Raw genomic sequence first — 57,671 nt, forward strand, 5'->3', positions numbered from 1 at the left:
ATCTGAACGATGAGGTGCGCGATAATATTGCCCCGACCGCTTGAGTTGTGTGCAATTAACGAGTAGTTTACCTTCATTCCCCCTCTCCGGAGGGGATGTCATCTTGTCGGAGTGCTTATTTTCCATGTGAAGGCTAACGTGGAAAAGGCTGAGACCGTTAATTCGGGATCCGCGGAACCTGATCAGGCTAATACCTGCGAAGGGAACAAGAGTAAACTGCTGTTCGCGTCAGTCCGTCAGGGCCGATCGCATCTGTTACTCCATCCGTCGTCTGACAAGCCATGTCCTTTTCATCTGGAATGCGCTATGTCTACTACCAAACTGACCCGTCGTGAGCTACGCGAGCACGCGCAGCGATTTATCGATACGCTGGAAGGCGCTGCTTTCCCTAATTCGCGCCGTATCTACATTCAAGGTTCACAAGCGGATATCCGCGTCCCAATGCGTGAAATCCAGCTCAGCCCAACCCTCGTCGGCGGCGATAACGATAACCCACAGTACGAAGCCAACGAACCGATCCCGGTGTATGACACCTCCGGACCTTATGGCGACCCGGATATTGGCATTAATGTCCGCCAGGGGCTTGCCAGGCTGCGCCAGCCGTGGATCGACGCGCGCAATGACTGCGCCCCGCTCAGCGAACGCAGCTCGGCCTATACCAAAGCGCGGCTGGCCGATGACGGCCTTGATGAGCTGCGCTTCAATAGCCAGCTGAAGCCAAAACGCGCCGTTGCCGGCAAATGTGTTACCCAACTGCACTACGCCCGCCAGGGGATCGTCACCCCGGAGATGGAGTTCATCGCCATTCGCGAAAACATGGGCCGCGAACGTATTCGCAGCGAAGTTCTGCGCCAGCAGCATGCCGGCGAAGGCTTCGGCGCCCGCCTGCCGGAAAACATTACCCCTGAGTTCGTCCGTGATGAAGTGGCCGCCGGGCGCGCCATCATCCCGGCCAATATCAACCACCCGGAGTCTGAGCCGATGATTATCGGCCGCAACTTCCTGGTAAAAGTGAATGCTAATATCGGCAACTCGGCGGTGACCTCCTCCATCGAAGAAGAGGTCGAGAAGCTGGTCTGGTCCACCCGCTGGGGCGCCGATACGGTGATGGATCTCTCCACCGGCCGCTATATCCACGAAACCCGCGAGTGGATCCTGCGTAACAGCCCGGTACCGATCGGCACCGTACCGATTTACCAGGCGCTGGAGAAAGTCAACGGCATCGCCGAGAACCTCACCTGGGAAGCCTTCCGCGATACCCTGCTGGAACAGGCCGAACAGGGGGTCGACTACTTCACCATTCACGCCGGCGTACTGCTGCGCTACGTCCCGATGACCGCGAAGCGTCTGACCGGCATCGTTTCGCGCGGCGGCTCAATCATGGCCAAATGGTGCCTGTCGCACCATCAGGAAAACTTTCTCTACCAGCATTTCCGCGAAATCTGCGAAATCTGCGCCGCCTATGACGTGTCGCTGTCGCTGGGCGATGGCCTGCGCCCCGGCTCCATCCAGGATGCTAACGACGAAGCGCAGTTCTCCGAGCTGCGCACCCTCGGCGAGCTGACGAAAATCGCCTGGGAGTATGACGTGCAGGTGATGATCGAGGGCCCCGGCCACGTGCCGATGCAGATGATCCGCCGCAATATGACCGAGGAGCTGGAGCACTGCCACGAAGCGCCGTTCTACACCCTCGGGCCGCTCACCACCGACATTGCGCCGGGCTACGACCATTTCACCTCCGGCATCGGCGCGGCGATGATCGGCTGGTTCGGCTGCGCCATGCTGTGCTATGTCACGCCAAAAGAGCATCTCGGCCTGCCCAACAAAGAGGATGTGAAGCAGGGGTTGATTACCTACAAAATCGCCGCCCACGCCGCCGACCTGGCGAAAGGTCACCCCGGGGCGCAGATCCGCGATAACGCCATGTCGAAGGCGCGCTTTGAATTCCGCTGGGAAGACCAGTTTAACCTCGCGCTGGATCCGTTCACCGCCCGGGCCTATCACGATGAAACCCTGCCGCAGGAATCCGGCAAAGTTGCCCACTTCTGCTCCATGTGCGGTCCGAAATTCTGCTCAATGAAGATCACTCAGGAAGTCCGCGACTACGCCGCCAGACAGGCCATCGACGCCGGCATGGCCGATATGTCGCATCACTTCCGCGCCCGCGGCGGCGAAATCTACCTGAAACAGGAGGAAGTCTGATGTATCAGCCTGATTTTCCACCCGTCCCGTTTCGTCTCGGACTCTACCCGGTAGTGGACAGCGTGGCGTGGATTGAGCGCCTGCTCGAAGCCGGCGTGCGTACTCTTCAGTTACGCATCAAAGACCGACACGACAGCGAGGTGGAGGATGACGTCATCGCCGCCATCGCCCTTGGCCGCCGCTATCACGCCCGGCTGTTCATTAACGATTACTGGCGACTGGCGATCAAGCACCAGGCCTACGGCGTACATCTCGGACAAGAAGATCTGGAAACCACCGATCTGAGCGCCATCCGCCAAGCCGGGCTACGTCTGGGCGTCTCCACCCATGACGATATGGAGATTGATGTCGCCCTGGCGGCGCGCCCCTCATACATCGCCCTGGGTCACGTCTTCCCGACGCAAACCAAACAGATGCCCTCCGCGCCGCAGGGGCTCGAGCAGCTTGCCAGACATATCCAACGCCTGGCGGATTACCCCACCGTGGCGATCGGCGGAATTAGCCTTGAAAAGGCCCCGGCGGTGCTGGCGACCGGCGTCGGCAGCATCGCAGTGGTCAGCGCCATCACCCAGGCGGCGGACTGGCGGGCAGCGACCGACCAGCTGCTGGCGCTGGCGGGAGCGGGCGATGAATGATCACGACTTTATGCGCTATAGCCGTCAGCTGCTGCTGGAGGATATCGCCATCGAGGGGCAGCAGAAGCTGTTAGCCAGCCGGGTGCTGATTATCGGCCTTGGCGGGCTGGGCTCCCCGGCGGCGCTCTATCTGGCCGGGGCTGGCGTCGGGACGCTGACCCTGGCCGATGACGACGCCGTGCATCTCAGCAATCTGCAGCGGCAGATCCTGTTCACCAGCGCGGATATCGATCGGCCAAAAGCCGCGGCGGCAAAGACGCGGCTCAGCCAGCTAAATCCGCAGATCAAACTGGTTGCGCTCCAGCAGCGATTAAGCGGCGAGGCGCTGCGCGCCGAGGTGGCGAAAGCGGACGTGGTGCTGGACTGTACCGATAACATGGTCACCCGCCAGGCGATCAATGCCGCCTGCGTGGCCCTCGACATCCCGTTAGTGACCGCCAGCGCCGTCGGCTTCGGCGGTCAGCTGATGGTGCTCACCCCCCCCTGGACGCAGGGTTGCTATCGCTGCCTGTGGCCGGATAGCGACGAACCGCAGCGCAACTGCCGCACCGCGGGGATCGTCGGTCCGGTGGTCGGCATGATGGGCACGCTGCAGGCGCTGGAGGCCATTAAACTGCTCAGCGGCATGACGACGCCGCGCAACACTCTGCGGCTGTTCGACGCCCGCACCAGCAACTGGCGTAACCTGGCGCTACAGCGTTCCCGGGGCTGCCCGATTTGCGGAGGGCGGCATGCAGATCTGGTTTAACGACGAGCCGCTGGCGTGCGCCGACCATCTCAGCGTCAGCGCCCTGCTGACCCAGCTCGAACAGCTGCAGCCGGGCGTCGCGCTGGCGCTCAATCAACACATTCTGCCGCGCGACCGGTGGGAAGATCATCTCTTGCAGGAAGGCGATCGAGTCCTGCTTTTTCAGGTTATCGCTGGAGGCTGACATGTTACGTATTGCAGACAAAACATTTGAATCCCATCTTTTCACCGGTACCGGCAAATTCGCCGCCCCGGAGGTGATGGTTGAGGCGATTCGCGCCTCGGGCAGCCAGCTGGTCACCCTGGCGATGAAGCGCGTCGATTTACGTCAGCACAATGACGCCATCCTCGCCCCGCTGTTGACGGCGGGAGTCAGCCTGCTGCCGAATACCTCGGGCGCCAAGACAGCGGAAGAGGCGGTGTTTGCCGCCCGCCTGGCGCGGGAAGCCTTGGGCACCCACTGGCTGAAACTGGAGATCCACCCGGACGCCCGCTGGCTGCTGCCCGACCCGATTGAAACCCTGAAAGCGGCGGAGCTGCTGGTTCGCGAAGGGTTCGTGGTGCTGCCCTACTGCGGCGCCGACCCGGTGCTGTGTAAACGGCTGGAAGAGGCTGGCTGCGCGGCGGTGATGCCCCTGGGCGCGCCGATCGGCTCCAATCAGGGGCTGGAAACCAAAGCCATGCTGGAGATTATTATCGAGCAGGCGACGGTGCCGGTGGTGGTCGACGCCGGCATCGGCGTCCCAAGCCATGCGGCGCAGGCGCTGGAAATGGGCGCGGACGCGGTGCTGGTCAATACCGCTATTGCCGTCGCCGACGATCCCGTGGCCATGGCCCACGCTTTCCGTATGGCGGTCGAGGCCGGCTTGCTGGCCCGTCAGGCCGGACCGGGGGCGCGCAGCGCGCAGGCGCAGGCCACCAGCCCGCTCACCGGATTCCTGGAGGCGCTGGCATGAAAACCTTCAGCGATCGCTGGCGGCAGCTGGAGTGGGACGACATCCGCCTGCGCATCAACGGTAAAACCGCCGCCGATGTCGAACGGGCGCTGGCGGCCAAACAGCTGACCCGCGACGACATGATGGCCCTGCTTTCGCCGGCGGCGGCCGGGTATCTTGAACCTCTGGCCCAGCGCGCGCAGCGGCTTACCCGTCAGCGCTTCGGCAATACCGTCAGCTTCTACGTGCCGCTGTATCTTTCCAACCTGTGCGCCAACGACTGCACCTACTGCGGCTTCTCGATGAGCAACCGCATTAAGCGCAAGACGCTGGATGCTGCCGAGATTGCCCGCGAGTGCGCCGCGATCCGCGACCTGGGCTTTGAGCATCTGCTGCTGGTGACCGGTGAGCATCAGGGCAAGGTGGGAATGGATTATTTCCGCCAGCACCTGCCGGCAATCCGCAGCCAGTTTGCCTCGCTGCATATGGAGGTGCAGCCGCTGGCGACCGACGAGTATGCCGAGCTGAAAACCCTGGGGCTCGACGGGGTGATGGTCTATCAGGAGACCTATCACGAAAGCATGTACGCTCAGCACCACCTGAAAGGGAAAAAGCAGGATTTCTTCTGGCGGCTGGATACGCCGGATCGCCTGGGCGAGGCGGGGATCGATAAGATCGGCCTTGGCGCGCTGATCGGCCTTTCCGACAGCTGGCGGGTGGACTGCTTTATGGTCGCTGAGCACCTGCTGTGGCTGCAGCAACGCTACTGGCGCAGCCGCTATTCGGTCTCCTTCCCGCGTCTGCGTCCCTGCGCCGGCGGCATTGAACCGGCCTCGCTAATGGATGAGCGTCAGCTGGTGCAGACCATCTGCGCCTTCCGCCTGCTGGCGCCGGAGGTTGAGCTGTCGCTATCCACCCGCGAATCCCCCTGGTTCCGCGACCGGGTGATCCCGCTGGCGATCAATAACGTCAGCGCCTTCTCCAAAACCCAGCCCGGGGGTTACGCCGACGACCATCCGGAGCTTGAGCAGTTCGCGCCGCACGATGACCGTCGGCCTGAAGAAGTCGCCAGCGCGCTGGCTGCCCGCGGCCTGCAGCCGGTGTGGAAAGACTGGGACAGCTGGCTGGGACGCGCCTCGCAAACCTCATGATGTACAGTGTAAGCGCCTGATATTTTTGCGCGCCTGCACGAGAGATGAAAAACGGAGGCTGGCCCGCCAGGCGCCCTTTTTCTATTCTGCCCTGGTCAGCAGCGGACGCTGACCAGGGCGAACCTTTTCTTCCTCATTTTCGCCCTGCCTCTCCGCGCTGATCGAGGGCCTGTACATTGTCGCCGAATATAAATCACGATACATGAAGGCCTCAGAGTTATAATTGAGCAATAGTTAACTGATTCGATCGGCAGGCGTCGCAGTCGCAACCTGCGTTCGGACCCATGGTTTATACATCCGGGACGATTAACGATTCATGGCTCTACACAACAGAAAGCTCTCTTTCACGACGCCGATCGTCGTGGGGTTTGCCGGCATCTTGCTCAGTTTTATGCTGATCGCTATTTTTGTCACCCTGGCGCAGCGAAAAGATTTTCTTGAAGATTATCACGACATTAACCGCAACTTTACCCACAACCTGGCGATCAACTACACGGAAACCCTGCTGCGGGAAAATGATTTTATTCTTGGGCGCGCGGTCGCCTTCTTTGCCCGCAATGACGAACTGAATCGCGCAGTCAATGTGGAACCGGAGAAAGGGTTAACGACGCTGATGCAGTTACAGAACATGATGCCGAGCGTCTCATCCATCTCGCTGGCGGATACCGAGGGCCACTATCTGCGCGCCCCGGAGGTGCTGGAAAATGAAGACAGTCAGGCTTTCGATCCCAGAACGCGGCCCTGGTTTATCAAACAGGCGGAAGCCAGCACCTTCAGCCACTACACCAGCCCATATATGGATTTTTTTACCCACCATCCGACGATTACCATTTTCAAACCCATCATCACCCCGGAGGGGAAACTCAAGGGCAGCCTGGCCTTTCATCTCGATCTCACCTCCATGGGGTTCGCGCTGCGCCAGATGGTGGCCCCCGTACAGGGCGAGTTTTTTGTGGTGCAGCGTGATGGCAAAGTGGTCCTGCACTCCGACCCTGGCGCACTGTTTAAACCCTTCGTCAGTAATGAGCTGATGGATAAAATGACCAGCGGCGAGGGGCAGCTTTACGATCCCGGGAACGACACCTGGTATTACTATTACTCCTTTACCAATCCCGACTGGTTTGTGATTTTCCGTGTCGATAACACCACCCTGGTTAATCTGACGCGCCATGAAACCAATTTAGTGATCGGCGGTTTCGCCCTCGCGGCGATCATCATCATCCTGTTCGGCCTTTATCTGCGTCATGCCTCCCGCACCGTGCTGATGAATATCATCAATGCGATTAAAACCGGCGACGTCAAACGCGCCCCACGCCTCGAGGCGATGCTGAGTAAAGCCATTGAAACTAACAAGCAGCGCGAACTGACCTACGTCCGCCAGGCGACCATTGACGCGCTCACCGGCTGCAAGAACCGCCGCGCCTTCGACAGCGATATTGCCGCGCTGATGAACGATCATCAGCCGTTCGCCCTCGCGCTGGTCGATATCGATAACTTTAAATCGATCAACGACACCTGGGGTCACCTCAACGGCGATATCGTTCTGCGTAACGTCGCCCGCGAAGGGCTGCAGGTCCTCCAGCCGCTGGAGATATCCCTCTATCGCTATGGTGGTGAAGAGTTCGCGGTGGTCTTTCCTGCCGAACATATTGATAACGCCCGCACGCTGCTGGAAACATGGCGGGTAAACGTCGAACGGCGCACCTGGCGCGAAGATGGCCTGACGGTCACCTTCAGCGCCGGGCTGGGGGAATGGAACATGGAGCCGCTGGATAAACTGGTGGTGAGCGTCGATGAAGCGCTGTACAAAGCCAAACAGCAGGGTAAAAACCGCATCCTGCGCGCCTAGGGCTTTAGCGCCGCAACCGCCCACTTCGGTGGGCTTTTTTATTTTTTCCGGCAAAAATGAAACCGGTTTCAATTTTTGTGTGATGACTTACACACAATCACGGTAAAGCGGTTGTCGCATCGCCAGGGCCGCGATAAACATAAGACATCACGGAACACAAGGGCCACTGACTATGAAGAATATCGTTTTGTGCTGTGCCGCCGGTATGTCTACCAGCATGCTGGTTCAGCGTATGCAAGATGCCGCGCAGAAGAAAGGTGTTGAGGTCTCAATCAAGGCCGTACCGGTCGCCGAGTTTAAAGATAATCTGGCCGCCGCCGACATTATTCTGCTCGGCCCGCAGGTGAAATATGAGCAGGCGAAGCTGCAGGCGCTGGCCGACCCGTTCGGCAAAAAGGTCGCCGTGATCGATATGATGGACTACGGCATGATGAAAGGTGATGCCGTTCTGGATAAAGCCCTTAAGATGCTGGAGTAATCGATGGAAGATTTAGAAACGATCATCATGGAGCTGCTGGTTAACGCGGGTTCTGCGCGCAGCGCGGCGCTGACGGCGCTACAGCTGGCGCGGAAAGGCGATTTTGCCGCAGCGGAGCAGGCCATGGCCGAGTCCCATGAGTTCGTCAAACATGCGCATAAAATTCAGACCCAGCTTATCGGCCTGGATGAAGGCAGCGGTAAGTTACCGGTCAACCTGATCACCGTGCATTCTCAGGACCATCTGATGAACGCCATGGTCATTCAGGATCTGGCGACCGATATGATTGAACTATACCGTCGCCTGCCCCTCGCGCAATAATCTCTCGAATTGAACGGGCGTCGCTGCCGGCGCCCGTCCCCGCTTACAGAAAGCCGTACATCGCAGCGAATACCCAGCCAAAAACGCAGGAGACGCCAACGCCGATGAGCCCGGGCAGGATAAAGCTGTGGTTAATCACAAAGCGGCCAATATGGGTGGTCCCTGAGCGGTCAAACTGGATCGCCGCCAGATCGCTGGGGTAGGTCGGCAGAATATAGTAGCCATAGCAGGCCGGCGCAGAAGCCACGATATAGGCCGGGTCGACGCCGATGGCCAGGGCCACCGGAACAATCGCCGCCAGCGCTGCCGCCTGCGAGTTTACAAACTTCGAAACCAGCAGCAGCACGATGGCATAGGCCCATGGATACTCTTTGACCATCTCCCCGAGCACGCCTTTAATTTCGGTCATGTGAGCGCCAAACATGGTCTCCGCCATCCAGGCGATGCCGTACACCGCGACGATAGCGATCATTCCCGAACGAAAGACCTCATTTTTGGAAATCGATGCCGGGTTGGTTTTAGTAATGATGATGATCAGCGCCCCGGAGAGCAGCATAAACATCTGGATCACCAGCACCATCGACAGCGGTTTACCGTCAAAGGTCGGACGCAGTTCAGAGAAGGCGCCGAGCAGCGCCACCACAGCGATGGAGGCCAGAAAAATCCACATCGCTATCCAGTTGCTGGTGGGCAACTTTCTATCCAGCAGCGTCGCCGTATCGCCATAGACGTAATGGCGGTTCTCCGGTACCGCAATAAACGCCTGGAAGGCTTCGTCTTTATCCAGATCTTTGCCACGGAACCAGCTGAAGATGCCAATGGCTAAAATGCCCAGCAGCGTGGAAGGAATGGTTATCGCCAGCAGATCGAGAAACTCGAGATGTTTACCGTTAAAGGTAAAATTCCCCAGCATCGCCACCAGCGAGACCACCGCCACCGAGACCGGGCTGGCGATGATCCCCATCTGGGCGCCAATGGAGCTGGCGGCCATCGGACGCTCCGGGCGAATGTTATTCTTAATCGCCACATCGTAGATAATCGGCAGGATGGTATACACCACGTGACCGGTACCGCAGAGGATAGTCAGCGTGCAGGTGACGAAAGGCGCCACAATAGAGACATATTTTGGGTTTCGCCGCAGCAGCTTCTCGGCAATCTGCAGCATGATATCCAGGCCGCCGGACGCCTGCAGCGTCGCCGAGGCGGCCACCACCGCAATGATCACCAGCATCACATCAACCGGCGGTTTACCCGGCTGGAGATGAAAAACAAAGACGAGGATCACTAAACCGATGCCGCCCAGCAGCCCCAGCGCAATACCGCCTTTTCGGGCACCATAAAACAGACAAATTAAGATAATAATGAGTTGTATCGCGAATTCCATGCAGCCCCCAGAGCCTGTCCGCTCAGACCTAAAGTAATGATCCCTACCTGCCTGCCGGGATTATTTCTGCGCCTTGTTGGGGGAAGCATGAGATGCAGCGATCCCTCTCCAGGCCGTCGCGCCGAAGATAAAGCAGCAGCAGTAATCCCATGATTCATCAGGTATTTTGAATATATCCTCTTTAAATTGTTTATTTTTTGATATGAGTAGAAGTTTTACCCATATATAAAGAAAGGTTTTTGAGGTGAAAGGCTAAAGGATATTTTTTATGAATTAATTGCTAAAAAATTGCATCCTGGATATAGCGTAAATGTAATTAAAGACGGGGACTGCGGAGAACAGGCAATAAAAAAGCCGGTCAGGAAACCTGACCGGCTTTTTAGCAGTGCATCAACGATTAATCGTTGTCAGAACCGCCCAGACCTGCGTTCAGCAGCTCTGCCAGGTTGGCAGATGCTTCTTCCACGCTCACCTGCGGTGCCGCCGGCAGTTCGCCAGCAGCGCGACGGCGCATACGATCCTGGTGGTACGCATAACCGGTACCGGCCGGGATCAGACGACCCACGATGACGTTCTCTTTCAGACCGCGCAGTTCGTCGCGTTTGCCCGCAACGGCTGCTTCGGTCAGCACGCGAGTGGTCTCCTGGAACGATGCCGCGGAGATGAAGGACTCGGTGGCCAGAGACGCTTTGGTGATACCCAGCAGATCGCGGGAGAACGTTGCGCCCACTTTGCCGTTCGCTTCCAGTTCGCGGTTCGCGATCTTGACGCGGGAGTATTCCACCTGCTCGCCTTCGAGGAAGTCGGAGCTGCCTGCGCTTTCGATGGTGGCTTTACGCAGCATCTGACGAACGATAACTTCGATGTGTTTATCGTTAATCTTAACGCCCTGCAGACGGTATACGTCCTGGACTTCGTTAACAATGTAACGGGTCACAGCATGTACGCCACGCAGACGCAGAATGTCGTGCGGTGCTTCCGGGCCGTCGGAAACTACGTCACCACGTTCTACACGTTCACCTTCGAACACGTTGAGCTGACGCCATTTCGGAATCATCTCTTCGTACGGCTCGCTACCGTCTACCGGGGTGATAACCAGGCGACGTTTCCCTTTGGTTTCTTTACCGAAGGAAATGATACCGCTGATTTCAGCCAGGATAGCCGGCTCTTTCGGACGACGTGCTTCGAACAGGTCCGCAACGCGCGGCAGACCACCGGTGATGTCCTTGGTACCGCCGGATTCCTGCGGAATACGCGCCAGGGTGTCACCAGAGCTGATCTGTACGCCATCTTCCAGCTGAACAATCGCTTTACCCGGCAGGAAGTACTGAGCAGGCATATCGGTACCTGGGATCAGAACGTCGTTGCCCTGAGCATCAACGATTTTCAGCGCCGGACGCAGATCTTTACCACCTGCGGTACGTTCTGCAGAGTCCAGAACCACCAGCGAAGACAGACCGGTCAGCTCGTCGGTCTGACGAGTAATGGTCTGGCCGTCGATCATGTCAGTGAAGCGGATAAAACCACTCACTTCGGTGATAACCGGCATGGTGTGCGGATCCCAGTTTGCGACGGTTTCACCGCCGGCAACCTGCTCACCGTCGCCTTTCGCCATAACCGCACCGTAAGGCACTTTATAGCTCTCTTTGGTACGACCGAATTCGTCGATCAGCTTCAGCTCGGTGTTACGAGAAGTGATAACCAGTTTACCGCTGGAGTTCACAACCGACTTCGCGTTGCTGAGCTTGATGCTACCTTTGTTTTTCACCTGGATGCTGGATTCAGCAGCCGCACGAGATGCCGCACCACCGATGTGGAACGTACGCATCGTCAGCTGTGTACCCGGCTCACCGATGGACTGTGCCGCGATAACGCCGATAGCCTCACCTTTGTTGATGATGTGGCCACGCGCCAGGTCACGACCATAGCAGTGCGCACATACACCAAAGTCGGTGTCACAGGATACAACGGAACGCACTTTGACGGAGTCAACGGAGTTCGCTTCCAGCAGGTCACACCAGTGCTCGTGCAGCAGCGTGTTGCGTGGAACCAGAATATCCGCAGTACCCGGCTTCAGCACGTCTTCCGCCGTCACACGACCCAGTACGCGATCGCGCAGCGGCTCTTTAACGTCGCCACCTTCGATAACCGGCGTCATAGTGATGCCTTCCAGGGTGCCGCAGTCGTCTTCAGTGACGACCAGGTCCTGGGCAACGTCGACCAGACGACGAGTCAGGTAACCGGAGTTCGCTGTTTTCAGTGCGGTATCCGCCAGACCTTTACGCGCACCGTGCGTGGAGATGAAGTACTGGAGTACGTTCAGACCTTCACGGAAGTTCGCGGTGATCGGCGTTTCGATGATGGAGCCATCCGGCTTCGCCATCAGACCACGCATACCGGCCAGCTGACGAATCTGTGCAGCAGAACCACGCGCACCGGAGTCGGCCATCATGTAGATGCTGTTGAAGGAAACCTGCTGCTCTTCCTGACCGTCACGGTTAATCACGGTTTCGGTTTGCAGGTTATCCATCATCGCTTTGGATACACGATCGTTCGCCGCAGCCCAGATATCGATAACTTTGTTGTAGCGTTCGCCCGCGGTCACCAGACCGGACTGGAACTGTTCCTGAATCTCAGCAACTTCCGCTTCCGCTTCGCTGATGATTTCGTATTTTTTCTCCGGGATGACCATGTCATCGATACCAACGGATGCACCTGAACGCGCTGCGTAAGCAAAGCCGGTGTACATCGTCTGGTCCGCGAAAATAACGGTCGGTTTCAGGCCCAGAATACGGTAACAGGTGTTCAGCATCTTGGAGATCGCTTTCTTACCGAGCGCCTGGTTCACGATAGAGAACGGCAGACCTTTCGGTACGATCATCCACAGAATGGCACGGCCAATGGTCGTGTCTTTCAGGCTGGTTTTCGCGACAAACTCACCATTGTCGTCTTTTTCGTATTCAGTGATACGCACTTTAACGCGCGCATGCAGAGAGGCCAGGCCGGCGCGATAAATACGCTCAGCTTCTTTCGGGCCAGTCAGCACCATGCCTTCGCCTTTGGCGTTAACACTGTCACGGGTCATGTAGTACAGACCCAGTACAACGTCCTGAGACGGAACGATGATTGGTTCGCCGTTCGCCGGGGACAGGATGTTGTTGGTAGACATCATCAGCGCACGCGCTTCCAGCTGGGCTTCCAGCGTCAGCGGTACGTGAACAGCCATCTGGTCACCATCGAAGTCGGCGTTGTATGCCGCACAAACCAGCGGGTGCAGCTGGATGGCTTTACCTTCGATCAGAACCGGTTCGAATGCCTGGATACCCAGACGGTGCAGGGTCGGCGCACGGTTCAGCAGGACCGGGTGTTCGCGGATCACTTCGTCCAGGATATCCCAAACGACAGCTTCTTCGCGCTCAACCATTTTCTTAGCGGCTTTGATGGTGGTGGCCAGGCCACGCAGTTCCAGCTTGCCGTAGATGAACGGTTTGAACAGCTCCAGCGCCATTTTCTTCGGCAGACCGCACTGATGCAGACGCAGGTATGGACCTACGGTGATAACAGAACGACCGGAGTAGTCAACACGCTTACCGAGCAGGTTCTGACGGAAACGACCCTGTTTACCTTTGATCATATCGGCCAAAGATTTCAGAGGACGTTTGTTAGAACCGGTGATCGCACGACCGCGACGACCGTTGTCCAGCAGGGCGTCAACCGCTTCCTGCAGCATACGTTTTTCGTTGCGTACGATGATATCCGGCGCAGCCAGATCCAGCAGACGTTTCAGACGGTTGTTACGGTTGATCACGCGACGATACAGATCGTTGAGGTCAGACGTCGCGAAACGACCGCCATCCAGCGGAACCAGCGGACGCAGATCTGGCGGCAGTACCGGCAGAACGGTCAGGATCATCCACTCCGGCTTGTTGCCAGACTGTACGAAGGCTTCCAGCAGCTTAATGCGCTTGGTCAGCTTTTTACGCTTGGTTTCGGAGTTGGTTTCGTTCAGCTCTTCACGCAGCTGCTCGCACTCCTGCTCCAGATCCATATTGCGCAGCAGCGCCTGGATCGCTTCCGCACCCATCTTCGCGTCGAATTCGTCACCGAACTCTTCCAGCGCGTCCAGGTACTGTTCTTCCGTCAGAATCTGGTTGCGTTCGAGGTTGGTCATGCCGCCTTCGATAACCACATAGGATTCAAAGTACAGTACACGTTCGATATCGCGCAGCGGCATATCCAGCAGCAGGCCGATACGGGACGGCAGGGATTTCAGGAACCAGATGTGGGCAGTCGGACATGCCAGCTCGATGTGGCCCATGCGCTCACGACGCACTTTAGTCTGGGTCACTTCAACGCCGCACTTCTCACAGATCACACCGCGGTGTTTCAGGCGCTTGTACTTACCGCACAGGCACTCATAGTCTTTTACCGGCCCAAAGATACGGGCGCAGAAAAGGCCGTCACGCTCAGGTTTGAACGTACGGTAGTTAATGGTTTCCGGCTTTTTAACTTCACCGAAAGACCATGAACGGATCATGTCTGGCGAAGCCAGAGCAATTTTGATCGCATCAAACTCTTCGGTTTTAGTTTGCGCTTTCAGAAACTTTAATAAGTCTTTCACGGATTTGCTCCCGTCGGAGTTAGCACATTCCACTGCCGGGCGTTAACCCGGCAGCAGTGACCTGTTTGAGCGAGAATTACTCGTCTTCCAGTTCGATGTTGATGCCCAGCGAGCGAATTTCTTTCAACAGTACGTTGAAGGATTCCGGCATGCCCGGTTCCATCTGGTGATTGCCGTCCACGATGTTTTTATACATCTTAGTACGACCGTTCACGTCATCAGACTTAACGGTGAGCATTTCCTGCAGGGTGTAGGCTGCGCCGTATGCTTCCAGCGCCCACACTTCCATCTCACCGAAGCGCTGACCACCGAACTGCGCCTTACCACCCAGCGGCTGCTGAGTCACCAGGCTGTAAGAACCGGTGGAACGCGCGTGCATTTTGTCGTCGACCAGGTGGTTCAGTTTCAGCATGTACATGTAACCCACGGTTACCGGACGCTCGAACTGCTCACCGGTGCGGCCGTCGAACAGGGTGATCTGACCGGAAGTCGGCAGGTCGCCCAGCTGCAGCAGCGCTTTAATTTCCGCTTCTTTCGCACCGTCGAACACCGGCGTTGCGATCGGCATACCTTTACGCAGGTTTTCAGCCAGACGCAGAACTTCTTCATCGCTGAAGGTATTCAGGTCAACTTTCTGACGAACGTCAGCGCCCAGATCGTAGGCACGCTGGATGAACTCGCGCAGTTTCGCGACTTCCTGCTGCTGTTTCAGCATGGCGTTGATCTTATCGCCGATGCCTTTCGCAGCCATACCCAGGTGAGTTTCCAGGATCTGACCGATGTTCATACGAGACGGTACGCCCAGCGGGTTCAGGACGATATCTACCGGCGTACCGTTAGCATCGTGCGGCATATCTTCGATCGGGTTGATCTTAGAGATAACACCCTTGTTACCGTGACGACCTGCCATCTTGTCACCAGGCTGGATACGGCGTTTAACGGCCAGGTATACCTTAACAATCTTCAGCACGCCCGGTGCCAGATCGTCGCCTTGGGTGATTTTGCGGCGTTTCGCTTCGAGTTTTTTCTCGAACTCGTGTTTCAGTTCGTCGTACTGCTCAGCCAGTTGTTCCAGCTGATTTTGTTTCTCTTCGTCAGTCAGGCCCAGTTCCAGCCAGCGATCGCGCGGCAGTTTATCGAGCTTCTCAGCTTCAACGCCACCGGAGACCAGCACCGCGTAGATACGACTGAACAGACCGGCTTCGAGGATCTGCAGTTCTTCAGACAGGTCTTTTTTGGCCTGCTTCAGCTGCATCTCTTCGATTTCCAGCGCACGTTTATCTTTTTCTACGCCGTCACGGGTAAAGACCTGAACGTCGATAACGGTACCAGAGACACCGTTCGGTACGCGCAGAGAAGAGTCTTTAACGTCAGACGCTTTCTCACCGAAGATCGCACGCAGCAGTTTCTCTTCCGGCGTCAGCTGGGTTTCACCTTTCGGCGTAACCTTACCAACCAGAATGTCGCCGCCGGTCACTTCCGCACCGATATAAACGATACCGGACTCATCCAGTTTGGAGAGCGCAGCTTCACCCACGTTCGGGATGTCAGCGGTGATCTCTTCCGGCCCCAGCTTGGTGTCACGGGACACGCACGCCAGTTCCTGAATGTGGATAGTGGTGAAACGGTCTTCCTGGACAACACGCTCGGAAACGAGGATGGAGTCTTCGAAGTTGTAGCCGTTCCACGGCATGAACGCGACGCGCATGTTCTGACCCAGCGCCAGCTCACCGAGGTCGGTGGACGGGCCGTCGGCCAGCACGTCGCCGCGCTCGATAGGTTCGCCCAGGGACACGCAAGGCATCTGGTTGATGCAGGTGTTCTGGTTAGAACGGGTGTATTTGGTCAGGTTATAGATGTCGATACCCGCTTCGCCCGGGTACATCTCGTCTTCGTTAACTTTGATAACGATACGGGAAGCATCCACGTACTGAACGGTACCGCCGCGCTTAGCAACGGCAGTAACGCCGGAGTCGACGGCTACAGCACGTTCCATACCGGTACCAACCAGCGGCTTATCAGCGCGCAGAGTCGGAACGGCCTGACGTTGCATGTTCGCACCCATCAATGCACGGTTGGCGTCATCGTGTTCCAGGAACGGGATCAGGGACGCACCGACGGATACCACCTGCTGGGTGGATACGTCCATGTAGTCAACCTGGTCGCGGCTGAACAAGCTGGATTCGCCTTTGCTACGGCAGGTCACCAGATCTTCTACGAAGTGGCCGTTTTCATCCAGGTTGGAGTTCGCCTGAGCGATAACGTAGTTGCCTTCTTCGATAGCAGACAGGTAGTGAATTTCGTCGGTAACCACACCGTCGGTCACTTTACGATACGGCGTCTCAAGGAAGCCATATTCGTTGGTCTGCGCGTATACGGACAGGGAGTTGATCAGACCGATGTTCGGACCTTCAGGCGTTTCGATTGGACATACGCGACCGTAGTGAGTCGGGTGTACGTCTCGAACTTCGAAGCCTGCGCGCTCACGGGTCAGACCGCCTGGGCCGAGTGCGGAGATACGACGTTTGTGCGTGATCTCAGACAGCGGGTTGTTCTGGTCCATAAACTGAGACAGCTGGCTGGAACCAAAGAACTCTTTCACTGCTGCGGAAATCGGCTTGGCGTTGATCATATCCTGAGGCATCAGGGTATCCAGATCGCCCAGAGACAGACGCTCTTTCACCGCACGTTCTACACGTACCAGGCCAACGCGGAACTGGTTTTCCGCCATTTCGCCAACGGAACGGATACGACGGTTGCCGAGGTGGTCGATATCGTCCACTTCGCCTTTACCGTTACGGATATCGATGAGCTTCTTCATCACTTCGATGATGTCGTCTTTGCTCAGGATACCGGAACCTTCGATTTCGTCGCGCAGCAGAGAACGGTTGAACTTCATACGACCAACCGCGGACAGATCGTAGCGGTCTTCGGAGAAGAACAGGTTCTCAAACAGGCTTTCAGCGGCTTCACGAGTCGGCGGCTCGCCAGGGCGCATCATGCGGTAGATTTCTACCAGCGCGCTCAGACGATCGTTAGTCGGGTCGACGCGTACCGTTTCAGAGATGTATGGACCGTGGTCCAGATCGTTGGTAAACAGCGTTTCGATGCGCTTGTGGCCAGACTGGCTCAGCTTAGCCAGCAGATCCAGGCTCAGCTCCATGTTCGCCGGGCAGATCAGTTCGCCAGTCGCTTCATCGATATAGTCTTTAGCCGCCACTTTGCCCGCGATATATTCAACCGGCACTTCGATATGCTTGATATCGTCTTTTTCCAGCTGACGGATATGGCGAGCCGTGATGCGACGGCCTTTCTCAACGTACACTTTGCCGTTGGCTTCGATATCGAAGGAGGCGGTTTCACCGCGCAGACGCTCCGGAATCAGCTCCATCTGCAGCTTGTTGTCGCGAATTTCAAAGACCACTTTTTCGAAGAACAGGTCAAGGATCTGCTCAGTGGTGTAATTCAGCGCGCGCAGGATGATGGTAGCCGGCAGCTTACGACGACGGTCGATACGAACGAACAGGTTGTCTTTCGGGTCGAATTCGAAGTCCAGCCAGGAACCGCGGTAAGGGATGATACGTGCGTTATACAGAACCTTACCGGATGAGTGAGTCTTACCTTTGTCACTGTCAAAGAAGACGCCCGGGCTACGGTGCAGCTGAGAAACGATAACACGCTCGGTACCGTTGATGACGAAGGTACCGTTGTCGGTCATGAGCGGGATTTCGCCCATGTAGACTTCTTGTTCTTTAATGTCTTTGACGGTGCCTTCCGGCGCTTCGCGCTCGTAGATCACCAGACGCAGTTTTACGCGCAGCGGTGCAGAGTAAGTCACGCCACGGATCTGACATTCTTTAACGTCAAAAACCGGTTCGCCCAGACGGTAGCTGACGTATTGCAGCTCGGAATTACCGCTGTAGCTCTGAATCGGGAACACGGAACGGAAAGCAGCTTCCAGACCGTACTGCCCTTCAGGATCTTGCTCGATAAACTTCTGGAACGAGTCAAGCTGGATAGAAAGGAGATATGGCACATCCAGAACTTGTGGACGTTTACCAAAATCCTTACGAATACGTTTTTTCTCGGTATAGGAGTAAACCATAGGGTTCCTCAGCTCGCTGACAAGTCGACCCATCTGCCCGCAGAGGGCAGTTTTTTATGCAACACTATTTTGTTGACCGGAAAATGGAACACTTTCCGCAATGCCTGTTGCTATCACGCTTAAACCATTTCATTGCGATTTACACAGCCCAGGAACCCTAACCTGTCGCAGTATATTAAGTCGTCGATAGAAACAAGCATTGAGAGGCAAACCAGTAGTCAAACAGCGTGAAACGCTACTGGCGCCTTACAGCGCAAAAAGGCTGGTGACCAAAAAGTCACCAGCCTCAGCCTGATTTCTCAGGCTGCAACCGGAAGGGTTGGCTTATTTAACTTCAACTTCAGCGCCAGCTTCTTCCAGAGATTTTTTCAGAGCTTCAGCGTCGTCTTTGCTGATGCCTTCTTTCAGTGCAGCCGGAGCAGATTCTACCAGGTCTTTAGCTTCTTTCAGACCCAGGCCAGTCGCGCCACGTACTGCTTTGATAACAGCAACTTTGTTAGCGCCAGCAGCTTTCAGAATTACGTCGAATTCAGTTTTTTCTTCAGCAGCTTCAACCGGGCCAGCAGCTACAGCTACAGCAGCAGCAGCGGAAACACCGAATTTTTCTTCCATTGCAGAGATCAGCTCAACAACGTCCATTACGGACATAGCGGATACTGCTTCAATGATTTGATCTTTAGTGATAGACATTTAAATTGTTCCTGAATATCAGAATAAGTTTATACGTAAGCGAATGCTTTACAATGATAACTGCGATTAAGCAGCTTCTTTCGCATCGCGTACAGCAGCCAGAGTACGAACCAGTTTGCCAGCCGAAGCTTCTTTCATGGTTGCCATCAGGCGTGCAATTGCTTCTTCGTAGGTCGGCAGAGTTGCCAGGCGGTCGATCTGCGACGCCGGGATCAGCTCACCTTCAAAGGCAGCGGCTTTGACCTCAAATTTTGCATTCGCTTTCGCGAACTCTTTGAACAGACGAGCAGCAGCGCCCGGGTGTTCCATAGAGTATGCAATCAGGGTCGGACCAACAAACGTGTCTTTCAGGCACTCGAACTGAGTACCTTCAACGACGCGGCGCAGCAGGGTGTTACGAACAACACGCATGTATACGCCAGCTTCACGACCTGCTTTACGCAGTTCAGTCATTTTATCTACAGTTACGCCACGGGAATCCGCAACTACTGCAGACAGCGCGCCTTTGGCTACTTCGCTGACTTCAGCAACAATCGCTTGTTTGTCTTGAAGATTTAAAGCCATTAGCTTTGCTCCTGGATGTTTGCCAGAGCCTATGCCCTGGAACTCACTTCACTCAATTCAACGAAAAGAGCGTCTAAATACGGTGAGCAGAAACAAGCCAGAATATCCAAAAATAATCTTAGCGTTCTGTCACCGTCTACGCAGGGGATTAAGTTTCTTGCGAAACACCTGCGGTCTTCGACGGAGGCCTGGATAGGCCAGGCTCCAACGAACAATTCGGTTACCTGCTAACCATCGTTAGCAAACGTGGGCGAAAATTGTAGACAAATTCGCCGCCCACGTAAAGGTATTAGTTTGCAGAAGCGTTCAGGCCAGCCTGATCTACTGCAACACCTGCACCCATGGTGGTGGAGATGCTAACTTTCTTGATGTACACGCCTTTCGCCTGAGTCGGTTTTGCTTTTTTCAGCGCAACCAGCAGAGCTTCCAGGTTTTCTTTCAGTTTGTCAGCGTCAAAGTCCACTTTACCGATGGTGGTGTGGATGATGCCGTTTTTGTCGTTACGGTAACGAACCTGACCTGCTTTCGCGTTTTTAACCGCTTCAGCAACGTTCGGAGTTACGGTACCCACTTTCGGGTTCGGCATCAGGCCACGCGGACCCAGAACCTGACCCAGCTGGCCAACAACGCGCATTGCATCCGGGGAAGCAATAACAACGTCAAAGTTCATTTCGCCTTTTTTGATCTGCTCAGCCAGATCTTCCATACCTACCAGCTCAGCGCCTGCAGCTTTAGCAGCTTCAGCGTTTGCGCCCTGGGTAAATACGGCTACGCGAACGGAACGGCCAGTACCGTGCGGCAGTACAGTTGCGCCACGGACGTTCTGGTCAGATTTACGCGCGTCGATGCCGAGGTTAACGGCAACGTCTACGCTTTCGGTAAATTTAGCGGTGGCCAGCTCTTTCAGCAGAGCGATGGCTTCGTTGATGTCGTACTGTTTAGTTGCATCAACTTTCTCACGGATCACGCGCATGCGCTTGGTCAGTTTAGCCATTTCTTAGTCCTCCACTACCAGGCCCATGGAACGTGCAGTACCTTCGATGGAGCGAGTCATCGCTTCAATGTCGGCACCAGTCATGTCGGCAGCTTTGGTCTGCGCGATTTCCTGCAGCTGAGCGCGGGAGATTTTACCCACTTTATCTTTGTTCGGCTTACCGGAACCAGACTTGATGCCTGCAGCTTTCTTCAGCAGAACAGCAGCCGGCGGAGTCTTGGTAACAAAGGTAAAGGAACGGTCAGCGTAAACGGTGATAACAACCGGGATCGGCAGACCTTTCTCCAGGGAATCAGTTTTGGCGTTGAACGCTTTGCAGAATTCCATGATGTTCACGCCCTGCTGACCCAGTGCTGGGCCGACCGGCGGGCTCGGGTTCGCCATACCAGCTGCAACCTGCAGCTTGACGTAGGCTTGGACTTTCTTAGCCATTCTTAAATCCTCAAATTGGGTATTAACGCTTCAGAGAAGCTCCCCGTGATTAAACATCGTTTTACGGGCCGGGCCCATAAAAACAAAAGGCGCGAAATTGTATGCCAATTTCGCGCCCTATGCAACGATTAAATCGCTGCTTTTTTGATCGCCGGCTTACGCCTTCTCAACCTGGCTGAAGTCCAGTTCTACCGGGGTCGCACGACCGAAGATAGAAACGGAAACTTTCAGGCGGGACTTCTCATAGTCCACTTCTTCCACCACGCCGTTAAAGTCAGCGAACGGACCGTCGTTAACGCGAACCATTTCACCCGGTTCAAACAGCGTTTTCGGACGCGGCTTATCGCCAACCTGCTGCAGACGATTCATGATGGCGTCGACTTCTTTGTCGCTGATCGGCGCCGGACGGTCAGAGGTACCGCCGATGAAGCCCATCACGCGCGGTACGCTGCGCACCAGGTGCCAGCTTGCGTCGTTCATGACCATCTGGACCAGAACGTAGCCCGGGAAGAATTTACGTTCGCTTTTGCGACGCTGGCCGCCACGGATCTCAACCACTTCTTCGGTCGGGACCATGACTTCGCCAAATAACTCTTCCATGTTGTGTAATTTGATATGTTCACGCAGCGACGTGGCTACGCGACCTTCAAAACCGGAAAACGCCTGAACGACGTACCAGCGCTTTTTAGGAGCTTCAGACATCTCAGAACCTCAGGCCAGTGATAAAGGAGACCAGGCGAACCAGAATACCATCCAGTCCCCACAGGATCAGTGACATTACTGCAGTCACGGCAGCAACAATCAGCGTAGTATGCAGCGTTTCCTGGCGAGTCGGCCAAATCACTTTACGAACTTCGGTTCTCGCTTCGCGAGCAAAAGCAACGGTCGCCTTACCTTTCGTCGTCAACAGCGCGACGCCACCGGCAGCAGCAATAAGAATAACCACGGCCAGCGCACGCACCGCCAGCATAATGTCGCGATAAAGGAAGTTGCCCACGATCGCCACGATCAGCAGCACGGCAACGATAATCCACTTCATCGCTTCCAGGCCGCGCCCGCTCCCTTGAGCTTCGGTATTCGCACTCATAAACCAACCTGTCAGAAGTATTCTACAAACAATTTCACCCCGCGGGGGCGAGGCGATCCAAACCGAAATTAAGTTTCGGATTATACACTTAACTATTCAAATTGCTTCAACGCTGACGGTTCTGTCGCCCCTGCCCTGCTGTTGCAAAGAAGGATACTGATTTGCCGTCGCACTACCGCTCGAATGGTTTGGTGTATAAACGCCCTCTTCAGAGCCTGTCTCAGCAATGATTATGACAAATAAAATCACTGATGAGCCAGGTTCTGGTGTGAAAGCGTGCAAAAAGGGCATCAAATGATGCCCTTTTATTGCGCATTGCGTCAAATGTTATCAGCGATTAGCCGAGAACTTTAGCAACCACGCCCGCGCCAACGGTACGACCGCCTTCACGGATTGCGAAACGCAGACCATCGTCCATCGCGATCGGGTGGATCAGGGTAACAACCATTTTGATGTTGTCGCCCGGCATTACCATCTCTACGCCTTCCGGCAGTTCGATGGTGCCAGTCACGTCAGTAGTACGGAAGTAGAACTGCGGACGGTAGCCTTTGAAGAACGGAGTATGACGGCCGCCTTCGTCTTTGGACAGAATGTACACTTCAGATTCGAACTTGGTGTGCGGGTTGATGGTGCCCGGCTTAGCCAGTACCTGACCACGTTCGATTTCTTCACGTTTGATACCACGCAGCAGAACACCTACGTTCTCACCAGCACGGCCTTCGTCCAGCAGTTTGCGGAACATTTCAACGCCAGTACAGGTGGTTTTCGCGGTTTCTTTGATACCAACGATTTCAACTTCTTCACCCACTTTGATGATACCGCGCTCTACACGACCGGTAACAACGGTACCACGACCGGAGATGGAGAATACGTCTTCGATCGGCAGCAGGAACGGCTTGTCAATCGCACGCTCTGGTTCCGGGATATAGGTATCCAGGTGGCCAGCCAGTTCGATGATTTTCGCTTCCCACTCTGCGTCGCCTTCCAGCGCTTTCAGAGCAGAACCACGAACGATCGGAGTGTCGTCGCCCGGGAAATCGTACTGAGACAGCAGTTCACGAACTTCCATCTCAACCAGTTCCAGCAGCTCTTCGTCATCAACCATGTCGCATTTGTTCAGGAACACGATGATGTACGGAACGCCTACCTGACGACCCAGCAGGATGTGCTCACGAGTCTGCGGCATCGGGCCGTCAGTCGCAGCAACAACCAGGATCGCGCCGTCCATCTGCGCAGCACCGGTGATCATGTTTTTAACATAGTCGGCGTGGCCCGGGCAGTCTACGTGCGCGTAGTGGCGAGTCGGGGTGTCATATTCAACGTGAGAGGTGTTGATGGTGATACCACGAGCTTTTTCTTCCGGCGCGTTATCGATCTGGTCGAATGCGCGAGCGGAACCACCGTAGGTTTTAGCCAGTACGGTAGTGATGGCAGCGGTCAGCGTTGTTTTACCATGGTCAACGTGGCCGATAGTACCGACGTTAACGTGCGGTTTTGTACGTTCAAACTTTTCTTTAGACATCGATTGTCCCTCTAAGACACGGATAAATCGGTGATATCACCACATCAACCAGGCAACATGCCCGACTTGTTGAATGAACATAACAGAAGAGAAACAGGGAAGGAGAGAAAAGAAGTGGTGCTGATACCCAGAGTCGAACTGGGGACCTCACCCTTACCAAGGGTGCGCTCTACCAACTGAGCCATATCAGCACGTCTGGAGCGGGCAGCGGGAATCGAACCCGCATCATCAGCTTGGAAGGCTGAGGTAATAGCCATTATACGATGCCCGCATCCTGAAACTCGGCTACCCAGTTCTTTCTGTAATACTAAAGAGACTGCTCTCTGTAGTATTGAGCTGATTAGTTTACCCAACCAACTCCGGCTACGCAAAGCGTCGCCAGAAAGTGGTGGTGGGGGAAGGATTCGAACCTTCGAAGTCGATGACGGCAGATTTACAGTCTGCTCCCTTTGGCCGCTCGGGAACCCCACCCAAATTGTTATGGTGCCGACTACCGGAATCGAACTGGTGACCTACTGATTACAAGTCAGTTGCTCTACCTACTGAGCTAAGTCGGCATCAAGTAGCGCGCATTCTAGGGAGAGGAGCGAGTTCATGCAACTAAAAATTTGCATAAAACGTTCTCTTGCTCACATTTTGTGCTCTTACGCGAAAAAACGGTGTAATTTCAAACAACGGAGTGCAAATAATCGCCAGCAAACAGCACAGCAGGCGCGGTTTCGGTCATCCACGTTTACCCGGAACCTATGCTGACCGCAGCCTGAAAGGCAGCAGGCCGTTAGCACTATCCTGTTAGCAAAGACCATGCTTTGCAAAGCATAAGAAACTTATTCCTCTCTTGTGACGCTGGCGCGAGAAAGCAGCATTCAATGAGTTTTTTTCTTATTATTCCCGGCAATCTGGTGTTACCCTCCTGCCCATTGTCCTGATTAACTCGTGTGAAGCATCGCCGTTTCAACGTATTCGGTGATGGTAAGAACATGCTTATGAGCCAAAAAGAGCAGACGTTAATGACACCGTACCTACAATTTAACCGCCACCAATGGGCTGCACTTCGTGATTCTGTCCCGATGACGTTAACCGAGGAAGAAATCACGCGGTTAAAAGGCATCAACGAAGATCTCTCTCTGGAAGAGGTTGCTGAGATCTATTTGCCGCTGTCGCGTTTGCTCAACTTCTATATTAGTTCTAACCTGCGTCGTCAGGCGGTTCTCGAACAATTTCTTGGCACTAACGGTCAGCGTATTCCCTATATAATCAGCATAGCTGGCAGCGTTGCGGTAGGTAAAAGCACCACCGCCCGTGTACTGCAGGCCTTGCTTAGCCGTTGGCCTGAGCATCGCCATGTCGAACTCATTACCACTGACGGATTTTTGCACCCTAACTCGGTTTTGAAAGAACGTGGGTTAATGAAGAAGAAAGGTTTTCCGCAGTCTTATGATATGCATCGGCTGGTGAAGTTTGTCTCCGATCTCAAATCAGGAGTACCACAGGCAACTGCACCAGTTTATTCCCATCTAATTTATGATGTTATTCCCGACGGCGATAAAACCGTCGCGCAACCGGATATTCTCATTCTTGAAGGACTGAATGTTCTGCAAAGTGGGATGGATTATCCACACGATCCGCATCATGTATTCGTATCGGATTTTGTCGACTTTTCTATTTATGTCGATGCCCCGGAAGAATTATTGAAAAGCTGGTATATCAACCGTTTTCTTAAATTCCGGGAAGGAGCATTTACCGACCCGGATTCTTATTTCCATAATTACGCCAAGCTGTCGAAGGAAGAAGCGGTGGATATTGCCACCTCGCTATGGAATGAGATTAACCTAATGAATCTAAAAGAAAACATCCTTCCAACCCGCGAGCGCGCCAGCCTGATTATGACCAAGAGCGCCAATCATTCTGTTAATCAGGTACGCTTACGGAAATAAAGCAAAGGGAGCCGAAGCTCCCTTTTTTATTCTGCGCTGCGCAATGATATTTCACCACCGACCCAGGCTTTTATCACACCATCCTGCTCCAGCAATAGCGCCCCCTGGGCGTCAATACCGCGGGAAATGCCATAAATTTCTTTATCACCGATAATCAGTTTTACCGGACGATGAATAAAGTTATCCAGTTTTTCCCAGCGCGGCAGATAAGGAGCCAACCCTTCCTGCTCGAACAGCTCCAGTCCCAGGCGCAGCTCTTTAATCAGGCGCGCGGCGAGGAGGTTACGATCGATGACCACCCCTGCTTCCTGAAGACTGATCCAACCCTGATTGACGACATCAGACTCCACGTGACGCATCACAAGGTTGATACCCGCGCCGCTGACGATTTGTGCGGCATCGCCCGTTTTCCCCGTCAGTTCCACGAGGATCCCTGACAGCTTACGATCCTGCAGGTAAATATCGTTTGGCCATTTCACGCGAACCTGTTCGGCCCCGAGCTGCTGCAGCACTTCAGCGATCACAATACCGATCACCAGGCTTAGGCCAATAGCCGCTGCCGGGCCCTGCTCCAGACGCCAGTACATTGAGAGATAGAGATTCGCGCCAAAGGGGGAAAACCATTTTCTGCCTCGCCGGCCCCGCCCTGCCTGCTGATATTCAGCCACGCAGGCATCGCCGGACGTCAGCTCATCCAGTCTGTCCAGCAAATACTGGTTAGTGGAGTCGATTACCGGAAGGACAGTCACTCGGCCATGCTCTATCTGTTGGGAGATCTTTTTCTCATCCAAAAGATGAATAGGCTCTGGCAGGCTGTAACCCTTGCCCGGTACGGTAAACACATCAACGCCCCAGTCGCGTAAAGTCTGGATATGCTTATTAATCGCCGCCCGGCTCATGCCTAACTGCTCGCCAAGCTGTTCACCTGAGTGAAACTCACCATCAGCAAGGATAGAAATTAGCGTTAAAGGGATAGTATGGTCTTTCACGCAATGCTCTCCTCTGCGTTGACTTCACCATGCGTTCCAATGAAGCGCACCTCGGGTTGAAGCCATACATTGAATTTCGCACCCACCTGCTGGCGAACGTAATGGGCAAGCTTTATCACATCCTCACTGGTCGCTTGATCTTCATTAATCAGTACCAGCGCCTGCTGTCGATGCACGGCCGCGCCGCCGATGCGTTGTCCTTTGAGCTGACATTGATCGATTAGCCAGCCAGCGGCCAGCTTGACGCTGCCGTTTGCCTGCGGATAGTGCGGTGCATCAGGGAACTGCGCCAGCAGCGCTTCAGCAACCTGAGCGCTGACGATCGGGTTCTTAAAAAAGCTGCCAGCATTACCGTTAATCTTTGGATCCGGCAATTTAGTCATTCGCATATGACAGACCGCATCGAATACCTGCTGCGGGGTGACAGTCTGCGGATCGAGACGTGTTAAATCACCGTAGCTCAGCACCGGTCGCCACGCTTTCTCTAACGCCAAGCCAATCGCGACGATGGCGTAGCGGTCCTGATATTCATGTTTAAAGATGCTGTCGCGATAGCCGAAACGGCATTCCGCTGCGGAAAGGCGTTGTTTACGTCCCGTTTCCAGCTCGATGCAGTCAACATATTCGCAAACCCGCTGCAATTCGACGCCGTAAGCGCCAATATTCTGGATAGGCGAAGATCCTGCGCAACCAGGGATTAATGCCAGATTTTCCAGACCAGGCATCGCATGCTGTAGCGTGAACTGCACCAGTTGATGCCAGTTTTCGCCGGCGCCGACGTGCAAGCGCCAGGCATCCGGGGTTTCGCTCACCTCGATCCCCATAATTCGGTTGAGGATCACCGTACCGGCATAGTCGTTCAGAAACAGGACGTTACTGCCTTCCCCAAGGATTAGCGTGGGTTCGCCAGCCGCGACAGCGGCTTGCCAGGCGCTTAATAACTGTTGTTCAGTTTCGGCGTGTACTATCGTATTGGCGGATCGCTCAATGCCAAAGGTATTCCAGGGTTTGAGGGAGTGGTTCATAGTGGCTTCCTGATGCAAAATCGGCGTTAGTTTACCGTATCTGGCGGGGGAAGGCTTGCCTGATTACAGAGGCAATAATATTGCGGGGCGCTAACGGTGGTGATGTGGTGTACCGGTCCGGGCAACAGAACCCGCAAGGTCCGTAGCCCCGGTAAGCACAGCGCCATCGGGGAAATATACCCCACACAGCAAAAAACCCCGTACCTTTCGGGACGGGGTTCTTTTTAAACGCAAAAACAAAAAGCTCAGTCTTTCGACTGAGCTTTCTGCTTTATTTGATGCCTGGCAGTTCCCTACTCTCACATGGGGAGACCCCACACTACCATCGGCGCTACGGCGTTTCACTTCTGAGTTCGGCATGGGGTCAGGTGGGACCACCGCGCTAGTGCCGCCAGGCAAATTCTGTTTTATCAACACGTCCTGCGGACGCATCGACTAATCTGTATCGAAGCTGAAAATCTTCTCTCAATCCGCCAAAACATCTTCGGCGTTGTAAGGTTAAGCCTCACGGTTCATTAGTACCGGTTAGCTCAACGCATCGCTGCGCTTACACACCCGGCCTATCAACGTCGTCGTCTTCAACGTTCCTTCAGGAGACTTAAAGTCTCAGGGAGAACTCATCTCGGGGCAAGTTTCGTGCTTAGATGCTTTCAGCACTTATCTCTTCCGCATTTAGCTACCGGGCAGTGCCATTGGCATGACAACCCGAACACCAGTGATGCGTCCACTCCGGTCCTCTCGTACTAGGAGCAGCCCCCCTCAATTCTCCAGCGCCCACGGCAGATAGGGACCGAACTGTCTCACGACGTTCTAAACCCAGCTCGCGTACCACTTTAAATGGCGAACAGCCATACCCTTGGGACCTACTTCAGCCCCAGGATGTGATGAGCCGACATCGAGGTGCCAAACACCGCCGTCGATATGAACTCTTGGGCGGTATCAGCCTGTTATCCCCGGAGTACCTTTTATCCGTTGAGCGATGGCCCTTCCATTCAGAACCACCGGATCACTATGACCTGCTTTCGCACCTGCTCGCGCCGTCACGCTCGCAGTCAAGCTAGCTTATGCCATTGCACTAACCTCCTGATGTCCGACCAGGATTAGCTAACCTTCGTGCTCCTCCGTTACGCTTTGGGAGGAGACCGCCCCAGTCAAACTACCCACCAGACACTGTCCGCAACCCCGATAAGGGGCCTACGTTAGAACATCAAACATTAAAGGGTGGTATTTCAAGGTTGGCTCCACGCAGACTGGCGTCCACGCTTCAAAGCCTCCCACCTATCCTACACATCAAGGCTCAATGTTCAGTGTCAAGCTATAGTAAAGGTTCACGGGGTCTTTCCGTCTTGCCGCGGGTACACTGCATCTTCACAGCGAGTTCAATTTCACTGAGTCTCGGGTGGAGACAGCCTGGCCATCATTACGCCATTCGTGCAGGTCGGAACTTACCCGACAAGGAATTTCGCTACCTTAGGACCGTTATAGTTACGGCCGCCGTTTACCGGGGCTTCGATCAAGAGCTTCTCCTTACGGATAACCCCATCAATTAACCTTCCGGCACCGGGCAGGCGTCACACCGTATACGTCCACTTTCGTGTTTGCACAGTGCTGTGTTTTTAATAAACAGTTGCAGCCAGCTGGTATCTTCGACTGGTCTCAGCTCCATCCGCAGGGACTTCACCTACACACCAGCGTGCCTTCTCCCGAAGTTACGGCACCATTTTGCCTAGTTCCTTCACCCGAGTTCTCTCAAGCGCCTTGGTATTCTCTACCTGACCACCTGTGTCGGTTTGGGGTACGATTTGATGTTACCTGATGCTTAGAGGCTTTTCCTGGAAGCAGGGCATTTGTTACTTCAGCACCGTAGTGCCTCGTCATCACACCTCAGCCTTGATTATCCGGATTTGCCTGGATAACCAGCCTACATGCTTAAACCGGGACAACCGTCGCCCGGCTAACATAGCCTTCTCCGTCCCCCCTTCGCAGTAACACCAAGTACAGGAATATTAACCTGTTTCCCATCGACTACGCCTTTCGGCCTCGCCTTAGGGGTCGACTCACCCTGCCCCGATTAACGTTGGACAGGAACCCTTGGTCTTCCGGCGAGCGGGCTTTTCACCCGCTTTATCGTTACTTATGTCAGCATTCGCACTTCTGATACCTCCAGCAGCCCTCACAGGCCACCTTCGCAGGCTTACAGAACGCTCCCCTACCCAACAACGCATAAGCGTCGCTGCCGCAGCTTCGGTGCATGGTTTAGCCCCGTTACATCTTCCGCGCAGGCCGACTCGACCAGTGAGCTATTACGCTTTCTTTAAATGATGGCTGCTTCTAAGCCAACATCCTGGCTGTCTGTGCCTTCCCACATCGTTTCCCACTTAACCATGACTTTGGGACCTTAGCTGGCGGTCTGGGTTGTTTCCCTCTTCACGACGGACGTTAGCACCCGCCGTGTGTCTCCCGTGATAACATTCTTCGGTATTCGTAGTTTGCATCGGGTTGGTAAGTCGGGATGACCCCCTAGCCGAAACAGTGCTCTACCCCCGAAGATGAGTTCACGAGGCGCTACCTAAATAGCTTTCGGGGAGAACCAGCTATCTCCCGGTTTGATTGGCCTTTCACCCCCAGCCACAAGTCATCCGCTAATTTTTCAACATTAGTCGGTTCGGTCCTCCAGTTAGTGTTACCCAACCTTCAACCTGCCCATGGCTAGATCACCGGGTTTCGGGTCTATACCCTGCAACTTAACGCCCAGTTAAGACTCGGTTTCCCTGCGGCTCCCCTATACGGTTAACCTTGCTACAGAATATAAGTCGCTGACCCATTATACAAAAGGTACGCAGTCACACCCGAAGGTGCTCCCACTGCTTGTACGTACACGGTTTCAGGTTCTTTTTCACTCCCCTCGCCGGGGTTCTTTTCGCCTTTCCCTCACGGTACTGGTTCACTATCGGTCAGTCAGGAGTATTTAGCCTTGGAGGATGGTCCCCCCATATTCAGACAGGATACCACGTGTCCCGCCCTACTCTTCGAGTTCACAACCTGTGCATTTTGGTGTACGGGACTATCACCCTGTACCGTCGGACTTTCCAGACCGTTCCACTAACACACAAGCTGATTCAGACTCTGGGCTGCTCCCCGTTCGCTCGCCGCTACTGGGGGAATCTCGGTTGATTTCTTTTCCTCGGGGTACTTAGATGTTTCAGTTCCCCCGGTTCGCCTCGTTAACCTATGTATTCAGTTAACGATAGTGCAACGAATTGCACTGGGTTTCCCCATTCGGACATCGCCGGCTGTAACGGTTCATATCACCTTACCGACGCTTTTCGCAGATTAGCACGTCCTTCATCGCCTCTGACTGCCAGGGCATCCACCGTGTACGCTTAGTCGCTTAACCTCACAACCCGAAGATGTTTCGTAAAACATCATCGTGTCGCGAAAATTTGAGAGACTCGAACACACTTAAACAGTGTGTCGTTTCAATTTTCAGCTTGATCCAGATTTTTAAAGAGCAAAACTTCGCAGTGCACCTTTTCAGGTTCACTCTGAAGTTTTCTTGTATTCGCAGTAAAGATGGTGGAGCTATGCGGGATCGAACCGCAGACCTCCTGCGTGCAAAGCAGGCGCTCTCCCAGCTGAGCTATAGCCCCATCGGTGTTATCTCTGTACCGGTAATTTTTCCTGAGACAAGGCGTGGTGAAGCGAAGCATACTGAAGTATGCGAGCTTTGCCACAACGCAGTATTCAGGGAAAATTTGGTAGGCCTGAGTGGACTTGAACCACCGACCTCACCCTTATCAGGGGTGCGCTCTAACCACCTGAGCTACAAGCCTGCAGAGATTATTTACTGCTCTATTTCATCAGACAATCTGTGTGAGCACTACAAAGGCAGGTTCTTTAAGGTAAGGAGGTGATCCAACCGCAGGTTCCCCTACGGTTACCTTGTTACGACTTCACCCCAGTCATGAATCACAAAGTGGTAAGCGCCCTCCCGAAGGTTAAGCTACCTACTTCTTTTGCAACCCACTCCCATGGTGTGACGGGCGGTGTGTACAAGGCCCGGGAACGTATTCACCGTAGCATTCTGATCTACGATTACTAGCGATTCCGACTTCATGGAGTCGAGTTGCAGACTCCAATCCGGACTACGACATACTTTATGAGGTCCGCTTGCTCTCGCGAGGTCGCTTCTCTTTGTATATGCCATTGTAGCACGTGTGTAGCCCTGGTCGTAAGGGCCATGATGACTTGACGTCATCCCCACCTTCCTCCAGTTTATCACTGGCAGTCTCCTTTGAGTTCCCGGCCTAACCGCTGGCAACAAAGGATAAGGGTTGCGCTCGTTGCGGGACTTAACCCAACATTTCACAACACGAGCTGACGACAGCCATGCAGCACCTGTCTCACAGTTCCCGAAGGCACCAAAGCATCTCTGCTAAGTTCTGTGGATGTCAAGACCAGGTAAGGTTCTTCGCGTTGCATCGAATTAAACCACATGCTCCACCGCTTGTGCGGGCCCCCGTCAATTCATTTGAGTTTTAACCTTGCGGCCGTACTCCCCAGGCGGTCGATTTAACGCGTTAGCTCCGGAAGCCACGCCTCAAGGGCACAACCTCCAAATCGACATCGTTTACGGCGTGGACTACCAGGGTATCTAATCCTGTTTGCTCCCCACGCTTTCGCACCTGAGCGTCAGTCTTTGTCCAGGGGGCCGCCTTCGCCACCGGTATTCCTCCAGATCTCTACGCATTTCACCGCTACACCTGGAATTCTACCCCCCTCTACAAGACTCTAGCCTGCCAGTTTCGAATGCAGTTCCCAGGTTGAGCCCGGGGATTTCACATCCGACTTGACAGACCGCCTGCGTGCGCTTTACGCCCAGTAATTCCGATTAACGCTTGCACCCTCCGTATTACCGCGGCTGCTGGCACGGAGTTAGCCGGTGCTTCTTCTGCGGGTAACGTCAATCAACAAGGTTATTAACCTTATCGCCTTCCTCCCCGCTGAAAGTGCTTTACAACCCGAAGGCCTTCTTCACACACGCGGCATGGCTGCATCAGGCTTGCGCCCATTGTGCAATATTCCCCACTGCTGCCTCCCGTAGGAGTCTGGACCGTGTCTCAGTTCCAGTGTGGCTGGTCATCCTCTCAGACCAGCTAGGGATCGTCGCCTAGGTGAGCCGTTACCCCACCTACTAGCTAATCCCATCTGGGCACATCTGATGGCATGAGGCCCGAAGGTCCCCCACTTTGGTCTTGCGACGTTATGCGGTATTAGCTACCGTTTCCAGTAGTTATCCCCCTCCATCAGGCAGTTTCCCAGACATTACTCACCCGTCCGCCGCTCGTCACCCGAGAGCAAGCTCTCTGTGCTACCGCTCGACTTGCATGTGTTAGGCCTGCCGCCAGCGTTCAATCTGAGCCATGATCAAACTCTTCAATTTAAGTTTGATGCTCAAAGAATTAAACTTCGTAATGAATTACGTGTTCACTCTTGAGACTTGGTATTCATTTTTCGTCCGAGGACGTTAAGAATCCATGTCACTTTGAGTGCCCACACAGATTGTCTGATAAATTGTTAAAGAGCAGTGCCGCTTCGTTTTTCGCTGCGGCGCGGGGTGTGCATATTACGCTTTCCCGCTGCAGAGTCAAGCATTTATTTTCGCTTTTCTCTGCGAGGTTCTCACCGGAACCCCGCTGACCCGGCGGCTTGCTTGCCGTTGTTCCGTGTCAGTGGAGGCGCATTATAGGGAGTAATTCTGAGGTGACAAGGGGAAATGCAAAAAAACTTTTCGTTCGCTCGCTTTTCCATCAAGACGCTGTTTAAACGCCCTGTTTGCGGATCATTTGCGCGATTTCTCGGGCAAATCGGGAGACCTGTTGCCAGTCGGTATAGACCACTTCTTTACGGGTATCCGTTTCGCCCCCGGTCATTTTCATAATCAGGCGGATCATAAACCGATCGTACCAGCGGTAACGCGGGTAACGTAGCGCCCCGGCAAACACCGCGCAGCTCTGCGGCTGCCACGGCGAGTTGAGCAGAAACTTGCGCGTATAGCTGTTGGTCTGCGGCGTGCGCTTCTCGGGTTTGCGCGCAACCAGGTTCACCGAAAAGAATGCCCCCGGCAGCGCCTGCAATGCTGCAAGGTGCTTTTTCACAAAGCGGTCCACCGCCGGATGAAAGTGTCCGTAGCGAATCGACGCGCCAATCACCACGCGATCATAATGATGCCATTCCACGTCATCGGTACGGTTCAGATTCAGGGTGTCCGCATCGATACCCAGCTCTTTAAGCTCAGAGGCGAGAAACGAAGCGATTTCACGTGTCTGCCCGTCGCGGGTGGAAAAGAGAATTAAAGTTTTCACGAGCACTCCTGTTATTCGCGCCAGAAAGTGGGAGTAAAGAGCACCAGTAAGGTGAACACTTCCAGACGACCAAACAGCATATTAGCAATCAGGATCCATTTCGCGACCGGGTTCATGGTAGCAAAGTTGTCCGCGACGACGCCGAGCCCAGGCCCGAGGTTGTTCAATGTCGCCACCACGGAGGCGAAAGCGGAGAAGTCATCCACCCCGGTGGCGATAATAGCCAGCATACTAATGATAAAGACCAGCGCATAGGCGGAGAAGAATCCCCATACCGCTTCCAGAATACGTTCCGGCAGCGCGCGGTTACCTAATTTAATGCTATACACCGCATTCGGGTGAACCAGACGCTTAAGCTCACGGTTGCCCTGCTTGAACAGCAACAGGATACGGATAACCTTTAAGCCACCGCCCGTGGAGCCTGCGCAGCCGCCGATAAATGCGGAGCACAGCAGAAGCACCGGCAGGAACAGCGGCCAGCGCGCAATGCTATCGGTGGTGAATCCCGCGGTGGTCGCCATCGACACCACCTGGAAAAACGCCTGATTCAGCGTCGTCAGCACCGAGCCGTACACGTTATGAAGCCATAGCACCAGCGTACAGACGATGACCAGCGTCAACTGGACGCCAATGAACATTCGAAACTCAGGGTCGCGCCAGTACACCTTCAGGCTGCGTCCGCTCAACAACGAAAAATGCAGACCGTAGTTGCAGCCGGAGATCAGCAGGAAGATGGCAATGATGGAGTTGATCATCGGGCTGTTGAAATAGCCGACGCTGGCATCATGAGTCGAGAAACCGCCGATGGCGATGGTGGCGAAGCTGTGCCCTATCGCATCGAAGGCCGGCATACCGGCAAACCAGAGCGCCAATGCGCAGGCGACCGTCAGTAACACATAGATGAGCCACAATGTTTTTGCCGTCTCGGCGATGCGCGGGCGCATCTTGTTGTCTTTCAGCGGGCCGGGCATTTCCGCACGGTAGAGCTGCATCCCCCCGACGCCGAGGATAGGCAGAATCGCCACCGCCAGCACAATGATCCCCATACCGCCGAACCACTGCAGCATCTGCCGGTAAAAGAGGATAGCGTGCGGGAGCGAGTCCAGCCCCACCAGGGTGGTCGCCCCGGTCGTCGTCAGGCCGGAAAATGACTCGAAGAAGGCATCCGTCACCGTCAGGTTCGGCTGTTCGGCGAAAATAAAGGGCAAGGCCCCTACGCTACCCAGCACGGTCCAGAACAGCACCACGATCAGAAATCCTTCACGGGATTTCAGTTCACCCTTTTGCTTACGGTTCGGCCACCACAGCATGGAGCCGATCGCCAGAGCGACAAAAAAAGTTTGAGTGAAGGCCCGTCCCGCGCCATCGCGATATATCAGGGCCACTAATCCCGGGACGATCATCGTCCCCGAAAACAAGATGACCAGCAGTCCAACGATTCGGGTTATGGCGCGAAAATGCATCTCTGGCGCTTCCTTTGATAGGCAAAAAAACAGAGGGGATTATTCGTTAATCTTCAGCAATTGCAATGAACCGCGACTAAAATCAGCCAGTTTTGCTGAAAAAGCCGCCACTTCAGCCTGGGGAAGCGCCACGCGCAGCCGAACCGACGCCAGATATTCGCTTTCAACGACGTTGCCGGAAAATTGGGCGAGCAGCGCTTCGACGCCGGCCAGTTGCCCATATTCACATTGCAAAGTATATGCCGTTAACGGCGTCTTGCGCAGTGTCGTCAACTGCGCCAGCGCCTGATGAACACCGCCGCCATAGGCTTTCACCAGACCGCCGGTGCCCAGCAGGATACCACCGTAGTAACGCACGACGACAGCGGTTATCTCGCCGACGCCGCTTCCCATCAGCTGCGCCAGCATCGGTTTACCCGCCGTTCCCGCCGGTTCGCCATCATCAGAAAACCCAAGCTGTTGCGAATCATCAGGCGGTCCGGCGACCCACGCCACGCAGTGGTGACGGGCATCGGGGTGATCCGCTCTGACGGACTCGACAAAGGCTTTCGCCGCCGCCACGCCGTCGGTATGCGCCAACAGCGTGATAAAACGGCTCTTTTTGATCTCCTCAACGACGGAAACGGGCGCCGCCGGGATTAACCAGCTCTCCATTAGGCCAGCTTCAGATCGCGCGTCATATTTTCGATACTGTTTTCGTGAACCACCACGTTATCTTCGATACGGATCCCGCCGAATGGCTTCATGGCGTCAATTTTTTGCCAGTTGAAGTGTTTGCTGAACGGGCCTTCACGCCACGGCGCCAGTAACGACTCGATAAAGTAGATGCCGGGTTCAATGGTCAACACCATACGCGGCTCGATAATACGGGTGCAGCGCAGATACGGGTATTTCGCTGGCGCCGCCAGGTGCGTACCGGAGTCGTCTTGCATAAAGCCAGCAACATCATGCACCTGCAGACCCAGCGGATGACCAATCCCGTGCGGCATAAATGGCCCGGTCAGATCGTTTTCCACCATCGCCTCTTCGCTGATGTCGGAGACTAACTGATGTTTACGCAGCAGTTTTGCGATGCGCTGATGGAACTGGATATGGTAATCGACGTAGCGAGTCCCGGCTTTCATGGTGCTAATCAGCGCCAGCTGCTCGTCGTTAACGTCTTTAATCAGATGTGCGAAATCGTTATCGCTGTGTGCCGCCCAGGTCCGCGTCAGATCCGCAGCATAGCCGTTATATTCCGCACCGGCGTCGAGCAGGAAACTGCGCATTTCCGCCGGAGCGCGGTGGTCCAGTTTAGTGTAGTGCAGGACAGAAGCATGCTCGTTCAGCGCCACGATGTTGCTGTAAGGCACGTCGGTATCGCGGTGTCCGGTTGCGGTAAGATAGGCCTGATTGATATCGAATTCGCTCATCCCGGACTGAAAAGCTTCATAGGCCGCACGATGACCATTCACGGCCGACTTCTGCGCTTCACGCATACAGGCCAGCTCGTAATCGGTTTTGTAAGCCCGGTAGTAATGCAGATAATCGATAACCCCTTTCGGGTTGATCTTATCCGCGGCGATTCCCAGACCCAGCGCGCGCTCCGGAACCGGCCCGATATAACCAATATTTCCGCGAGCGGCAGGCAGTTGGCTGCCGATGCCATCGGCCTTCGGCAGCGCGACTACATCGACCTCTTCGGTCCAGAACGAGGTCGGCAGCGGCTCAACGTTATGCCAGTAATCAACCGGCAGATAGAACCACAGCTTCGGTTTATTCACACCGTCCACCAGCAACCAGCAGTTAGGCACCTGAGTCACCGGCACCCAGGCTTTGAACTGCGGATTGACCTTGAACGGGTACGGATGGTCATCAAGGAAGACGTTAACCAGCTCGCCGGAGTGAATCAGCAGAGCATCCATCTGAAAACGGGACAGGACGTCGCGGGTACGTTCTTGTAGGGTAACAATATGATTTTTATAGAGCGCGGCCAGGGATTCCATCTTTTGTCCTTTGCTTTTATGGGATCGTGATACTCCGCATCTTAGCACATCGACCTGCGTGCGGGTGATTTCCACCGGATGTGATCCGACCAGCAATTATTTAAAGAGTAATTTGCAATTCTTTAACATAAATTCCACACTCCGTTTCATCTGGTATGACCAGATCATATTGCTGGATTCAGGAGACTGACATGCTCTACAAAGGCGACACCCTGTACCTCGACTGGCTGGAAGATGGCATCGCCGAACTGGTGTTCGATGCCCCAGGTTCGGTCAACAAGCTTGATACCGCAACCGTAGCCAGCCTCGGTCATGCGCTGGACGTACTGGAAAAACAAAACGATCTCAAAGGCCTGATGCTGCGCTCTGAAAAAGCGGCGTTTATCGTCGGCGCGGATATTACGGAATTCCTCTCACTGTTCCTGGTCCCTGAGGAGCAGTTAAGCCAATGGCTGCATTTTGCTAACAGCGTCTTCAACCGTCTGGAAGATCTTCCGGTCCCCACTGTCTCCGCCGTCAACGGTTACGCGCTGGGCGGCGGTTGTGAATGCGTCCTGGCGACCGATTATCGCCTGGCGACGCCGGATCTGCGCATTGGTCTGCCGGAAACCAAACTCGGCATTATGCCAGGCTTCGGCGGCTCAGTCCGTTTGCCGCGCCTGCTCGGCGCCGACAGCGCGCTGGAGATCATTGCTGCCGGGAAAGATGTCGGTGCCGATCAAGCGCTGAAAATCGGCCTGGTGGATGGCGTAGTTGCTGCCGACAAACTGCGCGACGGCGCGCTGGCGATCCTGCGCCAGGCGATTCAGGGCGACCTGGACTGGAAAGCGAAACGTCAACCGAAGCTGGAGCCGCTGAAGCTCAGCAAAATTGAAGCGACGATGAGTTTCACCATCGCCAAAGGCATGGTCGCGCAAACCGCCGGGAAGCATTATCCGGCGCCGATCACCGCGGTGAAAACCATTGAAGCCGCCGCGCGTCTTGGTCGTGAAGAGGCCCTGGTGCTGGAAAATAAAAGCTTTGTCCCGCTGGCTCATACCAATGAGGCCCGCGCGCTGGTCGGTATCTTCCTCAACGACCAGTACGTCAAAGCGAAAGCGAAAAAACTGACCAAAGATGTCGAAACGCCGAAGCAGGCCGCCGTCCTGGGCGCGGGCATTATGGGCGGCGGCATCGCTTATCAGTCGGCGTGGAAAGGCGTGCCGGTCATCATGAAGGACATCAACGATAAATCGCTGACGCTCGGCATGACCGAAGCGGCGAAGCTACTGAATAAACAGCTGGAACGCGGCAAAATCGACGGTCTGAAGCTGGCCGGAGTAATAAGCACCATTCAGCCGACGCTGGAGTATAGCGGTTTTGATCGCGTGGACGTGGTCGTTGAAGCGGTGGTGGAAAACCCGAAAGTGAAGAAAGCGGTGCTGGCGGAAACGGAAGATAAAATCCGCCCGGATACCGTGCTGGCGTCCAACACCTCAACGATCCCCATCAGCGAGCTGGCCAGCGTTCTGCAGCGCCCGGAAAATTTCTGCGGCATGCACTTCTTTAACCCGGTGCATCGCATGCCGCTGGTAGAAGTGATCCGCGGCGAAAAAACCTCGGATAATACCATTGCCAAAGTCGTCGCCTGGGCCAGCAAAATGGGCAAGACGCCAATCGTGGTCAATGATTGTCCCGGTTTCTTCGTCAACCGCGTGCTGTTCCCCTACTTCGCCGGCTTCAGCCAGCTGCTGCGCGACGGGGCGGATTTCCGCAAAGTCGACAAAGTGATGGAGAAACAGTTTGGCTGGCCGATGGGCCCGGCCTATCTGCTGGACGTGGTCGGCATCGACACCGCGCACCATGCTCAGGCGGTCATGGCGGCGGGCTTCCCGCAGCGGATGCAGAAAGATTATCGCGACGCCATCGACGCCCTGTTTGACGCCAACCGTTTCGGCCAGAAGAACGGCCTCGGCTTCTGGCGCTATAAAGACGACAGCAAAGGTAAGCCGAAGAAAGAAGAAGATGCCGCCGTCGACAGCCTGCTGGCCGACGTCAGCCAGCCGAAGCGCGATTTCAGCGATGAAGAGATTATCGCCCGCATGATGATCCCGATGGTTAACGAAGTCGTCCGCTGCCTGGAAGAAGGCATTATCGCCAGCCCGGCGGAAGCGGATATGGCGCTGGTATACGGCCTCGGCTTCCCTCCGTTCCACGGCGGCGCCTTCCGCTGGCTGGATACCATCGGCAGCGCGAAGTATCTCGATATGGCGCAGCAGTACCAGCACCTTGGGCCGCTGTATGAAGTCCCTGCCGGTCTGCGTGACAAAGCGCGCCATAACGAAGCGTATTATCCCCAGGTAGAGCCAGCCCGTCCGGTTGGCGCTCTGAAAACGGCTTAAGGAGTCACAATGGAACAGGTTGTCATTGTCGATGCTATTCGCACCCCGATGGGCCGTTCAAAGGGCGGCGCATTTCGCCACGTGCGCGCGGAAGACCTCTCCGCGCACCTGATGCGTAGCCTGCTGTCGCGCAACCCGTCGCTTGAGGCAAGCGCAATAGACGATATCTACTGGGGCTGCGTGCAGCAAACCCTCGAGCAGGGTTTTAACATCGCCCGTAACGCGGCGCTGCTGGCGGAGATCCCGCATTCGGTACCGGCAAACACGGTTAACCGTCTGTGCGGTTCTTCCATGCAGGCGCTGCACGATGCCGCACGCATGATCATGACCGGCGATGCCAGCGTTTGCCTGATTGGCGGCGTGGAGCACATGGGCCATGTGCCGATGAGCCACGGCGTCGATTTCCACCCGGGCCTGAGTCGCAACGTGGCGAAGGCGGCAGGGATGATGGGGCTGACCGCTGAAATGCTGGCGCGTCTGCACGGCATTAGCCGGGAAATGCAGGATCAGTTCGCCGCGCGCTCCCACGCCCGCGCCTGGGCTGCGACCCAGTCCGGCGCATTCAAAGCCGAGATTATCCCCACCGGCGGCCACGATGCCGATGGCGTACTGAAGTCCTTTAACTATGACGAAGTGATCCGCCCGGAAACCACCGTCGAGACGCTGTCTACCCTGAGGCCGGCGTTTGACCCGGTGACCGGTACGGTAACGGCGGGTACCTCTTCCGCCCTTTCCGATGGCGCGGCGGCGATGCTGCTGATGAGCGAAAGTCGCGCCCGCGAACTGGGGCTGAAGCCACGCGCCCGCGTCCGTTCGATGGCGGTGGTCGGCTGCGACCCGTCCATTATGGGCTATGGCCCGGTTCCCGCCTCGAAGCTGGCGCTGAAAAAAGCGGGCTTATCCACCAGCGATATCGACGTCTTTGAAATGAATGAGGCCTTTGCCGCGCAGATCCTGCCGTGCATTAAAGATCTGGGCCTGATGGAGCAGATCGATGAGAAGATCAACCTTAACGGCGGGGCGATCGCGCTCGGTCATCCGCTGGGTTGTTCCGGGGCGCGTATTAGCACCACGTTGATCAATCAGATGGAGCGTAAAGATGCCCAGTTCGGCCTCGCCACCATGTGCATTGGCCTGGGACAAGGGATCGCCACCGTGTTTGAGCGGGTGTAAATTTACAAAAGGGTATCTCACAGCCAATGGCGTCAGAACAAGGCGGCAAGCGAGCGAATCCCGATGAGCTTACTGAAGTAAGTGATTCGGGTGAGCGAGCGCAGCCGACGCAGTTATGACGTCATTGGCGAAGAGAGACAGTTTAGTTGCCGTTCTTCCCGCCTGTCAGGGGCGGGTTTTTTATTTGCAGATATCAGATAAAAGCAAACGCGTCGCCAAACAGGCGATCTTCGCGCGCGCCGCGTTCATTGCAGAACAGGTCGCGAGCAATCTTGGCCATCTCAAAACGCCCGGCAATATAGATATCGTGATCGGCCAGGGTACCGTAATCCTGCAGCACCGCGGTCAGCACGGTGCCGGAACGCCCACGCCAGCCCTCTTCCGGCTGCTCAACCACCGGCTCAATACGCAGATTCGGATGTTTGACGCTCAAGGCTTCCAGCTCAGCCAGATCGTACAGATGTTTGGTCTCGCGGCCGCCCCAGTAAATCGCGATATCGCGCTGAGGATTGCGTGACAGCGCGGTCAGCAGAATAGAACGCACATAAGAGAAGCCGGTGCCGCCGGCAATCAAAATCAGCGGGCGGTCTTCATCTTCACGCAGCCAGGCTTCGCCATGCGGGATATCAACCTCAATTTCGCGCTCTTTCAGGATGCGATCCATGACCGCCATCGCGTACAGATTGAGCTCCGAGGCGCCGATATGCAGTTCGATAAATTCCTGTTCCGCCGGCGTGGAGGCCATGGAGAATGGGCGTTTGTCGCGCTCATCCATTACCACCATCAGATACTGGCCAGCGCGGAAAGAGAATGCCGCTTCCGGTACTAATCGAACACGATACACGGTATCGGTAATCGCCTCCACCGAGGTCACTTTACAGCTTAAGGTTGTCATGCGTCCCCTCTGTCGGGTCTATAGAGCAAAACAGCGGCGTTAGCCCCGCTTACTGTTGTTTAAAGATGGCCAGATCATCCCAGATGGCGTCAATGCGCGCCGTGACGGCAGGATCTTTTTTGATTGGGCGACCCCATTCACGCTGGGTTTCGCCAGGCCATTTATTGGTGGCATCCAGCCCCATTTTTGAACCCAGGCCGGAAACCGGCGAGGCAAAATCCAGATAATCAATTGGCGTATTCTCTACCAGTACCGTATCACGAGCTGGGTCCATACGGGTAGTGATCGCCCAAATCACATCGTTCCAGTCGCGAGCGTTGACATCGTCATCGCAGACAATCACGAATTTGGTGTACATAAACTGGCGCAGGAACGACCAGACGCCCATCATCACGCGCTTGGCATGGCCTGCATACTGTTTTTTCATCGTCACCACCGCCAGACGGTAGGAGCACCCTTCCGGCGGCAGATAGAAATCGACGATTTCCGGAAACTGTTTTTGCAGGATCGGGACAAAGACTTCATTCAGCGCCACGCCCAGCACCGCAGGCTCATCCGGCGGACGGCCGGTATAGGTCGAATGATAAATCGCGTCTTCACGTTGGGTAATATGGGTGACCGTAAACACCGGGAACTGGTCTACTTCATTGTAGTAGCCGGTATGGTCGCCATACGGACCTTCCGGCGCCATCTCCCCGGCCTCGATATAACCTTCCAGCACAATCTCTGCGCTGGCTGGCACTTCAAGATCGTTCGAGACGCATTTCACCACTTCGGTTTTGGTGCCGCGCAGCAGCCCGGCAAAGGCATATTCCGACAACGTATCCGGCACCGGGGTCACCGCGCCAAGAATGGTCGCTGGGTCGGCGCCGAGCGCCACAGAAACCGGGAAGCGTTCGCCCGGACGCGCCGCGCTCCACTCCTGGAAATCCAGTGCGCCGCCGCGATGAGACAGCCAGCGCATAATCAGTTTGTTTTTGCCAATCAGCTGCTGGCGATAAATCCCCAGGTTCTGCCGCTCTTTGTGCGGCCCGCGGGTCACCGTCAGCCCCCAGGTGATCAGCGGCGCGGCATCGTCCGGCCAGCAGGTCATAATCGGGATTTTCCTCAGGTCGACGTCATCGCCCTGGATGATTTTTTGCTGGCAGGGGGCGCCGCGCAGACGTTTGGTCGGCATATTCAGCACTTGCTTAAACTGCGGCAGCTTATCAAACAGATCGCGGAAACCTTTGGGCGGCTCAGGCTCTTTCAGAAAGGCTAACAGCTTACCCACCTCGCGCAGCGAACTGACGTCCTCCTGACCCATCCCCAGCGCCACGCGCCGCGGCGTGCCGAACAGGTTGCACAGCACCGGCATGGTATAGCCTTTCGGATTCTCAAACAGCAACGCCGGACCGCCAGCGCGCAGGGTGCGGTCGGCAATTTCGGTGATTTCCAGGTGGGGATCGACCGGCAGAGTGATACGTTTTAGTTCGCCCTGTTGTTCCAGGAGTGTCAGAAAGTCGCGAAGATCGTGATATTTCATGAAAGTGTTATTGACCTCTCTACAGGCGGCTAATTATACGGTGTTCAACGGCGAGATGCTGTAATTTTGTTAAATTAGCGTGAAAGAACGCTGAAATTTGGATTTCAATTATAATGGCTTTCGCGATTACACCAGCCATTTGTTATGCTTGCCGTTATTAGAAGTGGAATGAGTCATTATGCAAGCCTGGTACTTACTGTATTGCAAACGTGGGCAGCTACAACGAGCCCAGGAACATCTGGAACGTCAGTCAGTTAACTGCCTGATGCCGACGATTGCGCTGGAAAAAATCATTCGCGGTAAACGCACCATGGTCAGCGAACCGCTGTTCCCGAACTACCTGTTTATTGAGTTCGATCCAGAGGTGATTCATACCACCACCATCAGCGCCACCCGCGGGGTTAACAACTTCGTGCGCTTTGGCGCCCTACCCGCTATCGTCCCTTCGGCGGTCATCCATCAGCTCTCTATCTATAAACCGGAAGGCATCACCGACCCGGAAACGCCGCATGAGGGCGATAGCGTACTGATCACCGACGGCGCGTTCGAAGGCTTACAGGCTATCTTTACCGAGCCGGACGGTGAAGCACGCTCTATGTTGCTGTTAAACCTGCTGAATAAGCAAGTCCTGCAGAGCGTAAAAAACACCGATTTCCAGAAAATCTAAGCGCCGATAACGTCGACGCCAAACAGCGCTCTGACGTTTGCGTCCGTTTGCGCCTCAAGCCACTGCGCCTCCTCGCCGCGCCAGGCCGCGACGCTGGCCAGGATATGCGGCAAATACGCGGGCTCGTTACGACGCGAGGCGGGTTTCGGCTTGAGGTCGCGCGGCAGCAGATAGGGCGCATCGGTCTCCAGCAGCAGACGTTCCGCCGGGATCGCCGGCAGTAGCTCTCGCAGCTCGAGCCCGCGCCGCTCATCGCACACCCAACCGGTAATGCCGATAAACAGCCCCAGATCCAGACATTCCTGCACCTCGCTGCGGCTGCCGGTAAAGCAGTGCAGCACCGCGCCCGGGATCTTCCCAAGCCAGGGTTTAAGTAGCGTCAGAAACCGGTCGTGGGCGTCGCGGCAGTGTAAAAACACCGGCATCGACAGCTCGGCGGCCAGCGCCAGTTGGGCGCTGAATGCCGCCTCCTGCTCCTGCGGCGTGGAGAAATTACGATTAAAATCCAGACCACATTCCCCTATCGCCACCACCTGCGGCTCGCGGGCAAGGACATAAATCGCCTCGGCGACCGCTGGCGTCCAGCTGCTGCCGTCATGGGGATGAACCCCCGCCGTGGACCAGCAGCCGGCGTAATGGCTCGCCATTCTCTGCGCCTGCTGGCTCTCCGGCAAATTTGTGCCGGTCAGCAGCATGCCGTGGACCCCCGCCGACCGGGCGCGCGCCACCACCTCATCATGGTCGCGGGCAAACTGCGAACTGGTCAGATTAACGCCGATATCAAACATGATCGCTCCATATGACAACCGCCCTGACGGGCGGTTGGCGGTATTACTCTTCTCTGTGCTCAGCGGCTTCAGCTTCGGCCGCGGCATCGTCATCGCGCGTCAGACGCTTCCCGGTGTAGAAGCGGGCAAAGAACACCCCGACTTCAAACAGACAGTACATCGGAATGGCCAGCAGCGTCTGCGAGAACACGTCCGGCGGCGTCAGCAGCATGCCCACCACGAAGGCGCCCACCAGCACATACGGCCGTTTTTTGCGCAGCTCTTCCGGCGTAGTGACGCCCATCCAGCAGAGCAGCACAATGGCGACCGGCACCTCAAAAGAGACCCCGAACGCCATAAACAGCGCCATCACGAAGTCGAGATAGCTGCGGATATCGGTCGAGACCAGCACCCCCTCCGGGGCAGCATGGGTCAGAAAGCCGAACGCCAGCGGAAACACGACAAAATACGCGAAAGCCATGCCGATATAGAACAGCAGCGTGCTGGAGACCAGCAAGGGCACCACCAGCCGGCGCTCGTGCTTATACAGCGCCGGCGCGACGAAGGCCCATACCTGATACAGAATAATCGGCACCGACAGGATCACCGACACCATAAAGGTCAGCTTTATCGGCGTAAAGAAAGGTGAAGCGACATCGGTGGCGATCATCGTCGCGCCTACCGGCATCTTGCTGATAAGCGGGGCCGAGACCAGCTGATAGATATCATTGGCGAAATAGACCAGTGCCAGGAAGATCACCAGGATAGCAATGATGCTGTTGAGCAGACGCTTGCGCAGCTCAATCAGATGCGAAATTAGCGGTTGTGTATCGTCTACGCCCATGTTTACGGTTTATCACTCGATGCGGGGGAAGAATGGGGGGCAGCCGCCGTAGCGGATGTTTTCTCTGCCGGTGAAGCGGGTTGCTCGTCGGCCACGGGCTCTGGCGCATGAACCGGAGCGCTGGCCTGATGTTCGGCCGTCGCCGGCGTGACGTCCTGCCGCTGCGCTTCGCTGCCTTTCACCACCGGATTATGGATGGTATTCGCTTCGTCGCTGGCCTTTTCCGGATCGTGGGCGCTATAGGAGCGCTTCATCGACTCCGCGGCCTCGCGCAGCTCGTCCATAGAGGCTTTCAGCTCCGGCGTCAGGTTATTCAGGCTGGCCTTTTCCACCTTCTTGAGGCTCTCCTGGAACTCCTGCAGTTTTAGCTCCTGAGCCAGCTCATTCTGCACCGTGGTCGCCAGCGACCGTAGCGTACGGATCCAGCCAACCACCGTTTTAACCGCGACGGGAAGCCGCTGTGGCCCCAGAACAATGAGGCCAATTACAAACACCAGCAGTAGTTCACTAAAACCAATATCGAACACGAGTTACACCTGCTCTTTGTCGTGGCGTTTTGTCTCGTCTTTTTTTGCATCATCCTGTTTGTCGGCGATAGTTTTCGCCGTGAAATCTGCGTCTGGCGCCGACTTTTCGGGTTTATCATCATCACTCATGGCTTTTTTAAAGCCTTTGATGGATGCCCCTAAGTCTGACCCCAGTGAGCTCAGCTTCTTCGTCCCGAAAAGCAGAACTACGATGACGACAACAATTAATAACTGCCAAATACTGATACCACCCATACACGTTCCCCTATGACAGATGATGAATTATGTGGACGCATTATACACGCCATCCTGCCAGCCGCCTCGCCGTCAGGCCACCGGCATGATTTTGCGCAAATAAGCCTGCGTCATGAAGTGGCGAACCGATCAGCGGGTTTTTCGCCAGCCAATCAGCCAGGTCACGACACCGCCGGCCATCAGCCAGCCGGGCATCATTCCCCACTCAGGGCGATGGATAAAGAGCAGCGTACCACTGAGCAATAAAACCGCGCCTATACCAAACAGATAACGGGATTGGCCCTGGCGCACATGACGCACATGCATATCCCGCACGATAGTATCGACGCTGGTCTGCAGCTGTTTGCTCTGCTGCAGGCTCTGATACACCAGCTCAGGTATTTCAGGCATTCTTTCGATCCAGAACGGCGCTTTGTCTTTAAACGCGCGCACCAGCGCCGGAATACCGACCTGATCTTTGATCCACGACTCAAGGAAAGGCTTCGCCGTTTTCCACAAGTCTAACTGAGGATAGAGCTGCCGGCCTACCCCTTCTACGTAAAGTAATGTCTTCTGTAGCAAAACAAGCTGCGGCTGGACTTCCATATTGAAGCGCCGCGCGGTGTTGAACAGATTAAGCAGCACGTGGCCGAAGGAGATCTCCGCCAGCGGCTTCTCAAAGATGGGCTCGCAGACCGTGCGGATCGCGAACTCAAACTCTTCAACATTAGTGTCCGGCGGAACCCAACCGGAGTCGACGTGCAGCTCGGCAACCTTACGATAATCGCGGTTGAAAAAGGCGATAAAGTTTTCCGCCAGATAGCGCTTATCTTCTTTGTTCAGCGAGCCGACAATGCCGCAATCGATACCGATATACTGCGGATCTTCCGGGTGCTCGTAGCTGACGAATATGTTGCCAGGGTGCATATCAGCATGGAAAAAACTGTCGCGGAACACCTGGGTGAAGAAGACCTGCACGCCCCGCTCCGCCAGCAGCTGCAGGTTGGTTCCCTGAGCCTCCAGCGCCTCGACGTCGGACACCGGAATGCCGTAGATGCGCTCCATCACCATCATGCTTTCGCTGCAGTAGTCGGGGTACACTTCCGGCACATACAGCATCGGGCTCTCTTCGAAATTACGCCGCAGCTGAATGGCGTTAGCGGATTCCCGCAGCAGGTTCAGCTCGTCCAGCAGCGTTTTTTCATACTCACGAACTACCTCCTGCGGGCGCAGACGGCGGCCGTCAGGCAGCAGACGCGGCACCCAGCGCGCCAGGCGGTAGATGAGCTTCATGTCCGCTTTAATGATCGGCAAAATATCCGGACGGATAACCTTGATCACCACCTCTTTGCCGTTCTCTTTCAGACGCGCGGTATGCACCTGGGCGATAGACGCCGAGGCTAACGGCTCAACGGAGAAATCATCAAACCAGGCCTCCACCGGCAGGCCACCCATCGCTTTCTCTATCTGCTGCTGCGCGAGCTTCCCGTCAAAGGGCGCCACGCGGTCCTGCAACAGCGCCAGCTGATCGGCAATATGCGGCGGAAAGAGATCCCGCCGCGTGGAAAGCATCTGGCCGAATTTAATCCACACCGGCCCCAGCTCCTGAAGCGCCAGCCGCAGACGGGCGCCAAGGGGTTGATCCTGATGGCGGTTTGGCATCCAGAACAGCATCCGCCGCCAGATACGCAGCGGCAGCGTGATCCGCATTTTGGGGATGAGCTCATCGAGCCCGTAGCTCAAAAAGGTGTGGACGATGAAATACAGGCGCCGTAATTCTCCTGGCGTCATTTGCCCTCCAGCGTTTCCAGCCGTTTTTCCAGTGCGGCCAGCGCGCGTTCAATAGCCGTCGTCTCTTCAGCAAACCAGGCCAGCTCCAGCGGCCCCGGCGCCAGGCGCCACTCTTCAGTGATCGCTTCCGCGACATAGCGCTGCTGGCGCTGCGCCCCTTTCAGTAAAAACTGAGCGCCGCCGCGGAGAACTTTACCGACGCCTTCGGCCACGATGTCGCCGGTGTAAGGCGCCAGCAGTTCAGCGGGATCGAACTCCGCCAGATCGCACAGGGTGACCATGTTCTGCACCACCTGCAGATCGCCCTGCACTTCCAGCTCGCCGCTGCGGATAAGCGCCGTGAGCTGCTGACGGTTGCGCAGTTTTGGCAGTACGCTGAGCCGGGTAATCACGGTGCAGTCGGCCTCTCCCTCCCAGGCGCTCAGGACATCAACCTGGCGTTCGCTGAACACCAGCACCACGGGCGTGGAGAAGTCCTGCAGCTGTACCCGCAATACCTTGCCCAGCAGGCGCTGGCGGGCGGGTTTTAGCGCTTTGTCGCGCCAGAGGAAAGTATTCAGCGCCGTTTCAATGCCAGCGGTCACCAGGGGTGTGAAAGGCATAGCGTCCCTCCTGTCAGAACTTGTAACCGCGATGCAAAGCAACGATACCTGCCGTCAGGTTGTAGTAGTCCACGCTTTCGAAGCCTGCATCCTGCATCATCCCTTTCAGGGATTCCTGGTCCGGATGCATACGGATCGACTCCGCCAGGTAGCGATAGCTGTCGCCGTCTTTTGCCACCAGCTCGCCCACCTTCGGCAGGATATGGAAGGAGTAAGCGTCGTAGGCTTTGCTCAGCGGTTCAATAATGGGTTTAGAAAACTCCAGCACCAGCAGACGTCCGCCCGGCTTCAGCACGCGGTACATCGAACGCAGCGCTTTTTCTTTGTCGGTCACGTTACGCAGACCGAAAGAGATGGTGATGCAGTCAAAGGTATTATCAGCAAACGGCAGGGCTTCCGCGTTGGCCTGAACATACTCAACGTTACCCACGATGCCGATATTGCGCAGCTTTTCGCGGCCCATTTTGAGCATTGAATCATTGATATCAGCAAGCATAACGCGGCCGGTTTCCCCTACCAGACGGGAAAACTTAGCCGTCAAATCACCGGTACCCCCCGCCAGATCCAGCACGGTCTGCCCGCGACGTACACCGCTGCAGTCGATGGTGAAACGCTTCCACAAACGATGGATACCAAACGACATTAAGTCATTCATCACATCATACTTTGCGGCGACAGAATGGAATACATGCGCCACCATGTCCGCTTTCTGCTCTTTAGCGACCGTCTGAAAGCCAAAGTGCGTCGTTTCTTGTGAATCCTCAACCATCTTTATGCCTGCTTGCTTTTCAAGAAAATGTTCACTGAGTGTATCAGACTCAGCGCATTTCCCATACGTTTCAGCGTGGCGGAGCCGCCTCCCGGCTGCGCACCGCCTCGGCAGAGTCGGGCGAAAATGCGTCATTTTCCGGCAGGTTATCCTCCTCTTCGAGACGATATTGATCGTCCTGAGCAGTGGCTTGTTCGACTAAATCAGGATTAATCCCGCGCTTGACCTCCACGCCCAACCCGCGAAAAGCCTCCGCCTGAGCCAGCAGATTACCGCGCCCGGAAGCGAGCTTTTTCATCGCCTGGCGATAGTTCTCTTGCGCTTTATCCAGACTCTGGCCGATAGCGGACATATCGTCCACAAACAGGCGCATTTTGTCGTAAAGGCGCCCCGCCCGCTCGGCGATCTTCTGCGCGTTGCGGCTCTGGTGCTCATAACGCCACAGATTGGCGATGGTGCGCAGGGCCACCAGCAGCGTCGTCGGGCTGACCAGCATAATATTATTTTGCAGCGCCTCGCTAATGAGCTCGGGCTGACGATCAATGGCCAGCAGGAATGCCGGCTCGACGGGAATAAACATCAGCACATAGTCGAGGGAGCGCAGGCCCGGCAGTTGCTGATAATCCTTGCGTCCCAGCAGGCGAATATGATTACGCACCGAGGCAAGGTGCTCCTGCAGCGCGACTTCGCGGGTGTAGTCGTCCTCGGCGTTGAAATAGCGCTCATAGGCGACAAGGGTCATTTTGGCGTCGATAACCACGTCTTTACCCTGCGGCAGGCGCACGATGACGTCCGGCTGCATCCGCGAGCGGTTGTCGGTCTCGATGCTGACCTGGGTCTGGTACTCATAGCCTTCCCGCAGGCCGGAGGCTTCCAGCACGCGGGTGAGAACCACTTCCCCCCAGTTGCCCTGAGTTTTGTTATCGCCCTTCAGCGCTTTGGTCAGGTTCAGCGCCTCCTGCGCCATCTGCGCGTTCAGCTGCTGCAGGTTGCGGATCTCATGCGCCAGGGTGTGCCTTTCCCGCGCCTCCTGGCCGAAGCTCTCCTGCACCTGGCGGCGGAACCCGTCCAGCTGTTCGCGCAGCGGTGTCAGCAGGCCATGCAGGCTCTGGCGATTTTGCTCATCGACGCGTCGGTTGCTGTGTTCGAAAATGCGGTTGGCGAGGTTTTCAAACTGCTCGCTCAGGCGCTGTTCGCTGTTCACCATCTGGCGGATCTTATCTTCCGCATGCAGCTGGGTGGATTCGAGCCGGGTGGTAACCTCTCGCAGATCGGCCTCCAGCGAGGTATTGATATCCCGCAGGCTGCGCAGCTCGTTGTTCAGCAGCTCGCACTCTTCACGCCAGTGGGCTTCCTGTACCAGCTGCTGACGGGCGGCGCTCAGCTCAATATCCAGCTCTCGCCGCTCCTCGATAAGATCGGCCCGAATTTGATCGGCGCGCGCTTTGGTCGCCAGCCAGCCGACGATTAATCCAGCAGCCAGTGCGATAACCGCGCTGATAATAATGGAGAGATCCACGACGCCCCCTGCGATAACCTGATGACACAAAATAGAATTGTGCTGTACAAACGTCCAGTTTAAAAGGAATTTCCTGCGAGAGGCGACGCAAAAAAAAGGCCGGAGGATCCGGCCTGACAGGGAAAGCGTTGAATTACAGCAGACGGCGCGCCGCTTCCACGACGATTTTCACCGCATGGCTTTCGGTTTGCTTCATGGTTTCGGCGTTAGGGATCTCTTGCTGGGTACGGTTAACGATAACCCCGGCCACCATCCCGGCGCGCAGGCCCTGGCTGGCGCACATGGTCAACAGCGTAGCGGATTCCATTTCATAGTTCATCACGCCCATCGCCTGCCACTCTTCCATGGAGCCTTTGAAGCGGCTCACTACGCGGCCGGAGAAGGTGTCGTAACGCTCCTGTCCCGGGTAGAAGGTGTCCGAGGAAGCGGTCACGCCGATATGGGTGGTGGCGCCAATGGATTTCGCTGCTTCCACCAGCGCGGTGGTGCAGGCGAAATCTGCGACGGCCGGGAATTCCATCGGCGCGAAGTGCAGGCTGGCGCCGTCCAGACGAACGGAAGCGGTAGTCACCAGCACATCGCCAACGTTGATGTGCGGCTGAATGGCGCCGGTGGTGCCAATGCGCAGGAAGGTACGCACGCCAAGCTGCGCCAGCTCTTCCACAGCGATAGACGTAGACGGGCCGCCGATGCCGGTGGAGCAGACGATCACCGGTTTGCCGTCCAGTTCCGCGCGCCAGGAGGTAAATTCGCGGTGAGATGCCAGCTTAACCGGCTTATCCATCAGCGCGGCGATCTTTTCCACACGCTCCGGATCGCCAGGGACGATAGCCAGCGTAGCCCCTTGTAAATCGTTCTTGGTGAGGCCGAGATGAAAAACATCAGACTTGGACATAAAAAACTCCTCTGTGGGTCGAATTATCAGCAGAAGCAAAACGGTACTGTACAGAAGCCCCTGGCAACATTTTGTGATGTTAGTCACCAAGAACAATAATGATTGCAGTTGTTTTTCAGTAAATAGTGATAAACATCACATTAACAAGTTATATTCATCGTCACTGAACAAAAGATAGCCGCTTTCAGGCACTGTGCTTTATTACCGCCCGAACTAAAGGTAAAGGGTCTATAGTTACTGATGCGCTAATAAATAAGGGTACGGAGAATACCATGACCACCACCAAGCAACCTGGATTCGCACCTGCAGCCTCGCCGCATGCCGCAACCGCCGTTCATACGCCGGAAGAGCATATTGTCACCGGAGAGACCTCTATTCCCTCTCAGGGGGAAAACATGCCGGCTTACCATGCCCGCCCGAAAAACGCCGATGGCCCATTGCCGATCGTCATCGTGGTGCAGGAAATCTTCGGCGTGCATGAGCATATTCGCGATCTTTGTCGTCGCCTGGCGCAGGAAGGCTATCTGGCTATCGCGCCTGAATTGTACTTCCGTCAGGGCGATCCGAATGAGTATCACGATATCCCGACCCTGTTTAAAGAGCTGGTTACGAAGGTGCCGGACGCGCAGGTGCTGGCGGATCTCGACCACGTCGCCAGCTGGGCGGCGCGCCATGGCGGCGATGCCCATCGTCTGCTGATCACCGGCTTCTGCTGGGGCGGACGTATCACCTGGCTATATGCTGCCCATAACCCGCAGTTGAAGGCGGCGGTAGCCTGGTACGGCAAACTGGTAGGAGAAAAATCGCTGAATTCGCCAAAACACCCGGTGGATATCGCCGTCGATCTCAACGCCCCGGTACTCGGCCTGTACGGCGCCAAAGACGCCAGCATTCCACAGGACACCGTCGAAACCATGCGCCAGGCGCTGCGGGCGGCCAACGCCACGGCGGAAATCGTGGTCTATCCTGAAGCCGATCACGCCTTTAACGCCGACTATCGCGCCAGCTATCACGAAGAGTCAGCCAAAGACGGCTGGCAGCGGATGCTCGACTGGTTTGCTCAATATGGCGGTAAAAAAGGGTAATCGTCCGAAGCAGGAAAAAAAGGAGGCAAATGCCTCCTTTTTGATTTTTCGGGCGACGATCAGGCAGATTGACGCAGGTTACGCGCCGCTTGCACCATATTCGCCAGCGCGGCGCGAGTCTCCGGCCAGCCCCGGGTTTTCAGGCCGCAGTCCGGGTTAACCCACAGCCGCTCCGCCGGGATACGCTGCGCGGCTTTTTCCAGCAGCGCTTCGATCCACTCCACGCTCGGTACGTTTGGCGAGTGAATATCATATACCCCCGGCCCGATTTCATTGGGATACTCGAACACTTCGAACGACTCCAGCAGTTCCATGTCGGAACGCGAGGTTTCAATGGTGATCACGTCGGCGTCCAGCGCGGCGATGGAGTCCATGATGTCGTTGAACTCGCAATAGCACATGTGGGTATGGATCTGAGTGTCGTCTTTGGCCACCGCGGCGTTAAGGCGGAAGGCTTCCACACCCCACTGCAGATAGGCATCCCAATCGCTGCGCTTCAGCGGTAACCCTTCGCGCAAAGCAGGCTCATCAATCTGGATGATGCCGATACCGGCCGCTTGCAGATCCGCCACTTCATCACGCAGGGCCAGCGCAATCTGTTTCGCGATGGTTTCACGGCTAACGTCTTCCCGCGGGAAGGACCAGCACAGAATCGTCACCGGTCCAGTGAGCATCCCTTTCACCGGCTTGTCGGTCAGCGACTGCGCGTACTTCGCCCATTCGACGGTGATCGCCTGTGGACGGCTGACGTCGCCGATCACCACCGGCGGCTTCACGCAGCGGGAGCCATAACTCTGCACCCAGCCGTTTTGCGTGAAGATGAAACCGTCCAGATGCTCACCGAAGTATTCCACCATATCGTTCCGCTCGGCTTCCCCGTGCACCAGTACGTCTAATCCTAACCGCTCCTGCTCGACGATCGCCTGCTTAATATGTTCCGCAATGCCGGTACGATAATGACTGGCGTCCAGATTGCCCTTTTTGAAGTCCAGGCGCAGGCCGCGGATCTCGGTCGTCTGCGGGAATGACCCGATAGTGGTGGTCGGCCACGTCGGCAGGTTAAAGCGTTGACGCTGCGCCTGAGCGCGAACCTCATAGGGGCTGGCGCGCTGGCTGTCCTGAGCGGTGATCGCCGCCAGCCGTTTTTCCACCGCCGGGTTATGTACGCGCGTCGAATGGCGACGGGCATGGACTGGCGCGCTCCACTCGGTAATCGCCGCGGTATCGCCGCTGTTCAGCGCATCGCGCAGCAGCGCCAGCTCACCGCATTTTTGCAGCGCGAAGGCAAACCAGCTCTTCACTTCCGCATCAAGGCGCGTCTCCACGCTCAGGTCGATCGGGCTGTGCAACAGAGAGCAGGATGTCGCGACCCACAGTTCGCGCTTACCGACGAGGTTTTTAATTTGCGCATATTTTTCGGCGAGATCGGCGCGCCAGACGTTACGCCCGTTGATCAGGCCGGCGGACAGCAGCCAGTCGGCAGGAAGACATTTATGCAGTTCGGCGACATCATCTTTACCGTGGACCAGATCGACGTGCAGCCCCTGGACCGGCAGCGCAGTAATGGTCTCGAGATTGTCGCTAACGCCTTCAAAATAGGTGGTCAGCAGCAGTTTGACCTGGCCCTGCAGGGCGTCATAAGCCGGTTTAAAGGCCTCCAGCCACGCTGGCGGCAGCTCCAGCACCAGCGCCGGTTCATCAATCTGCACCCACTCAATGCCGCGCTTCGCCAGTTCGGCCAGCACCTGCTGATAAACCGGCAGGATGTCATTCAGCAGGCTCAGACGGTCAAACGGTTCGCCTTTCACTTTGCCCAGCCACAGATAGGTCACCGGCCCCAGCAGCACGGGCTTGATCTTGTGGCCCAGCGCCAACGCTTCGTCCACTTCATCCAGCAGTTGGGTCCAGGTCAGTTTGAACTGCTGGCCCTTCACGAACTCTGGCACCATGTAGTGATAGTTGGTGTTGAACCACTTGGTCATTTCCGCAGCGGCCGCTGGCTCGCCGGTGGGAGCGCGGCCGCGGCCAATGCGGAACAGGGTATCGATATCGACAGAGCCGTCTTTGTTCTGATGACGAGCCGGCACGTTGCCAAGCAGCAGGCTGGTGGTCAGAACATGGTCGTACCAGGCGAAATCGCCCACCGGCAGCAGGTCAATACCGGCCTGCTTCTGCTGCTCCCAGTGACGGGCGCGCAGTTCCCGGCCTACCGCCAGCAGCTCCTCGCGAGTGGCATTGCCCGCCCAGTAGCTCTCTTGCGCTTTTTTCAGCTCGCGACGCAGGCCAACGCGAGGGAAACCGAGGGTGTGGTTAATAATTGTCATTTTTGTTCCTCTCTTATTTCATTGAATCTGAAGAAAAACTCTAAATAGTTCGGCTTGCAGGAAGGCGGCAACGATGCGCATCCCCAGGAGCTTACTGAAGTAAGTGACTGGGGTAAGCGAGGCAGCCAACGCATCTGCAAGTCGAAATATGACGAGTTTTAGACGTCCAGATGTTTACACATCCATAATTGGCAGTTACTGTATATTCCTCAAGCGCAAATTGCTCATGGCGAAGTGAAGGACTTTCATGATCGAAATTAAACATCTGAAAACGCTGCAAGCGTTGCGGAACAGCGGTTCACTGGCGGGCGCAGCGGCTGCCCTGCATCAGACCCAGTCCGCCTTGTCTCACCAGTTCAGCGATCTGGAACAGCGCCTCGGCTTTCGTCTCTTTGTGCGTAAGAGCCAGCCGCTGCGTTTTACTCCTCAAGGGGAGATCCTCTTACAGCTGGCCAACCAGGTGCTGCCGCAGATCGCTCGCGCCCTGCAGGACTGTAACGAACCACAACAGACCCGGCTGCGGCTGGCTATCGAATGCCACAGCTGTATTCAGTGGCTCACGCCGGCGCTGGAGAATTTCCGCGCCCGCTGGCCGCACGTGGAAGTCGACTTCCATTCCGGCGTCACCTTCGATCCGCAGCCTGCGCTGCAGCAGGGCGAACTGGATCTGGTCATGACCTCAGATATCCTGCCGCGCAGCGGTCTGCACTACTCGCCAATGTTTGATTATGAGGTGCGCCTGGTGCTGGCGCCTGAGCACCCGTTAGCCATGAAGACGCTGATTACGCCGGAGGATCTGGCCACGGAAACGCTGCTGATTTATCCCGTGCAGCGCGGACGCCTCGACATCTGGCGTCATTTCCTGCAGCCGGCCGGCATCAGTCCCCAGCTGAAAAGCGTCGATAACACGCTGTTGCTGATCCAGATGGTGGCAGCCCGGATGGGTATCGCCGCGCTGCCGCACTGGGTGGTGGAAAGTTTTGAACGCCAGGGTCTGGTGGTGACCAAAACCCTGGGCGAGGGATTATGGAGCCGTCTGTACGCGGCCGTTCGCGATGGCGAACAGCGTCAACCGGTCACCGAAGCGTTTATTCGCTCCGCGCGGAACCACGCGTGCGATCATCTGCCGTTTGTCCGGAGTGCGGAGCGACCCAGCGTCGATGGACCCACAGCGAGGCCAGGATCACCAACGCTCCGCTAATAAAGCTCGGCCAGTGCGGCTGCTCCTGCCAGATGGCAAGGTTAACCAACAGCCCGGCGGGGACATGGACGTTATTCATGATCCCCAGCGTGCCAGCGTCCACCTGAGTGGCGCCATAGTTCCACATGAAGTAGCCCAGCCCGGAAGCCACGACGCCAAGCCACACCAGCACGCTCCACTGCAGCCTGGTGGTCGGCAGCTTCTGTGGGTTGCCCAGCATAAACCATGCCGCCACCGCCACGATAAAGGCCCCGACATAGAACCAGGCAAAGGCATTGTGCTGCGGCATCGGTCGCACCTCCATCAGGCGCTTGTAACCCACCATCCCGATGGCGAAGCAGAGGTTTGACAACTGCACCAGTAACAGCCCGGTCCAGAAATGATCGCTGACTTTGTCGTAACGGATAATCGCCGCCCCCAGCACCGCCAGCGCGGCGCTCAGCAGATAGCCCCAGCGTAGTTTACGTCCGCTGAGCAAATCGTAGATCAGCGTGATATACAACGGGGTAAACACGGTAAACAGCAGGAATTCCGAGACCGTCAGATAGAGATAGGCGCGAAAGGCCAGCAGGTACATGATGCCAAGCTGCATCGCGCCCACCAGCATATAGAGCACGATCGTGCGCGGAGACTGGCCGCGCGTCCGCAGGAAAGGCAGGAACACTAGCGCCGCCAGGCCCACGCGCATCAGCACCGAAAAATAGCTGTCGACGCTACCGGCCAGGTACTCGCCAATCAGGCTGAAAGAAAAGGCCCACAGGATAGTGGTGATAATTAACAGCGCCACAATGGTCGTCTCGTTGGATAAAGAACAGGCATTGTAGCGAAGAGTCAGGTTGACGACTGGACAGTTATTCGCCAGTCGTCAATCTTTTTCAGTCGAGGTACAGCTTACGCAGATAGTGCGGGACCGCATCGTCGGCGTTGCTGCCGATCACTTCCAGCTCCGGATGCAGATCCTTCAGCCGCTGGTGGGCGTTGGCCATAATG

General features: G+C 55.9%; 46 protein-coding genes, 6 tRNA genes, 3 rRNA genes and 1 riboswitch (2 of these 56 only partly in view). Of the genes, 16 read left to right on the top strand and 39 right to left on the bottom strand.

Features of this window, described 5'->3' with window-relative positions; genetic code table 11:
• The 10 genes from LGM20_RS24215 to LGM20_RS24260 form a co-directional block, all read left to right on the top strand.
• A protein-coding gene (locus tag LGM20_RS24215; RefSeq protein WP_023291598.1) for an Rsd/AlgQ family anti-sigma factor crosses the window boundary here: on the top strand, positions 1-44 show its 3' portion. It extends 454 nt beyond the left edge of the window; 44 of the gene's 498 nt are visible here — the last part of the coding sequence; the start codon falls outside the window, past its left edge; it ends in the stop codon at positions 42-44.
• 53 nt (positions 45-97) lie between these two features.
• Positions 98-222: riboswitch (TPP riboswitch) on the top strand.
• Between the two features lie 84 nt (positions 223-306).
• Positions 307-2,202, top strand: a complete 1,896-nt coding sequence (gene thiC / locus LGM20_RS24220; RefSeq protein ID WP_023291597.1) for a phosphomethylpyrimidine synthase ThiC — start codon at positions 307-309, stop codon at positions 2,200-2,202.
• Complete coding sequence (gene thiE / locus LGM20_RS24225; protein WP_044524903.1) at positions 2,202-2,837, top strand: thiamine phosphate synthase; 636 nt, start codon at positions 2,202-2,204, stop codon at positions 2,835-2,837. Before thiC ends, thiE begins: the two co-directional genes overlap by 1 nt.
• Positions 2,830-3,585 carry a thiazole biosynthesis adenylyltransferase ThiF gene (thiF, locus tag LGM20_RS24230; protein WP_023291595.1) on the top strand — a complete coding sequence of 252 codons (756 nt, stop codon included), beginning with the start codon at positions 2,830-2,832 and terminating at the stop codon, positions 3,583-3,585. The genes thiE and thiF overlap by 8 nt, the downstream gene beginning before the upstream one ends.
• Positions 3,569-3,769, top strand: coding sequence for a sulfur carrier protein ThiS (thiS, locus tag LGM20_RS24235; protein WP_017901114.1), 201 nt, complete (start codon positions 3,569-3,571; stop codon positions 3,767-3,769). Before thiF ends, thiS begins: the two co-directional genes overlap by 17 nt.
• A gap of 1 nt (position 3,770) precedes the next feature.
• Positions 3,771-4,541: a thiazole synthase gene (thiG, locus tag LGM20_RS24240; RefSeq protein WP_044524902.1), complete on the top strand. Its 771-nt coding sequence runs from the start codon at positions 3,771-3,773 to the stop codon at positions 4,539-4,541.
• Complete coding sequence (gene thiH, locus LGM20_RS24245) at positions 4,538-5,671, top strand: 2-iminoacetate synthase ThiH (protein WP_023291594.1); 1,134 nt, start codon at positions 4,538-4,540, stop codon at positions 5,669-5,671. Before thiG ends, thiH begins: the two co-directional genes overlap by 4 nt.
• 316 nt (positions 5,672-5,987) lie before the next feature.
• On the top strand, positions 5,988-7,520 hold the full coding sequence (locus tag LGM20_RS24250; RefSeq protein ID WP_044524893.1) for a sensor domain-containing diguanylate cyclase: 1,533 nt from the start codon (positions 5,988-5,990) through the stop codon (positions 7,518-7,520).
• 217 nt (positions 7,521-7,737) lie between these two features.
• Positions 7,738-7,998: a PTS sugar transporter subunit IIB gene (locus LGM20_RS24255; protein ID WP_004198931.1), complete on the top strand. Its 261-nt coding sequence runs from the start codon at positions 7,738-7,740 to the stop codon at positions 7,996-7,998.
• Between the two features lie 3 nt (positions 7,999-8,001).
• Complete coding sequence (locus LGM20_RS24260; protein WP_004206755.1) at positions 8,002-8,319, top strand: PTS lactose/cellobiose transporter subunit IIA; 318 nt, start codon at positions 8,002-8,004, stop codon at positions 8,317-8,319.
• 43 nt (positions 8,320-8,362) lie between these two features.
• On the opposite strand, the gene dcuB is transcribed toward LGM20_RS24260, so the two are convergent.
• From dcuB to LGM20_RS24330, 14 genes are all read right to left on the bottom strand, one after another.
• On the bottom strand, positions 8,363-9,703 hold the full coding sequence (dcuB, locus tag LGM20_RS24265) for an anaerobic C4-dicarboxylate transporter DcuB (protein WP_044524892.1): 1,341 nt from the start codon (positions 9,701-9,703) through the stop codon (positions 8,363-8,365).
• A 397-nt stretch (positions 9,704-10,100) separates the two neighbouring features.
• On the bottom strand, positions 10,101-14,324 hold the full coding sequence (rpoC, locus tag LGM20_RS24270; RefSeq protein WP_004206757.1) for a DNA-directed RNA polymerase subunit beta': 4,224 nt from the start codon (positions 14,322-14,324) through the stop codon (positions 10,101-10,103).
• Positions 14,325-14,400: 76 nt separating this feature from the next.
• Complete coding sequence (gene rpoB, locus LGM20_RS24275) at positions 14,401-18,429, bottom strand: DNA-directed RNA polymerase subunit beta (RefSeq protein ID WP_004206758.1); 4,029 nt, start codon at positions 18,427-18,429, stop codon at positions 14,401-14,403.
• Between the two features lie 324 nt (positions 18,430-18,753).
• On the bottom strand, positions 18,754-19,119 hold the full coding sequence (gene rplL / locus LGM20_RS24280) for a 50S ribosomal protein L7/L12 (RefSeq protein WP_002884142.1): 366 nt from the start codon (positions 19,117-19,119) through the stop codon (positions 18,754-18,756).
• Between the two features lie 66 nt (positions 19,120-19,185).
• The gene (gene rplJ, locus LGM20_RS24285) at positions 19,186-19,683 is read right to left on the bottom strand and encodes a 50S ribosomal protein L10 (protein WP_001207203.1); all 498 of its coding nucleotides are present in this window, start codon (positions 19,681-19,683) and stop codon (positions 19,186-19,188) included.
• A 289-nt stretch (positions 19,684-19,972) separates the two neighbouring features.
• Positions 19,973-20,677, bottom strand: coding sequence for a 50S ribosomal protein L1 (rplA, locus tag LGM20_RS24290; RefSeq protein ID WP_002884036.1), 705 nt, complete (start codon positions 20,675-20,677; stop codon positions 19,973-19,975).
• 3 nt (positions 20,678-20,680) lie between these two features.
• Positions 20,681-21,109 (bottom strand): 50S ribosomal protein L11, encoded by a 429-nt coding sequence (rplK, locus tag LGM20_RS24295; protein ID WP_002884034.1) that lies wholly within the window; start codon positions 21,107-21,109, stop codon positions 20,681-20,683.
• 156 nt (positions 21,110-21,265) lie between these two features.
• Entirely contained in the window at positions 21,266-21,811 is a 546-nt protein-coding gene (gene nusG / locus LGM20_RS24300) for a transcription termination/antitermination protein NusG (protein ID WP_001287521.1), read from the bottom strand.
• A gap of 1 nt (position 21,812) precedes the next feature.
• Positions 21,813-22,196 (bottom strand): preprotein translocase subunit SecE, encoded by a 384-nt coding sequence (gene secE, locus LGM20_RS24305; protein WP_002883772.1) that lies wholly within the window; start codon positions 22,194-22,196, stop codon positions 21,813-21,815.
• 337 nt (positions 22,197-22,533) lie between these two features.
• Positions 22,534-23,718 carry an elongation factor Tu gene (gene tuf / locus LGM20_RS24310; protein WP_004174069.1) on the bottom strand — a complete coding sequence of 395 codons (1,185 nt, stop codon included), beginning with the start codon at positions 23,716-23,718 and terminating at the stop codon, positions 22,534-22,536.
• A gap of 115 nt (positions 23,719-23,833) precedes the next feature.
• Positions 23,834-23,909: transfer RNA gene (locus LGM20_RS24315), tRNA-Thr, on the bottom strand.
• A 5-nt stretch (positions 23,910-23,914) separates the two neighbouring features.
• Positions 23,915-23,989: transfer RNA gene (locus LGM20_RS24320), tRNA-Gly, on the bottom strand.
• A 115-nt stretch (positions 23,990-24,104) separates the two neighbouring features.
• Positions 24,105-24,189, bottom strand: a tRNA-Tyr gene (locus tag LGM20_RS24325).
• A 10-nt stretch (positions 24,190-24,199) separates the two neighbouring features.
• Positions 24,200-24,275, bottom strand: a tRNA-Thr gene (locus LGM20_RS24330).
• A 429-nt stretch (positions 24,276-24,704) separates the two neighbouring features.
• Here LGM20_RS24330 and coaA point away from each other — a divergent pair.
• A complete protein-coding gene (coaA, locus tag LGM20_RS24335) occupies positions 24,705-25,655 on the top strand; it encodes a type I pantothenate kinase (RefSeq protein ID WP_032429237.1) in 951 nt (316 codons plus the stop codon).
• Positions 25,656-25,681: 26 nt separating this feature from the next.
• Here coaA and birA read toward each other — a convergent pair whose 3' ends face one another.
• The 11 genes from birA to pepQ form a co-directional block, all read right to left on the bottom strand.
• Positions 25,682-26,644, bottom strand: coding sequence for a bifunctional biotin--[acetyl-CoA-carboxylase] ligase/biotin operon repressor BirA (gene birA, locus LGM20_RS24340; protein WP_023291589.1), 963 nt, complete (start codon positions 26,642-26,644; stop codon positions 25,682-25,684).
• Positions 26,641-27,669 carry a UDP-N-acetylmuramate dehydrogenase gene (gene murB / locus LGM20_RS24345; RefSeq protein ID WP_044523701.1) on the bottom strand — a complete coding sequence of 343 codons (1,029 nt, stop codon included), beginning with the start codon at positions 27,667-27,669 and terminating at the stop codon, positions 26,641-26,643. Before murB ends, birA begins: the two co-directional genes overlap by 4 nt.
• 280 nt (positions 27,670-27,949) lie before the next feature.
• A 5S ribosomal RNA gene (rrf, locus tag LGM20_RS24350) occupies positions 27,950-28,065 on the bottom strand.
• Positions 28,066-28,163: 98 nt separating this feature from the next.
• Positions 28,164-31,066 (bottom strand): 23S ribosomal RNA (locus tag LGM20_RS24355).
• 177 nt (positions 31,067-31,243) lie between these two features.
• Positions 31,244-31,319 (bottom strand) — tRNA-Ala (locus LGM20_RS24360).
• A 106-nt stretch (positions 31,320-31,425) separates the two neighbouring features.
• Positions 31,426-31,502, bottom strand: a tRNA-Ile gene (locus LGM20_RS24365).
• Between the two features lie 70 nt (positions 31,503-31,572).
• Positions 31,573-33,112, bottom strand: a 16S ribosomal RNA gene (locus tag LGM20_RS24370).
• Together the 16S, 23S and 5S rRNA genes with 2 tRNA genes alongside form the textbook arrangement of a ribosomal RNA operon.
• Before the next feature lie 379 nt (positions 33,113-33,491).
• Positions 33,492-34,034: a menaquinone-dependent protoporphyrinogen IX dehydrogenase gene (gene hemG, locus LGM20_RS24375; RefSeq protein WP_023291587.1), complete on the bottom strand. Its 543-nt coding sequence runs from the start codon at positions 34,032-34,034 to the stop codon at positions 33,492-33,494.
• Between the two features lie 11 nt (positions 34,035-34,045).
• Positions 34,046-35,497 carry a Trk system potassium transporter TrkH gene (gene trkH, locus LGM20_RS24380; protein WP_004886724.1) on the bottom strand — a complete coding sequence of 484 codons (1,452 nt, stop codon included), beginning with the start codon at positions 35,495-35,497 and terminating at the stop codon, positions 34,046-34,048.
• 39 nt (positions 35,498-35,536) lie between these two features.
• The gene (locus tag LGM20_RS24385) at positions 35,537-36,151 is read right to left on the bottom strand and encodes an IMPACT family protein (protein ID WP_004886726.1); all 615 of its coding nucleotides are present in this window, start codon (positions 36,149-36,151) and stop codon (positions 35,537-35,539) included.
• On the bottom strand, positions 36,151-37,482 hold the full coding sequence (pepQ, locus tag LGM20_RS24390) for a Xaa-Pro dipeptidase (RefSeq protein WP_023291586.1): 1,332 nt from the start codon (positions 37,480-37,482) through the stop codon (positions 36,151-36,153). Before pepQ ends, LGM20_RS24385 begins: the two co-directional genes overlap by 1 nt.
• A 191-nt stretch (positions 37,483-37,673) precedes the next feature.
• Between pepQ and fadB the strand changes: the two genes are divergently transcribed.
• Together fadB and fadA are read left to right on the top strand one after the other, a co-directional pair.
• The gene (gene fadB / locus LGM20_RS24395; RefSeq protein WP_023291585.1) at positions 37,674-39,863 is read left to right on the top strand and encodes a fatty acid oxidation complex subunit alpha FadB; all 2,190 of its coding nucleotides are present in this window, start codon (positions 37,674-37,676) and stop codon (positions 39,861-39,863) included.
• A 9-nt stretch (positions 39,864-39,872) separates the two neighbouring features.
• Positions 39,873-41,036, top strand: a complete 1,164-nt coding sequence (gene fadA / locus LGM20_RS24400) for an acetyl-CoA C-acyltransferase FadA (RefSeq protein ID WP_004886733.1) — start codon at positions 39,873-39,875, stop codon at positions 41,034-41,036.
• A 193-nt stretch (positions 41,037-41,229) separates the two neighbouring features.
• Here the strand turns inward: fadA and fre are convergent, their stop codons facing one another.
• Positions 41,230-41,931, bottom strand: coding sequence for an NAD(P)H-flavin reductase (fre, locus tag LGM20_RS24405; protein ID WP_004886735.1), 702 nt, complete (start codon positions 41,929-41,931; stop codon positions 41,230-41,232).
• A 49-nt stretch (positions 41,932-41,980) separates the two neighbouring features.
• Positions 41,981-43,456 (bottom strand): 4-hydroxy-3-polyprenylbenzoate decarboxylase, encoded by a 1,476-nt coding sequence (ubiD, locus tag LGM20_RS24410; RefSeq protein ID WP_023291584.1) that lies wholly within the window; start codon positions 43,454-43,456, stop codon positions 41,981-41,983.
• A gap of 178 nt (positions 43,457-43,634) precedes the next feature.
• Here ubiD and rfaH point away from each other — a divergent pair, with 178 nt between their 5' ends.
• On the top strand, positions 43,635-44,123 hold the full coding sequence (gene rfaH / locus LGM20_RS24415) for a transcription/translation regulatory transformer protein RfaH (RefSeq protein ID WP_004886742.1): 489 nt from the start codon (positions 43,635-43,637) through the stop codon (positions 44,121-44,123).
• On the opposite strand, the gene tatD is transcribed toward rfaH, so the two are convergent.
• From tatD to udp, 9 genes are all read right to left on the bottom strand, one after another.
• Complete coding sequence (tatD, locus tag LGM20_RS24420) at positions 44,120-44,911, bottom strand: 3'-5' ssDNA/RNA exonuclease TatD (protein WP_032454525.1); 792 nt, start codon at positions 44,909-44,911, stop codon at positions 44,120-44,122. The genes rfaH and tatD overlap by 4 nt on opposite strands.
• 43 nt (positions 44,912-44,954) lie before the next feature.
• Positions 44,955-45,734 (bottom strand): Sec-independent protein translocase subunit TatC, encoded by a 780-nt coding sequence (tatC, locus tag LGM20_RS24425; RefSeq protein WP_004886745.1) that lies wholly within the window; start codon positions 45,732-45,734, stop codon positions 44,955-44,957.
• A 2-nt stretch (positions 45,735-45,736) separates the two neighbouring features.
• Positions 45,737-46,261, bottom strand: a complete 525-nt coding sequence (tatB, locus tag LGM20_RS24430; RefSeq protein WP_023291582.1) for a Sec-independent protein translocase protein TatB — start codon at positions 46,259-46,261, stop codon at positions 45,737-45,739.
• 3 nt (positions 46,262-46,264) lie between these two features.
• Positions 46,265-46,516: a Sec-independent protein translocase subunit TatA gene (tatA, locus tag LGM20_RS24435; protein ID WP_002883425.1), complete on the bottom strand. Its 252-nt coding sequence runs from the start codon at positions 46,514-46,516 to the stop codon at positions 46,265-46,267.
• Positions 46,517-46,645: 129 nt separating this feature from the next.
• Positions 46,646-48,286 carry a ubiquinone biosynthesis regulatory protein kinase UbiB gene (ubiB, locus tag LGM20_RS24440; RefSeq protein WP_044521773.1) on the bottom strand — a complete coding sequence of 547 codons (1,641 nt, stop codon included), beginning with the start codon at positions 48,284-48,286 and terminating at the stop codon, positions 46,646-46,648.
• Positions 48,283-48,888, bottom strand: coding sequence for a ubiquinone biosynthesis protein UbiJ (gene ubiJ / locus LGM20_RS24445; RefSeq protein WP_032454522.1), 606 nt, complete (start codon positions 48,886-48,888; stop codon positions 48,283-48,285). The genes ubiB and ubiJ overlap by 4 nt, the downstream gene beginning before the upstream one ends.
• A gap of 13 nt (positions 48,889-48,901) precedes the next feature.
• The gene (gene ubiE, locus LGM20_RS24450) at positions 48,902-49,657 is read right to left on the bottom strand and encodes a bifunctional demethylmenaquinone methyltransferase/2-methoxy-6-polyprenyl-1,4-benzoquinol methylase UbiE (protein ID WP_023291579.1); all 756 of its coding nucleotides are present in this window, start codon (positions 49,655-49,657) and stop codon (positions 48,902-48,904) included.
• Between the two features lie 70 nt (positions 49,658-49,727).
• The gene (gene rmuC, locus LGM20_RS24455; protein WP_023291578.1) at positions 49,728-51,176 is read right to left on the bottom strand and encodes a DNA recombination protein RmuC; all 1,449 of its coding nucleotides are present in this window, start codon (positions 51,174-51,176) and stop codon (positions 49,728-49,730) included.
• 133 nt (positions 51,177-51,309) lie between these two features.
• Positions 51,310-52,071 (bottom strand): uridine phosphorylase, encoded by a 762-nt coding sequence (udp, locus tag LGM20_RS24460; protein ID WP_002883419.1) that lies wholly within the window; start codon positions 52,069-52,071, stop codon positions 51,310-51,312.
• Between the two features lie 272 nt (positions 52,072-52,343).
• On the opposite strand from udp, the gene LGM20_RS24465 reads away from it, so the two are divergent.
• The gene (locus LGM20_RS24465) at positions 52,344-53,156 is read left to right on the top strand and encodes a dienelactone hydrolase family protein (RefSeq protein ID WP_044521772.1); all 813 of its coding nucleotides are present in this window, start codon (positions 52,344-52,346) and stop codon (positions 53,154-53,156) included.
• A 59-nt stretch (positions 53,157-53,215) separates the two neighbouring features.
• Here the strand turns inward: LGM20_RS24465 and metE are convergent, their stop codons facing one another.
• Complete coding sequence (metE, locus tag LGM20_RS24470) at positions 53,216-55,480, bottom strand: 5-methyltetrahydropteroyltriglutamate--homocysteine S-methyltransferase (RefSeq protein ID WP_044521770.1); 2,265 nt, start codon at positions 55,478-55,480, stop codon at positions 53,216-53,218.
• Between the two features lie 247 nt (positions 55,481-55,727).
• On the opposite strand from metE, the gene metR reads away from it, so the two are divergent.
• Positions 55,728-56,681, top strand: a complete 954-nt coding sequence (gene metR, locus LGM20_RS24475) for an HTH-type transcriptional regulator MetR (protein WP_032454519.1) — start codon at positions 55,728-55,730, stop codon at positions 56,679-56,681.
• Here the strand turns inward: metR and LGM20_RS24480 are convergent.
• Together LGM20_RS24480 and yigL are read right to left on the bottom strand one after the other, a co-directional pair.
• Positions 56,569-57,468, bottom strand: coding sequence for a carboxylate/amino acid/amine transporter (locus tag LGM20_RS24480; RefSeq protein ID WP_044521766.1), 900 nt, complete (start codon positions 57,466-57,468; stop codon positions 56,569-56,571). The two genes, metR and LGM20_RS24480, sit on opposite strands and share 113 nt — an antisense overlap.
• A gap of 88 nt (positions 57,469-57,556) precedes the next feature.
• Positions 57,557-57,671, bottom strand: partial view of a sugar/pyridoxal phosphate phosphatase YigL gene (gene yigL / locus LGM20_RS24485; RefSeq protein WP_044521765.1) — the 3' end only. Its footprint extends 686 nt past the window's final position; the window shows 115 of its 801 coding nt (coding positions 687-801); its start codon lies off the right edge, out of view; the stop codon is at positions 57,557-57,559.

The sequence above is a fragment of the Klebsiella quasipneumoniae subsp. quasipneumoniae genome (genome assembly GCF_020525925.1).
GTDB lineage: Bacteria > Pseudomonadota > Gammaproteobacteria > Enterobacterales > Enterobacteriaceae > Klebsiella > Klebsiella quasipneumoniae.

Coding starts and splice junctions, on each gene's coding strand:
- thiC (WP_023291597.1), top strand. CDS start 307: ATGTCTACTACCAAACTGACCCGTCGTGAGCTACGCGAGCACGCGCAG.
- thiE (WP_044524903.1), top strand. CDS start 2,202: ATGTATCAGCCTGATTTTCCACCCGTCCCGTTTCGTCTCGGACTCTAC.
- thiF (WP_023291595.1), top strand. CDS start 2,830: ATGAATGATCACGACTTTATGCGCTATAGCCGTCAGCTGCTGCTGGAG.
- thiS (WP_017901114.1), top strand. CDS start 3,569: ATGCAGATCTGGTTTAACGACGAGCCGCTGGCGTGCGCCGACCATCTC.
- thiG (WP_044524902.1), top strand. CDS start 3,771: ATGTTACGTATTGCAGACAAAACATTTGAATCCCATCTTTTCACCGGT.
- thiH (WP_023291594.1), top strand. CDS start 4,538: ATGAAAACCTTCAGCGATCGCTGGCGGCAGCTGGAGTGGGACGACATC.
- LGM20_RS24250 (WP_044524893.1), top strand. CDS start 5,988: ATGGCTCTACACAACAGAAAGCTCTCTTTCACGACGCCGATCGTCGTG.
- LGM20_RS24255 (WP_004198931.1), top strand. CDS start 7,738: ATGCTGGTTCAGCGTATGCAAGATGCCGCGCAGAAGAAAGGTGTTGAG.
- LGM20_RS24260 (WP_004206755.1), top strand. CDS start 8,002: ATGGAAGATTTAGAAACGATCATCATGGAGCTGCTGGTTAACGCGGGT.
- dcuB (WP_044524892.1), bottom strand. CDS start 9,703: ATGGAATTCGCGATACAACTCATTATTATCTTAATTTGTCTGTTTTAT.
- rpoB (WP_004206758.1), bottom strand. CDS start 18,429: ATGGTTTACTCCTATACCGAGAAAAAACGTATTCGTAAGGATTTTGGT.
- rplL (WP_002884142.1), bottom strand. CDS start 19,119: ATGTCTATCACTAAAGATCAAATCATTGAAGCAGTATCCGCTATGTCC.
- rplJ (WP_001207203.1), bottom strand. CDS start 19,683: ATGGCTTTAAATCTTCAAGACAAACAAGCGATTGTTGCTGAAGTCAGC.
- rplA (WP_002884036.1), bottom strand. CDS start 20,677: ATGGCTAAACTGACCAAGCGCATGCGCGTGATCCGTGAGAAAGTTGAT.
- rplK (WP_002884034.1), bottom strand. CDS start 21,109: ATGGCTAAGAAAGTCCAAGCCTACGTCAAGCTGCAGGTTGCAGCTGGT.
- nusG (WP_001287521.1), bottom strand. CDS start 21,811: ATGTCTGAAGCTCCTAAAAAGCGCTGGTACGTCGTTCAGGCGTTTTCC.
- secE (WP_002883772.1), bottom strand. CDS start 22,196: ATGAGTGCGAATACCGAAGCTCAAGGGAGCGGGCGCGGCCTGGAAGCG.
- tuf (WP_004174069.1), bottom strand. CDS start 23,718: ATGTCTAAAGAAAAGTTTGAACGTACAAAACCGCACGTTAACGTCGGT.
- coaA (WP_032429237.1), top strand. CDS start 24,705: ATGAGCCAAAAAGAGCAGACGTTAATGACACCGTACCTACAATTTAAC.
- murB (WP_044523701.1), bottom strand. CDS start 27,669: ATGAACCACTCCCTCAAACCCTGGAATACCTTTGGCATTGAGCGATCC.
- trkH (WP_004886724.1), bottom strand. CDS start 35,497: ATGCATTTTCGCGCCATAACCCGAATCGTTGGACTGCTGGTCATCTTG.
- LGM20_RS24385 (WP_004886726.1), bottom strand. CDS start 36,151: ATGGAGAGCTGGTTAATCCCGGCGGCGCCCGTTTCCGTCGTTGAGGAG.
- pepQ (WP_023291586.1), bottom strand. CDS start 37,482: ATGGAATCCCTGGCCGCGCTCTATAAAAATCATATTGTTACCCTACAA.
- fadB (WP_023291585.1), top strand. CDS start 37,674: ATGCTCTACAAAGGCGACACCCTGTACCTCGACTGGCTGGAAGATGGC.
- fadA (WP_004886733.1), top strand. CDS start 39,873: ATGGAACAGGTTGTCATTGTCGATGCTATTCGCACCCCGATGGGCCGT.
- fre (WP_004886735.1), bottom strand. CDS start 41,931: ATGACAACCTTAAGCTGTAAAGTGACCTCGGTGGAGGCGATTACCGAT.
- ubiD (WP_023291584.1), bottom strand. CDS start 43,456: ATGAAATATCACGATCTTCGCGACTTTCTGACACTCCTGGAACAACAG.
- rfaH (WP_004886742.1), top strand. CDS start 43,635: ATGCAAGCCTGGTACTTACTGTATTGCAAACGTGGGCAGCTACAACGA.
- tatD (WP_032454525.1), bottom strand. CDS start 44,911: ATGTTTGATATCGGCGTTAATCTGACCAGTTCGCAGTTTGCCCGCGAC.
- tatC (WP_004886745.1), bottom strand. CDS start 45,734: ATGGGCGTAGACGATACACAACCGCTAATTTCGCATCTGATTGAGCTG.
- tatA (WP_002883425.1), bottom strand. CDS start 46,516: ATGGGTGGTATCAGTATTTGGCAGTTATTAATTGTTGTCGTCATCGTA.
- ubiB (WP_044521773.1), bottom strand. CDS start 48,286: ATGACGCCAGGAGAATTACGGCGCCTGTATTTCATCGTCCACACCTTT.
- ubiJ (WP_032454522.1), bottom strand. CDS start 48,888: ATGCCTTTCACACCCCTGGTGACCGCTGGCATTGAAACGGCGCTGAAT.
- ubiE (WP_023291579.1), bottom strand. CDS start 49,657: ATGGTTGAGGATTCACAAGAAACGACGCACTTTGGCTTTCAGACGGTC.
- udp (WP_002883419.1), bottom strand. CDS start 52,071: ATGTCCAAGTCTGATGTTTTTCATCTCGGCCTCACCAAGAACGATTTA.
- LGM20_RS24465 (WP_044521772.1), top strand. CDS start 52,344: ATGACCACCACCAAGCAACCTGGATTCGCACCTGCAGCCTCGCCGCAT.
- metE (WP_044521770.1), bottom strand. CDS start 55,480: ATGACAATTATTAACCACACCCTCGGTTTCCCTCGCGTTGGCCTGCGT.
- metR (WP_032454519.1), top strand. CDS start 55,728: ATGATCGAAATTAAACATCTGAAAACGCTGCAAGCGTTGCGGAACAGC.